Raw genomic sequence first — 42,627 nt, 5'->3', positions numbered from 1 at the left:
CTTTTGGCGCGCAAAACACCATCATTCGATTCTATGCTCAATACGATTCGGAGGCCAAACGAGAACGGTTTCTTGCTTTTATGGCCCTGGTTCCCTTTTACTTAATGATTCCGATTGGGGTTTTGTTTTACTGTTTTTACGACAGCATTGCTTCGTTTTGGGTGACTGAAAATCCTTCGTTACAACCTTTTTTTGGTTTAATTCCGGTGATTGGTTTTCTAATGGCCTATTTTGAAGTTTTTTATGCTTGGGTGAAAGTGCATTTACGTTCGGTGTATGGCAACTTTATTTACGAAGTGTTTGGACGAGCTTTAATTATGTTGAATTTAATCCTCCTTCATTTTGAATACCTAACGAAAGCACAATTTATATACAGTGTTCTGGGGATATATGCATTACAAACGGTAGTCATGTTTGCTTATGCGATGCGGGTGCGTCGTCCTACTTTTGGGCTGCAAATCCCCCAAAATTTTAAAGAGATTTTTTATTATTCTTCCTTCATTATTGTCTCAGGAGGCATTGCGGTAATGTTGGTCGATTTTGATAAAGTAATGATCCCACAGTACCTTCCTATTACGCAGAATGCAGTGTATTCGGTAGCTATTTTTATTGCGACAGTAATTGCGGTGCCTTACCGTGCGATGAATCAAATTGTAGCCCCGATTACTGCGCGGTTGATGGTGCAAGAAAAGTGGGGCGAATTGCAAAGTTTGTATCAAAAAACATCGATCAATTTGCAAATCACTGGTGGTCTTTTGTTGGTGTTAATTCTCACCAATATCCACATGTTGTATCGCATTATTCCCGACAATTACGATGGGGGAGTTTGGGTGGTTTTTATGATAGGGATTTCTAAATATTACGATGTGCTTTTGGGCAATAATAATGCGATTATTGTCAATACCCGTTACTATCGAATGGTGTTATTTTTTGGTGTGGCAACTGTGGTATTGATGATTGTTTTGAATGCCATTTGTATTCCATTGTATGGTATCAACGGTTCGGCTTTGGCTACTTTACTCACCATCATGTTGTATAATACGGTGAAGTTTGTATTTGTCGTGAAAAAGTTGAAGCTTTTTCCTTTTACCATGCATACGGTTCGATCGTTAGTAGTATTAATTGTTGTTTTTGGAGTATTTTATGCTTGGGATTTTCCTTTCCATCCGATAGTTAATATAGGCTTTAAATCGCTTTTAGTAGCTTCACTGTATCTTTTTGCGCATTATTATCTATGCATTTCCGATGAAGTAAACGAAGTAATGGATCGTTTTCTGCCACGTTTTTTAAAACGATAAAAAAGGAGAAAACCCTGCAATCCTAGGACTACAGGGTCTCCGAATCAAACTAACTAACCCAAACTTTATTTACTCTTCATTTTCTATGTTTTCCGACGTTTGTTCTTGTCTTGTATTTTGGTCTGTTGTACGATAATAATAGACTCCAGGGTTATATTGGGTGCTCGAACCGTAATAGGTGGTTGAGCAGGTGGCTTGCTCATAGTAATTAGGCGTAAAGCCATGGCGTTTGATGCTTCCTACGGTATATACGATGTGTCCCAAGCGGTTGTAAACGATTCGCATACCGCCAATTTGCGTTAGCGCAAAACGGTTATACTGCATGAATACACTTCCAATGCGACTCACCCGATCACGACTATCGTAGTTGATGAATGTATTGCCTACACGTCGTACACGTCCAAAGGAGTCAAATTCAATCAAAACCCCATAGTTTACAGGGCGACTTCCTCGCGCCATAGTTTTGGAGCTAGCGCCACGGAAATAGTAGCTTCCACCCACATCCTCAGGACGGGTATTGAAGTCAAAATCACCATTCAAGAACACATAAAATACAATTCCGCGTTCCATAAATTGAATCGGTTCGGCTTCAGTGAAGTTTACACCATGACGGTGGTTAGCAAACTCTAAAGTGGTGGCATGCGCCCAAGTGTTACAAGCGAACACTAAACTGGATAAAAGCGTAATAGTTTTCATAAGGCATTCGGTTTACTGTTGTTGCTTACTCTTACGATTTTCAGCTTCTTCGATCATTGTGATGTAAAGGTATTTTCAATTCCTGTGCCATCTTTATCTGAGGAATTGTCAACGATTTGTTAATGATTTTTAACTCGTTGAATGAAAAAGTCTTACTGTATTTGACCACTTTATTTTCACCATAATTTTATGTATATTTGAACCCACAACAAACCACTTTATTGAAGATTACCCCATGAAAAAAAACCTACTGGTCCTAATTTCATTATTTGGATTCCAATTTGCCTCGAATGCCCAATCGTTTATTCAAGCGTATGCCAACATTGCCAATCAGTGTTCACAAACGAATGTCACGAACAATTTGACTGAATTTGAAGGCTTAGGTGTAAAACGTCGCGGAACAGCGGCTTTGCAAAATACCCTAGATTGGTTGAAGAGTAAATACCTTAGCTACGGCTACACGGCCAATCAATTACAAGAGTTTTCGTATACCTATTCGGGATCATCTGCCGTGTGTAAAAATTTAGTAGTCACCAAAATCGGAACCACTTATCCCAATACCTATGTCATTATTTGTGGTCATTATGATTCCATTGTGGGAACAGGGACCAATGATAATGGGAGTGGGGTAGCGGCTATTTTGGAAGTCGCGCGGTTATTGCAAAATGTTCCTACCGAATATTCCATTCGCTTTATCAATTTCTCGGGGGAAGAAGATGGTTTGCGTGGCAGTCTAAATTATGTGAACACTGTTGTCAATGGCACCACACCCAAAATGAGCATCCGTTTGGTCTTCAATATTGATCAAGTAGGAGGGGTAGCTGGAGAAATCAACGATACCATCACTTGTGAGCGCGACACGGGTAATCCCACTTCCAATAATGCGGCTTCTAATGCGATGACACAACAATTGATTACGTGTACGGAATTGTATTCACCCTTAAATACCAATTTGTCGTTTGCCTATGCGTCGGATTATATGACCTTTGAAGATAATGGTGAAATCATTACGGGGTTTTATGAAACCAATGAAACAACCCACCGACACACGGCTACCGATTTATTGGTCAATATGGACCCGGTTTACAACTATAAAGTAGCGCAAGCTGCTACGGGTGCTATGTTGCATTTTGCCGTAGCAAGTACAACCCTCAGCACAACAGCGGCGCAGGAGTATCAAATGTCGGTTTTCCCCAATCCAGCGACAAATGAAATTTATTGGAATTTGGGGACATTTCCCAAGAATGAGTATCAATTTAGCTTGATTGATAGTACAGGTAAAGTTGTACTATCCCAAGCGGTTACCGATGCGCCATTGGTCAAAGGTTTTGCTGTGGGTCATTTGGCTCGTGGCATGTATATGGCGGTTATGGAATCGGATTCTACTCGAGTTACCCGAAAAATTGTTTTAGAATAAAGGATAGCAAAAACCCCTTCACCAATTGGAAGGGGTTTTTTATTACAGTTTTGCTTTTAAGTATTGCCCTGTAATGGATTTCGGGTTCTTTACAACTTCTTCTGGGGTTCCAAAAGCCATCAATTGTCCTCCTTTTTCGCCTCCCTCCGGACCCAAATCAATAATCCAATCCGCACATTTGATTAAATCCAAATTATGCTCAATAACGATAATCGAATGGCCTTTTTCGATGAGCGCTTCAAACGAAGCTAGTAACTTCTTAATATCGTGAAAATGGAGCCCCGTAGTAGGTTCGTCAAAAACAAACAATGCTTTTTCCTTAGTAGTGCCTTTCACCAGGAATGAGGCGAGTTTTATGCGTTGCGCTTCTCCGCCCGATAAGGTAGAAGAAGATTGTCCCAACTGCACATATCCTAGACCTACATCTTGTAACGGTTGTAATTTTTGTACAATTTTATTTTGCTGGTGATTTTTGAAAAAGGCAATGGCCTCATCAATGGTTAAGTTAAGGATAGCATCAATATTATGGTCGTTAAATTGAACTTCCAAGATTTCTCTCTTAAAACGTTTACCGCCACACGTTTCACAGGGCAATTCCACATCAGCCATAAAAACCATTTCTACATTGATTGTTCCATCGCCTTTACACGTTTCACAACGCCCACCATCGACATTAAACGAAAAATGTTTGGGTTGGTAGCCGCGAATTTTGGATAGTTTTTCCTTTGCGAACAAATCCCGAATATCATCGTATGCTTTGATGTAGGTAACAGGATTTGAACGCGAGCTTCGGCCAATCGGATTTTGGTCTACATATTCGATATGATGAATGCGATGGTAGTGGCCTTGCATATCACTGAACTGACCCGCTTTTTCACCAATTCCTTCGAGTTTTTTTTGTAGGGCTGGGAAAAGAATTCGTTTGACCAATGTACTTTTACCACTACCCGAAACCCCAGTGATAACAGTAAGACATTCCAAAGGGAATCGAACATCTACGTTTTGAAGGTTGTGTTCACGTGCCCCTAGTATATCGATGTACGCCGACCATTTTCTTCGAACTGTAGGCACTTGAATTTCCATTTTTCCGTTTAAATATTGGGCTGTTAATGAGTTGGCTTGTAAAATTTCGGAGAAAGTACCTTGTGCTACCAATTCTCCTCCCAAACTCCCAGCTTCGGGACCAATATCGATAATCATATCGGCTTCCCGCATGATATCTTCGTCATGTTCTACTACAATTACCGTATTGCCCAAATCGCGAAGGTTTTTTAAGACTTCAATGAGCAATTCAGTGTCTTTGGGATGCAAACCAATACTGGGTTCGTCTAAAATGTACATCGAACCCACCAAACTGCTTCCTAGCGAGGTTGCCAAATTAATTCGTTGCGATTCTCCGCCCGAGAGCGAAGCCGAGTTTCGGTTCAATGTAAGGTAATCTAAGCCTACATTTTTTAAAAAACGCAAACGGTTTTGAATTTCTAACAAGAGTCTTTTGGCCACTTGTGCATCGTGTTGCGACAAGCGTAGTGTTTCAAAAAAAGGCAATAACGACCGAATAGGCATGTCTACGAGGTCGCCAAGGGTTTTACCCCCAACGTACACGTAATGCGCTTCCGTGCGCAGGCGCTTTCCCTTACACACTGGACATTTCGTTTTCCCGCGGTAACGGGATAGCATTACCCGATTTTGAATTTTATAGTTTTTCTCCTCCAATTCTTTAAAGAAATCATGCAACCCGACAAAGTAGCTATTACCCTTCCACACCAATTCTTTTTGGGCGGAATCCAATTGGAAATAGGGTTTGTGAATCGGGAAATCAAATTTGTAAGCATTATTTACCAATTGATCCCGATACCAACTCATACTTTCGCCACGCCAAGGGAAAATAGCATTTTCAAACACCGATAACGCGGTATTAGGAATCACCAAATCTTCATCGATGCCAATAATGTTACCATAGCCTTCACAACGCGGACAGGCGCCATAAGGGTTGTTAAAACTAAATAAATGAATATTAGGTTCGAGAAACGTTAGTCCATCAAGTTCAAAGTTGGTATTGAATTCAGTACAAATTTTGTGATCTGCCGACTGAATATAACAAGTACCTTTTCCTTCATAAAAAGCCGTTTGAATCGCGTCAGCAAGACGGTTGTAAAAGGTTTCTTCTTCTTTGACTACAATGCGATCAATTACTAAACGAATGTTTTCTTTAGGGAGGGATTTGAGATCGATTTCATCCAAACGCAGCATTTCATTATGGACCAAAATACGGATAAAACCTTGTTGTAGAAGGACGTTCAGTTTGTCTTCTAAGGCTCTACCTTCTTCGACATGAATAGGAGCTAACAACAGCCAACGGGTTTCGGGGACCAAAGTCTTAACATGGTCGATTACCGAAGTTACCGTATCTTTTTTTACTTCATTTCCCGAAATGGGGGAAATTGTTTTCCCGATTCGAGCGAATAGTAACTTCAAATAATCATAAATTTCTGAAGAAGTTCCCACCGTAGAGCGCGCATTGCTCGTATTGACTTTTTGCTCAATGGCAATAGCGGGTGCAATCCCCTTAATGTATTCAACTTTCGGTTTATCAAGGCGACCCAAAAACTGACGCGCATAAGCCGATAAACTTTCCACATAACGTCGTTGTCCTTCTGCATAGAGGGTATCAAAGGCTATTGAAGACTTCCCTGAACCCGATAGTCCTGTGATAACGACCAGTTGGTTGCGAGGTATGGCGAGATTGAGATGTTTAAGATTGTGAATACTGGCCCCTTTGATAAGAATGTGTTTTTTGGGCTCTAATTCGACTAACTTTTCCGATAGCATTGCTTTTTTTTTCAAAGATACACATTCCCCATTTTTTTGCCTCTATCGTCAATGCTTTTGAGTTCAGTTTTAAGAGGAATTTATCTTTAATGGACAATTTTTCATTTCTTCATTTTCTTTTTTTTTTATTACAGCCCTCCTAAAATCAAAATTTTAACTATACAATACTTTTACAAATTACGTTTTTTTCGAATTGTTGGATACGGGTCGAGTAGGCTTGGTAGCTTTGTTGTGGCGTCAAAGTCCATTTACCGAGTTTAAAATGACCAATACAACGGGGCTAACATTTACGTATACATTAACAGGGCAAACACTTGGAGCAACTATCAATTATGCGGTAAAGTTCGCGTTTGCTGGCGGTCTCTAGGTGACACGTTATTTTTCGTATGTGGTGGGGAGTAATTGCGCCTTGGAATTGTCAAGTCCCGAAGCATTATCGTTTCAAGTGTTAAACCCAGCGTCACAAGAATTGCGCATTCAAGCGTCCTTACCTATTGACAAAGTGGATATTCATGATATGATGGGGCAACAGGTATTGACCGCTTATGCATCCACCGATCGCATTCCCATTCAGGCACTAGCCTCTGGATTATATCTGGTAACGGTTTACGCAGAAGGGCAGAAGGGTACCCAAAAAGTAGTTATCACGCAACAATAGATTCAAATACCCCTTTTTAAAAAAAAATCCCAAAGTAACATGGTTTCCGCCGCTTTATTTTGGGATTTTTTAGTTCTATATGTTAATTTATCGAATAAAACTTGCATATTAAAAAAATATTATAGTAAATTTGGCTATTACTTAACACCAAATTCTTTTGCCTATAGCGTAAAAAACTACTTTTTAGATTGACAACAGAAACAAAAAAATCACTAAAAAGGGTTCGCTATGGCTACAACTCATCTCACCGATTCTGTCTTAGTACAGCAATATATTGCAGGCAATGAAAATGCTTTGGCAATATTAATTAACCGGCATCAATCCAAAATTTATGGATTTATCTATTCCAAGTTACCCGATCGGGATGTAGCAGACGATATCTTTCAAGACACCTTTATTAAGGTGATTAAAACTTTGAAATCGAATGCTTACAATGAAGAAGGGAAGTTTTTGCCTTGGGTGATGCGTATTGCACACAACCTGATAGTGGATCATTTTCGTAGAAACAAGAAAATGCCTTTGGTACGTGATACCGAGGAATTTTCAATTTTCTCAGTGATAAAAGACGATTCCAAAACAATCGAGGGTTTGATGATCAATCAGGTTATTGAGGAGGATTTAAGAAGAATCATCCAAGAATTGCCTGCGGACCAAAAAGAAGTCTTGGTGATGCGGATTTATCAGGACTTAAGTTTCAATGAAATTGCTGAAATTACAGGGGTTAGCATCAATACTGCGCTGGGAAGAATGCGCTATGCGTTGATGAACTTGCGAAAAGTGATTGAAAAAAATAAAATAATTTTAACCAATTAACAATATTTGACGTACGGTAACGTTATAGATGGGAATAACACGCAAATTTACCTCTATGGCGAAACTTTACTCTCAAAAAGCCTTTTCAACTCCGAAACGGTTGCCCAAAAAAGAAACGGTGCAGTTTTTACTGAATTATTCAAAAGCCTTGAAAATTGTAAAAACGAGCCAAATGAACTTCGAAATTATTACCAATTAAATCCATGGTCCCGATAACGTGCATTATCGGGATTTTTTTTGCGCGTCTTTAAGTACTGATTTTCGCCCGATAGTTTTGGTAATTAGGTCTTTTTCAAGGTCCCAACCTCGTGCAGGCGAATATTCTCTTCCATACCAAATAATTTGTAAATGCAAATCATTCCAAGACGCTTCCGGAAATAGTTTTTTGGCATCCCTTTCGGTTTGTACCACACTTTTTCCATTAGATAACCCCCAACGGTACATCAAACGGTGAATGTGTGTGTCTACCGGAAATGCAGGCACTCCAAAGGCCTGACTCATCACCACACTAGCTGTTTTGTGTCCCACACCCGGGAGGGCTTCTAGGGCTTCAAAACTTTGGGGAACTTCACCGTTGTATTTGTCAATTAAAATTTGCGATAAGCCATGAATCGCCTTCGATTTCATTGGCGAAAGGCCACAGGGTTTGATGATCTCTCGTATTTCTTCCACGCGCAGTTGTACCATAGCAAAGGGATTATCCGCTTTCGCAAAGAGATGAGGCGTGGTTAAATTTACCCGTACATCGGTACATTGGGCCGAAAGCAAAACGGCAATTAAAAGGGTATACGGATCTTTATGGTCCAAAGGGATAGGAATAGTAGGGTAGAGGTCTTTTAACGTATTTATAACAAACGTTGCGCGTTCCTTCTGAGTCATTTTTGTATTTTTAAAAGTATAAATTTACGTCAAACTCATACAAATAAAAAATACGATGACCACATTAAAAAAAGGGGATGCTGCTCCAGCATTTGCAGGCAAAGATCAAGATGGAAATGTACATACCTTGGCGGATTACAAGGGTAAAAAATTAGTTGTGTTCTTTTATCCCAAAGCGAATACGCCCGGCTGTACCGCAGAGGCTTGTGACTTACGGGACAATTATGCCCGTTTTGAAGCTCAAAATTATGCCTTACTCGGCGTCAGTGCTGATTCGGCAAAAGCACAAGCGAGTTTTCGAAACAAATTTGAATTTCCTTTCCCGCTGTTGGCCGATGAAGATAAAGCGGTTATTCAAGCGTTTGGCGTTTGGGGACCCAAAAAGTTTATGGGAAAAGAATACGATGGTATTCACCGTACTACTTTTGTAATCAACGAAGAGGGCATTATTGATGACGTCATAACCGAAGTGAAAACAAAAGCCCACGCGGCTCAAATCTTATCCTAACAAAAAAAGCCCCGAATTAACTCGGGGCTTTTGATTTATACTTCTTCCAATACGCGATTGGGGTCGTATCCAAACAAATGGTGCTGTTTAATCAAGTCCGCTGTACCCTCTGGCAACATGGCTTCCCAGCCCGGTGTACCATTGGTAATCATTTTCAAGACTTCACGAGAGAATATCTTGAGATTACCCCGGTCAAAGTCGGTTACATCTACCACCTTGCCATTATAGGCAAAGAACTTGTACAGCTCTTTCATGCGCGGATGTACTTTTAAGTTTTGTGAAGTAATTATCTCCCCATTTTCCTCCATCGGGTAGAGGTATACTTTGAGATCGCGGTAGAATAATTTACCAAAGGCTTCCAAAATTCCACCACTCAAATGGCGGTAGTATTTTTCATCAAAAATATCAATAAGATTGTTCACGCCCATCGCCAATCCCATACGGGCCTTCGTATAGCTAGAGAAGTACTCCACAACGCGATAATATTCTTGGAAGTTGGATATCATTACCGTTTGGCCGAGTTTACAGAGCAATTCAGCACGGTCCATAAAGTCGCGTTCATCAATTTCGCCTTCCGAACGTAAGTTAGAAAGCGTAATTTCAAAAACAACAAAGGTGTTTTCTTTTTCAACTTTATTCTCCTGGTAGAACATTTCCAACGATTTCTCGTACATGTCCATGTTCACTTTGGTCACGGGACGGAAGCTTCCGCGAATCGCCAAGATATTTTTCTTGTATAAAACTGCGGCGGGAAGTATATTTTTTCCATCAGGACCAAACATTACGGCATCAGTCATTCCGTTGCGCACCAATTGCAAGCTGATCAATCGGTTGTCTACGTTGGCAAATCGAGGTCCCGAAAAGTTGATGGTGTCGATTTCCAATTGGTCTTTGTCCAAATGGTCGTATAGGTAGCGTAACAGTTTCTTGGGGTCGTTGTATTTGTAGAAGGCACCATAAATCAAATTCACGCCCAATATACCCAACGTTTCTTGCTGCAAACGGGCATCATTTTCTTTAAAACGAATGTGAAGGGTGATTTCATTATAATCCTCATCGGGTTCGACTTGGTATTTGATACCTACCCAGCCATGCCCTTTGAATTGTTTTGCAAAATCAATGGTAGCAACGGTATTAGCATAACTGAAAAACATTTTATTCGGGTGTTTATCCCGCTTTAACCGCTCTTCAATCAAGCGAACTTCGTGGTTCAACATTTTTTTCAAACGGCTTTCGGTTACATAACGACCATCGTCTTCATTGCCGTAAATAGCATCACTGAAGTCCTTATCGTAAGCCGACATCGCCTTGGCGATAGTTCCCGACGAGCCACCTGCACGGAAAAAATGACGCACGGTTTCTTGACCGGCTCCAATTTCAGCGAAGGTTCCGTAAATGTTCTCGTTCAGGTTAATCCGTAGGGCCTTATCCTTTGTAGTTGGAATCTGTGTAATAACACGATCACCTTTTAACTTGATGTTTAATTCGTTACTAGCCATAATTCTTGTATGCCACGCAAAGTTAATAAAACGATTGCGGTATGTAAAGGGAATTAATCCTAATTTTGTATTAAATTACGCCTTATTTCCGCGGGGTATTTCTCGCTTACCACAAAAATCGTGCTACATGAAAATTTATTTTCTAGGAACAGGGACTTCACAAGGGATTCCCGTCATCGGAAGTGACCATCCCGTTTGCTTAAGTCAAGACCCGCGTGACAAGCGGCTTCGGGTTTCTATATGGGTAGAAGTAGAAGGACAGTCCCTTGTAGTCGATTGTGGTCCCGATTTTCGACAACAAATGCTCACTTCAGGGTGTACCCGCATTGATGGCTTGCTTTTTACCCATGAACATGCCGACCATACAGCCGGTTTGGACGACATTCGTCCGTTTAATTTTCAACATGGTTCCATGCCAGTATATGCTGAATCACGCGTAATTGAAAATTTGGTAAAGCGCTATGGCTATGTTTTTGCTACAGAAAATCGGTATCCAGGAGCGCCTTCGGTTCAAATCAATCCCATTGATGCCGAAGTGCCCTTTGCTATAGGTGGCGTATTCATTCAACCCATTCGTGTTTGGCACGGCGATTTAGCGGTTTTGGGATTTCGAATCGGTGATTTCGCGTATTTGACCGATGTTAAAACCATTGAAACGGCCGAGTTAGAAAAGTTGAAAGGGCTGAAAGTGTTGGTGGTGAATGCCTTACGGGAAGCGCCTCACGACACCCATTTCAATTTGCAGGAAGCATTAGATTTTGTAAATTTGGTACAACCAGAACAAGCCTATTTAACGCATATCAGTCACCATATGGGCTTTCATGCGGAACGGGAAAAAACACTCCCTTCTTCGGTTTTTTTGGCGTACGACAATCTAGTTTTAACACTTGAATAATCATGGCACGACAACTTTATCTTTATTTATTTATTATTGCTGCACTTTTGGCTTCTTTTACCTATGTGTATTTTAGCAAGCAGGTTCAAATGCAACAAAAGAAAGCAACTGCTGACTTAAAGGCAAAAAGCGATAGTATAGTACAACTTTCGCAGCAGTTGGCCAATGCCGATTCCTTTTCGTTACTTAAAAATGAATATGCGCAAAATTATTTTGCCAATTTTGATGTAAAAAAATTAGAACCTTCCATTAAGGAGCAATTATTGAGTTTTAATGATAAGCCCGAAGGAAATCCGTATACGGGTCAAGAGAAATTGGGCGCGCAAAAGTTTATTATTAATTCCATGAAAGTACTCAACCACCGCTGGATCATTGCCAACTACAGCGATGGAACGTATTGGGGCGATGTGATGATCAAATATTTTGTCGATGACAAAGGAAAGGCAACGTTTCAAACCATGGACTCCTACATCTATCCCAAAGAGGAATACTAACGTTCAAATTTCAACATGAAAACATCTTTTTTTTCACTCCTACTTTTGGTACTCGTCGGCGCTTGCAAACCCCAATCTGAGGAGACTAATGCGGCACAGGGACAAGTCAAAGACTCCACGATCACAGGTTCGGATAAAGACGAAAACGGTTGCTTAGCTTCAGCAGGATATACATGGTCCAAACTAAATAAAGAGTGCGTTCGTATGTTTACGGGATTGCAGTTAAATCCTGTGGATCAGGCCAATACCGAAGATGAGACCCTCGCTTCTTATGTATTGTTTAGCGAAGACCGAAAGCAAGCGGAAGTCTTTTTACCCAACCAAGAATCCATGGTGCTTACCCGTGCTGGTGAGGGCAGTCCTTGGGTGAAAAACGACTATCAATTAGTGGCATGGAAAGGATTCATCTTTAAAAAAGGCGATACGACCTTGTATGCTGGAGATGGTGAAATCGGGCAAAAGGTGACGGGTAGTGCCGATCCTGAAGCCGAGTAATTACCGCGTAGTTTCTAGCCAGTTTCTAAAATCAAAAAAGTTTTGTGGCGTAACCCCATGGCCTACAGGATATTCCTTGTAGGTAACTGCAATTCCCAAGGCTTCCAATTGCGGTACTGCTTTTCGGGCCCATTCGACAGGAATCACCTGATCCACACTGCCATGGGAGGCAAAGATTTGCAAGCTGTCTAGAGCGTTGCCTTCAAATCCTTCTACCGCAATGTCTCGATTAAAATACCCACTCATCCCCACCACACGTTGCACTTTTTCGGGATACGATACGGCAACGGCATAACTCAAAATACACCCTTGACTAAATCCAATCAAAGTAACTTGTTTGGGGTCAACAGGATATTTTTTAATTATTTCATCAATAAAATGCGCTATTCGATCGCGCGATTGACGGGCCTGTACCACATCCGAAAATTTATTTTCATCGGCGTCAAAATTTATGGCATACCACGCATAGCTTCCGTACATAAGGTCGTAAGGCGCTCGCACCGAAATCACATAATACTCCTGAGGCAATTCACTCGCAAACGAGAATAAGTCCTGTTCGTTACTTCCGTAGCCGTGTAGTAATATCAAAACGGGATGACCCGATTGTATCGTTTGAGGTGCTCTAACAAGGTAGTGTAAATCCATAGCTATTATTTGTACGCAAAGATACTAATTCCCAATTCGATTTTTCTCGTCTTCCACCCCCGTATTGCGGTTTTGTGCCCGTTTTATTTGGTCATTTCCAAAATTGTAGGTGAGGTTAAAACGAAGCTGGCGGCTGTCACTTCCTCCACGACCGTTAATGATAACATTGGCAAACTCTGTTCGACCGGACCACGGTGAGGTAAACAATACGTCGGAAACGGCAACACGCACGTTTAATTTGTCTTTCAAAAACTTCTTCTGCAAAGCAATATCCAGCGACCCCAAACTTGCCGTGCGATAGGTTCCCCCCCAAACGGAAGGCGAATTGAACCATCCTGAAATTTCCAAGTTGATTTTTTTGGGAAGCGTAATATTATTTTGCCCATAAATGTTCAAAGTTTCCTGCGTCAAGCCCACAAAAGAAGGATCCGTGGGAATATAGCGGCTGCGAAAGGCATTGACACTCATGTATACATTCCACCAGGTATTGACTTTAAATGGGTAGGAAATTCCCAAATTAATCGTTTCTTGATTGGCCACATTTTTGGTGGTCATGCGACTCTTATTCAATCCCACCGCTTCGGTCACTTGCGCAAAGAAATCAGAGACAAAACTGTAACTCAACGAGGTGTTCAATTTGTATTTGTAGGTATGCGCAACTTTAACGTTATGCACATATTGGGGTTGTAAAAAAGGATTCCCCTTGCTTACCGACAATTCATCAATTTGGTATTCAAACGGATTCAACGCATTGTAACTCGGGCGTTCGATACGACGACTGTACGTAAGTGCCCATGAATTGCTCTCATTTTGCGCATAGGTGATGCCTCCACTGGGGAAATAATCGGTGTATTTTCGTTTTACCCGTGCCTCATTGTTTTGCTGTAGACTACTCAATTCGCCATCCGAATGCGTGTTTTCAACGCGGAGTCCCAATTGAAAATTGAATTTCTTTACTACACGGTTGTAATTCACATACACTGCATTCACATTTTCTTTATACGTAAAGCGATTGCTCAATGTTGTATTGAAAACGGGTTGTCCAGCGAGATAATTGAAAACATCAAAGGTATTTTCAGTGGACACTAAAGAGGTTTTCATTCCTACCCCCAATTTTCCTTTGCCTAATCGTTGCTCATAATCCGATTTAAAGGCCGCAATATCAATAATAACGGGCGTGAATTGGCTGTTGATGATGGCGCTTAAAATCGTTGTTTCGGTGGGGTCTAAATAAAAGTTGGGTAAAAAAGTGTCGCGGTCTGAATTGTACCGCCCTACATCCAAATCGGTAGTTAACGAAACGCCGGTGGTATCTTGAAAACGGTAATTTACGTTGGCATACAGGTTGTAATTTTTGTTGTGGGCATTATTTTGCGCCACTAAAACGCTGTCGATAACATTGGAGGTTTGAGGACGAATAGGGGTTCGAGAACGGCCATCTCCATAGGCATTATTAAAGTTCCCCGTCAGTGCAAGTCCAAACGAATGACGTCGATTATGGGTGTAATCGACTCCCATTTTTACGTTATTGGCATTGGTCATATAATCCGTTTTTGTATCGGAATTAAAAACCCTACCGTTCTGTTGACGTTCAAATTCCATAAAGTTGTAACTTTTCCCAAAACGGTTACTGTAGTTGAGGTAGGTGTTGAATTTTTTGCTGCGGTTGTTCAAGGAAATTGAATTCACCGACGTACCAAATCGTCCGATGTTGTACCCCGAAGTGAGGGTTCCGTTGGTACCAAAGTTTTTATTTTTCTTCAATTTGATATTGACAATACCTGCATTTCCCGCTGCATCGTATTTCGAAGAGGGTTGGGTAATGATTTCGATCGATTCAATATCCGTCGATTGGATGGTTTTTAGGAAATTAGTCATATCGGCACCACTCAAAAACGATTGCTTCCCATCAATGTAAAAAAGCACACCACTTTTGCCTTCCACGACTACATTATCGTTGTTGTCAACCACAACGCCTGGGGCTTTTCGCAATAATTCAAAGCCCGTATTTCCAGTAGCATTAATCGTATTTTCGACGTTAAAAACCGTTTTGTCGGCCAAGACTTGCACGAGTGGTTTTTCTTTTTTGATGACGACTTCATTCAATTGGACAGCACTTTCTTTTAGCACTATGGGTTCCAAAATTAATTCGCTTTCGGTCACCAACAACCCGTTGCGTATTTGGTCTTCGAATCCAACAGAAGTCACTTTTAGGCTATAGGTGCCTGGACGCAATTGCGCTATGGAAAACGCGCCCTCGGTATCGATCAGGACGGCTTTGACCAGTTTGTTTTCGGAATCAAAGAGTGCCACAGAGGCCGCGTAAAGGGCCGTTTCTTTTTCCGAACGCACGCTTCCTTTGACGCGTCCGGTTTGCGCTTGTGCACGAAATCCGAAGCTAAAAAAACTAAGGAATACAAAAAGAATAGGGGTAATTGTAAAGGGTTTTGCTTTCATGAGGTTTCTGACTGCCTCATTTGTCCCAAAAAGGGGAGATTGTTACAGTCGTTTCAACCATTTTTGGAAAAAAGTTCCTAACAATGGTATGGGACGGGTATACCCCATAACCGCAGTGAACATCCCGTAAAAAGTAAGAATACTAATGAATATCCAAAACGGAAAAGCAATGTTGAAACTCGTTTCAGAGGGTAATTGTGATCGGTTAAAATAACTACTCATAGTAAGTCCTATCAACAAAAATGTCGCTGTGAGGCCCAATCCTTGGCGCAAATGAAACGAAGTATACGGATTTTTTTTATCGGCATTGATGGATAAAGCGATTAGCGGGCCAATGATGAGCACATAACTCAAAATAGCCATAGATTTACCTTCTTTGATGGTCGTTGCGTCCATAATTAATTGACTATAATATGTTTGTCACGGGCAATGCCTAGCACTTTTCCACGGGTGGGTAGTCCAAGTAAAGCAGCATTTTTGGAAGTAGAATGAATTTGATCAGTGGTAAATGTTCCCGTTCCTTCTGTGGTAAAAAGGGTTAGATTCACGGCAGCTCCTGGTGCAATGACCGCCGGAGGTAGTCCTAAGATCTCACGCCCAGCCGTTAGTTTTTCTACAATCAATTCCATCGGAAGCACGGCAGCGAGTGTACCCCACGCCGATTCCAGTCCAATCGACCCTTCCTGCGCCAAATCAAATTCTACTTTTTTATATTCAATATCCACCGGATGATGGTCCGTCGTGATGCAATCGATGGTATTGTCGTGCAATCCTTCCCACAGCGCTTCACGATCATGTGCCGTGCGCAAGGGAGGGGAGAGTTTGTAACGGGTATCAAAATTTTCCAAAACCGCATCCGTTAGTACCAGATGGGCAACGGCTACACTACAGGTGACATTCAACCCGCGCGCTTTGGCCTCACGAACAAGTGCCACCGATTTGGCCGATGAAAGGGTAGGGATATGCAATGCGCCTCCCGTATATTCGAGCAAAAATAAGTTGCGGGCTACCTGTAACTCTTCTGCCAAACTCGGAATTCCTTTGAGTCCCAAACGCGTTGCTGTAATCCCTTCGTTAACCATACCATTGCCGCGGAGGGTATCGTCTTCACAATAAGCAAGCACACGCCCGTTGAAATCCTGTACATATTGAAGGGCAATCTTGAACAGATTTGCATTTTTCATCCCTTTTTTATAGTCTCCAAAAGCGACTGCTCCAGCTTGTTGCATGTCGTACAGTTCGGCCAAGGCTTGCCCAGCACTTCCCATCGTGAGCGCGCCAATCGGATGAATTGCGGTCGCTTGTCCCGAGGCTTTTTGATGTAGCAAATGAAGAACAGCGGCATTGTCTGCTACGGGTAGCGTAAGCGGTTGTACCATGATTTCGGTGAATCCTGAGCTTGCCGCAGTTTTCAATCCGTTGGTAATGGTTTCAGCGGCTTCATATCCGGGTTCCCCCAGCACCACCGAAGTATCAAACCAACCCGGAGAGACATTCGCATGGGGTAGTTCGATGACTTGCGCTTCTTGGGGGAGTGGTAAATTTTCGCCTATCGCCCCAATAACTCCCCCATGGAGATGAATATCGACGCATTGCAGGTGGTAAGCGCTTTTGGGGTCCACAATAGTTACCGATTTAAGTACCGTAGTCATAGTTGTTGTGTTGTTTATCGGATTATTTTTTGAATAGCAATTTCTACCAGCAAGAAAAGCAATGCGAGTAGAATACACCATTTCCAAATGACAGTATCGCTTCGATCCGCTTGTAAGGTATCAAACAATTGGTCGGTTGCTGTTATCTCTTTCCATTCCGCCATCCAATTGGAGGGTATGGCCTGGAGGTCGCTCTCTGTTCGGGGGTAATTGAAACTCAAGGTATCGACTGCTTCTTTTTGACGTAAAAGGGTGTAATTGCCTGCCCGTTGCGGTTGGGTCGAAAAAGTAAGTTTTACTTGATTATACAGTCGTTGCTGTTCGGGAATCACGTCGGTTTGCTCTTTTCGTAAGGTAACAATTTCATCGGCTCCTAGCGCTACATCAGCGATGTAAGGACGACTGCTGCCAAGCGTAGTTGCTTTTACTCCCGTTTTTTGAGCATTTAAAGCCATGTTATAAAACGTAGGCACAATCAAGTAAGGCGAGTTCTTGAAATTACTCCATTCCTGTCGTAATGGGGTCGAAAAGCAATAGATCGTTCCTGTGCCTCGGGTGACAGCACTCAAAAAAGGGCGCTGATCGTTGCCTTCCAATACGGTCGGAAACGAGGTTTGTACAGTATAGCCCGCTTTTAAGGTTGGATATTGAAAATTTTCCGTTTTCTTTTCAAAAACTCCAGTATACAAGGGGTGGTTGAAATTTATTTTGGTTACCAAGCGTTCCGTCTCGTTCCAATCTTGGTAGACATAACCGCCCCCCAGCGCATTCAATAACGCGTTGTACGAACGTACATTGGTGTCGGGGGCTGGAATAAGAATCAAATTTCCTCCTTGCGCCACAAAGGCTTTTAAGGTGGTTTGCAACGAGGCGGGTAAAGTCGCTAGTTCGTTGAGCACAAGGGCATCTTGTTTTTCCAGTAGCGCATAGGGCAAGGTAGCTAAGGTAGTGGCCGTGTATTCAAATTCGTCGGGGGTATAGATTTTATTTAAAAAAGTAGCCGGTGCCGACTCGCTGATACTCATGACCCGACTTTTTTCGGGCTTGGAAAGCGAAAAATAGTACGTGTTGTCGTACTCCAAACTGTTGTCGTTGAGCGAAACATACCCGTTAAACTGGGTTTTTGGAAGCGTAAATTTTAGGGTTTGTCGCGGTTGATTGAAAGTGACTAAGGTTTTGGCGACCAATTTTTGACCGTCGTACAACGCCACGGGCACGGCATCAGACGTTGCACCATACGACCGAACGGCCACTGCGATTTCATAGAATTGATCGAGGGCTTGATTGAGGTACACACTGTCAATGGCGATGTTTTGCGTTTTCTCGGCTTGAACCGGAATATAGTACCCTTGTTCATCACTATTCAAAGTACTCAAAGCGTCAGCGCGAGTTCCTACGCCGTCGGAGATCACCACAATGTCTTTGCGAAAAGCAGAACGGTGGGCGCGAACTTGGGCAATCAATCGTTCGGGTTCAAAAGGAGTGGCGCTGTACGAAAGGTTTTGCAACTCCCGTTGAATCGACTTGATGTCGGTATTCCAAAAACTTTCGGTATTGGTAAGAAGCGAAAAAGAGGCACTTTCAGGGGCTTCCGCCAAGATGTCTTGAACCGCCCGTTTGAGCAATTCCCCTTTTTTACCCTTGGCTTGCATGGAAAATGAATTGTCAAGAATAATATAGAGTTCATTTTTCGCATTTTTCGCTTCTTTGGCCTCCCAAAACGGTTGCGCAAAGGCTAGAATCAAAAAGGTGAGCAGCAATAAACGGGTCGCAAGCAGTACGTATTTTTTGAGGGTCGAACTTTTACGGGTTTGCACCACTAATTCTTTGAGGAATCGAACGTTGGTGAAGTATTGCGTTTTAAACCGTCGCAATTGAAACAAATGCACCAAAATCGGGAGCACCAAAAGGGAGAGAAAATAGAGAACTTCCGGATGTTTAAATTGCATTGTCGGACTTACGTTTGTGGTTTCAAAAATAACAAAAATAACCGATGTAAGAAGCCTTTAACGGGAATTTAGCGCTTATCCTTTTTTGCGTTTTTCATTCCTTTTGCGCTCTACAGCACGGTTACGTGGTGCCGTTTTTCGGGGTTTTCGTTTCCCGGGTCCGCCCAAATTGACTTTCTTATTTTTATCTTTTTTCTCCTGAAAAGCCGCACCGCCCTCTAATTTGGGTCGCTTGAGCAGCAACTTAACTTTCTTTTTGTCTTTTTCAAATTCCAAGAGTCGGTTGACCACTTCAATATCCTCGGGAAAGGAGAGCAGCGTGAGTTCTTTCTCCATCAGCATTTCGGCTTCGAGTTGGATTTCCTCTTCCCGCGGACTCACAAAACTAATCGCGATACCTGATTTGTCGGCCCGTCCTGTTCGCCCGATACGGTGAATGTACTGTTCGGGACTTTCAGTCATTTCAAAATTGATGACGTGGGTAATATCCGAAATATCCAAACCACGCGCCATAACATCGGTGGTCACTATGCCACGGAGTGCGCCATTTTGAAAAGACGCCATCGTATTGAGTCGGTAGTTTTGCGATTTGTTGGAGTGAATAATCCCCAATTGATCAGGAAATTCGGGTTCTAACGCTTGTGCAATTAGATCGACTGACTTTTTGTTGTTGGCAAAAATTAATAGGCGCTCCATCGAGGGGTCGTTGTGCAACAGCTGTTTGAGTAAATTTAGTTTGGTCAAAAAGTTAGGCACCCGATAGGCATACTGATCTATTTTCTCCAAAGGCGTTCCCGAGGGCGCTAAGCTAACCTCTTCGGGGAACTCAAAATACTCGTCCAGCATGGCATCTACTTCATCGGTCATCGTTGCTGAGAAGAGAATATTTTGGCGTTTTTGGCGCATCATGGAGAGGATGGCTGTTACTTGAGCGCGGAAACCTAGGTTGAGAATTTCATCAAATTCATCGATGATGAGTTTTTGCAAGGTATCAAACCGCACTACGTTGTCTAGGGCCAAATCCATAATTCTTCCTGGGGTTCCCACCAAAATATCAACGCCTTCATAAACCGCTTTCTTTTGGGTATTGAAGTTGACGCCTCCATACACGCCTAGGGTGCGAATGGACATGTATTGGGTGAGTTGGGTGACCACTTCGGTAATTTGTACCACAAGTTCACGGGTAGGTACTAGGATAACCACACGAGGCGTTTCAGAGGCCATAAACTTCCACGGTTTTAAAACGGGTAGGAGATAAGCCAATGTTTTCCCCGTTCCTGTTTGCGCAATCCCGACAACATCCCTCCCCGAACTAATGACTGGAAAGGCCCGTTGCTGAATGGGCGTAGGTTGGGTGAGTCCCATTTCGTCTATCGCTTTTTGGAGCGCTTTGGGCAATTGCAACGATTCGAAAGTGGTCATGGTCGGTGAATTTCCGGCAAAGGTATGAAAAAGAAGGGAGTCATCAGTTATCAGTTATCAGTCGACAGTCGACAGTCGTCAGTCGTCAGTAGTCAGTCGACAGTCGACAGTAGTCAGTCGTAAGTCACTAATCACTATTCCCCCTTTGGGGGCTAGGGGGCTAGTTAACAGTCACTAGCCTACCTGCCGGCATAGGCAGGTCTAACGTCCAACGCCTAACGACTACATAATCAGAAATTTGTATGTTCGAACAAACGCCGTTATTTTATGTATTCGTGATATGATTTCGTTTTTTGGAGGGGTTGGGCAAGGGGTACGGCTGGTACTAGTAGGCGTTTTTAAAAAGCAAATTATTCATCATCATCTTCTTTCTTATACCCTTCATAATAATATGATTGTTCAATTCCTTTGAAGATGACTTCTCTATTTTCAATTTCATCGGTTAAGTTTTGTCCTAATAGAGTTCGTAGTTCTAAATCATTTATTGGACTTCTCTCCATAGCTTGTAAATAAAGTGTTTTATCTACAAACTGCCAGTCAACTAATTTTTTTAGTCTTGACTTTAAAATCAAATCAAGCCAGATTCTCATGGTTCTGCCATTTCCTTCCATAAAAGGATGCGCGATATTCATTTCAACATATTTTGAGATTATTTCTTCAAAACTGTTTTCTGGCATTTGTTCAATCTTAATTAAAATTTCATTTAAATATAGAGCATTTGCAAATCTAAATCCGCCTTTAGATATATTCACAGTTCGAACTTTTCCAGCAAAATCATACAAACCATTAAATAGATAATGATGTATTTGTAATAAGCCTTTTGTCGTTCCGATTTCAATTTTTTGAATGTCATTAGAATCGAACAAGCGAAAGGCATTTTCTATACTTTTTCCATCAATATTTTTCATTAGAAACTATCTATTATTCAAATTCAAAAATACTCTAAATATTTGTCATTTGATTAAAATTGCGGTTCCTTTTTTAAATCAAAATGGTAGCGTTTATAAGGTGCCATACTCTTGCTAGTAACGGCAGCCCGCGAAAAAACTTCACAGCCTTTCCAACAACTATAGGAAAACCTAGAAAGAATAGTAGTAGTTGTTTTGTATCTTTAATCATGCAATACTCCCGACGCTTTGGGGCAAGGAATTTCTCGCAATCAGCTATAATTATCAAGTCTTGAAGACACGATTTCAGCCGACATTACCACTATTATTCCAAAAATTAAAAATCAACAATCGTTAATCGTCAATCGTTAATCAAAATTCCCCTTTCGGGGCTGACTGCTAAAATGACTTACGACTATTCCACTTACGACTCACCTCCGTCAAGACAAAAAGTAAAGAATTAAGTAAGAGCAAGATCTCAATACCATTCCATAAATCAAAAATCAACAATCGTTAATCGTCAATCAACAATCGTTAATCAAAATCCCTCTATGGGGCTAGGGGCAAGCCGACTCCAATTCCCAATCCATTAGACGTAGAACAAAAACGCGTGTTAACTTTTCTGCTCTTTGTTGAAATACACTAGGTAGTAATACATTTGGCGTTCTTCATCCCAACCCTTTTCGACAAACTTTTCGGCGCTGTCGGGATTGACAAAGTCCAACTTGATTTGTATGTTGGTGTCGAGGTTAATGACATTTTTAATCGAACGACGCGCATCCGATACGGCTGCGTTGGCAATCGGAAAAGAAGTGACGTCTTCAATGCTATATTTCTCACCACGATCGGCTTTAAAACTCTTAAATTCAGGAATTAAATCGGGGTTTTCAATCACTTCATTCAAAAACTTGGTCTCTTCAAACGTGTCGTTTTTGGCAAAGTGATTGACAGCACGGTTCATGAAAAGCACTTCTTCTTTTTTATCCTCGGCAGGGAAAACGACTTCTTTGGCGAACTCTTGACAAAACTTTAAGTACTTCTTGGTCATGTAATTTTCATCCTGAAAAGCATCGACCGATAAAAAGTGTTCCAGCCAATACCGCGCATCATACCGGTTGCTGTCGACGGTGAGAATTTTATACCCTTCTTCTTTTTTATAATTAAAAATCAAACAGCCTTTATCTAATTTGTTGAGATTAATCCCTTCCTGAAGGATCATTTCCAAATTACTGCCGCGTTCTTCAAATTGTAGAAAATCGGTCCGTAATTCGCTTTTAAACACCCCCAACGCATCAACAGTTTGGTTGTCGATGGAAATGTTGGTCAAATAGGTCACAAACACTTCTCCGTTTTTGATGTGAGGATGATTGGATTGCTCAAAAAGGTGTCGTGTGATTTTTTTAGATACCTCATGCACACTGCTGGGGTTGGTAAACACTTCGGTGGCCAAATTGAACATTTCGTTGTATTCCAAATCCACATCATGGGCAAACTGGAAATAGTTCTCTTCTTTTTCCCGAAAAGGGCGAAAAAAGAACTCTTTGAGTAAGGGCACAATTTCGTCGGTCAAACTGTAGGTCGTCTCCGATAAGAATACATTTTCGTTGCGACTTTTGTTGCCCACCCGGTGAATGGATAACGAGTCGATATGGGTGTTAAATAAGTTGAGCATAGTTATTCGCTTCTGAGATGCTGAGCCACTAGGCTACTGAGTCTGGTGATCACAGCATTAAATTACACATTTATTTTTTTGATGAACGATACCAACATAACTTCAATTTCTGTACTGAAATTCCACAGTCGTTGGAACTGTTCTTGATTGATATAGTCTATATTTTTAGCAATTTCGAGTTGGGTTTGGAATTCGAAAAGCGAACCGAGGGCAATTCGTAAAAAACGAATAAAATCTTTATTACTATTTCGAGCTTTGCCTTCAGCAATGTTACACGGAATTGAAAGTGCTGACCTTCGCATTTGATCGGTTAAGCAATACAGCTCCGCTTTTGGAAATTGAAGGGTAATTTCATACGTTGTTGTCACTAAATTCATGGCTTTTTGCCAAATAATTAAATTTCGATACGTATTCATGGCTCCTATTTTTGCCAAGATACGACAACTTGATTTGAAATTTCCGAATATAACTATTTGTAATTGGTTTAGTTATTATTGGCAGTTGAACAGCTCAGTTTCTCAGCAACTTAGCAGCTCAGTAGCCTAATTCCAATTTTCCTCAAATCCATAGTCCTCAAAATGGTCTTCGTCTCCAAACTGTTCCAAATCATCTTCATCGAGTTCGTCTTCAAAGTCGTTGAATGCATCGAAGTCGCCCTCGGCTTCAAACTGTTTTTCCAAGGCTTCCGCGGGCATTTCGCCATGTGAAAAGAGCAATTCAGGGTACGTAGCGCCCGGCACAGGTTCTTCAATCGCCGCCAATTCCACCAAAAACGTCCACATGCTGATAAAATCGTATACATAAATGATTTTAGTTTGTTCCTCATGAAGGAGGTCTTGTAACTGGAAGTCGGCCATCGTTCGCATTTCGCCAGGGGTGTCGCCGGTATCAAACATCGGAATTTCGTCCTCTTGGTTCCACGTATCGTCGCACGTGTAAAAAGAAGCGACTTCTGTACCGTCAAAACCAAAAGCGTTCACCAAAGCATTGTGTAAATCTTCAAGTGTTGCGGTGTCTTCGATAGCGATATCGCGAAAAATATCGTCTTCAGCGTCCAAAATGGCTCGGAATTTATAGATCATCATACGGGTATTTTTTTGAGCATTCAAAGATAAATTTAATTTTAGAAAATGGTTTCCGAAAAGGGCAATTGTTGATAAGATTTTGGGCGCAAAGGGAAGGGTCTTTTGGACGTCCGAGGGAAAGTCCTTATTTTTGAAAGGCTAAAATGTTATGCTATGAAAATGGTTATTTCACCGGCCAAATCGCTTGATTTTGAGCGACCGGTTCCCTTTACGCAATATACTACTTATGATTTTGCGAAAGAGTCCGCAACGATTGACAAGGTCTTGAAGAAACTCAAACGGCAAGAATTACAATCGCTAATGGACATTTCTCCAGCGTTGGCGACCTTAAATTGGGAACGCAACCAAGAGCGTGATGTCAATGCGATGACTGTGGCCAATGCCCGTCAAGCGATTTTTGCTTTCGATGGCGAGGTCTACACGGGATTGGATGCCTATACCTTGACCGAGGAAAAATTGCAACGGGCGCAGGAGCAATTACGGATTTTATCGGGCTTGTACGGCCTTTTAAAACCTTTAGATATGATGCAGCCCTACCGCTTGGAGATGGGAACTAAATTGCCTGTAGGCAGTGCAAAAGACTTGTATGCGTTTTGGAAATCCAAATTAACCAAGACCTTAAATGCCTCGATGGAAGAGGGAGAATTGTTACTTAATTTGGCGAGTACTGAATATTTTTCGGCCCTTGATGCCAAGCAACTTAAAGCCCACATAATTACGCCCGAGTTTAAAGACTATAAGGATGGCAAGTTGAAAATGATTAGCTTTTTTGCTAAAAAAGCCCGCGGTTTAATGGTGCGTTATGTCTTGGATACCCAAGCCCAAACCGTAGAAGCATTACAGGGTTTTCACTATGAAGGGTATGCGTACGACCCCTCACTGAGTACCGATAAGAAATTGGTCTTTACCCGTTAACATATAAAAACCTCCGGAACTATTCGGAGGTTTTCTGATTTAGAGTGCAAAAAAACGCTATGACTTACGTGTTTTTTTCCTAAAACAAGTCACCGAGATTTTACCCTACCTTTTTTTTTTTTTTTTTACAAATAAAAGTATTCTTCGTAATCACGACGGTTTTCTTGAGCCGCTTTTTTGTGATCACGCGCCAATTGTTTCATAGCGTCAACTCCTTTACGAGCACATTGTTTGATGTCTCTGAGATGATAGGCGAGTTGCTCCAAACGTGTCCGTTCTTGTGCGTCGAGTTTATTTGCTAAGTCCAAAAGCACCGCTTCCCATTCTTTTTCTTGTTTTTGGTGCGCTTCAAATTCACTATTGAGTTCGTCCAATAATTCTTCAATCTCCTTAGAAATGTCGGTGTGTAGGGCCTCCGTCTTGCGTTGGAGTTCTTGAATTTCTTTTTTACGCTTTTGGTTGTCTAATAGTCCCATAACAAAATGATTTTTATATAATCCTTTGATTGTTAAATAAATGTATAAAACCTGATTGTAATGTAAAAATAATGTTAATAACTTCTTACACGAAAGGGATCAAAACACCGCGTTATAGGGAAGGAAATTGCGATTGTTTGTAGGTATAAGTAAAATCTATATTGGATTTATAATAAATTGTAATTCAAATATTAGAGTGTTTTTTTATAAAGTTATTGTTTAAAATAAAAAGTAGTCAACCATTGTTGTAAAATGGTTTTCCCTAGTGGCGTTAAAATACTCTCTGGATGGTATTGAACCCCATAAATCGGCAGACTACTATGGCGAATAGACATGGGGTGCCCCTCAGGGGTTTGCGCGGTTACCACCAAAGTTTCGGGAAGTGTGGCCGGATCGATAATCCACGAATGATAGCGTCCCACAGAGAGTGATTGGGGGAGGTTTTGGTAAAGGATGTCCTGCAGATCTAAGACTTCAATTGTTGTAGCAACTCCATGATGTACGGTGTTTAAATTCTGTAGTTTAGCACCAAATACTTCGCCTATCGCTTGCATACCAAGGCAGATACCTAAAATGGGTTTTTCGGCGCCATAACGAGCGATTACCGCTTTCAATATTCCTGCTTCATCGGGCAATCCGGGACCGGGAGAAAGGACGATGTGGTCAAAAGCAGCTACGTCTTCCAGTGTGATTTCATCGTTGCGATACACCACTACGGGCGCACCAAGGGCTTCAATATAATGCAGTAAATTGTAGGTAAAACTGTCGTAGTTGTCGAGTAGTAAAATCGGCTTCATGGTTTCAAAGATAGGGAGAAAAATAAAAAAAGCCCCAGTACAAACTGAGGCTATTGATGGTACTATGATTCGGAATTAGAACTGAATCGTTACCGATAAATCAAACTCGTCGTTGATGGTTTTGTCGCCCAAGTTGTCAAAGAAACTTCCTGAGCCGTATTTGATACCGTATTTTGTACGGTCGATTTTAAAGCTAGTCGTTGCGGTCGAACCGTTCACTTTTAATTCAAAGGTTACAGGAGCTGTGACGTCTTTGATGGTCAAGTCGGCTGTTACCACATAAGTGCCGTTTCCTTTGTCTACCAACTTTTTGAAAACCAATTTTGATGTAGGATATTTCTCTGTTCCAAAGAAGTCATCTGCCTTTAAGTGACCATTTAATTTACCTTGGTATTCCCCTTGTAAATCAGTAGTATTAATAGAAGTCATATCAACAACAAACGAACCGCCTGTTAATTTTTTTCCTTTAAAAATTAAGGTACCTCCTTTAAAGTCTACCACACCATTGTGTTGGCCGGTTACTTTTTTGCCTACCCATTCGATTTTACTTTTGGTGACATCAATTTTTTTGTTTTGTGCTGATGCGATGGTAGCGCTGGCTACAAATAAAGCTACTACAATTGTTTTCAATTTTTTCATGATTGTAAATATTAAATTAGTGTTGAATTAAAGGGTTTCAAATAATTGGGACTCGCTTTTACGAACTTTGGTGGCGTGTTGTGTAGCATCGTCACTGTGACGGTAGCCAATGGCACAAACCACAGCTGCGTTGAGGTTGCGTTCGTTCAAGCCTAAGATTTGGTTGTACTGTTGTGCATCAAAACCTTCCATTGGTGTAGTATCGATTTTCAGTTCGGCCGCCGCATTCATCAAATTGCTCAAGGCAATATAAGTTTGCTTGGCGGTCCACACATTGCGTGCTTCCTCGGGGATGCTATTGATGGTGTTTCTCATAAAATCCATGTATCCTTGCACATCGCTTAAAGCAATCCCACGGGTTTGCACCATATTCTCAAAATACGCATCGATTTGGTCGTTTCCAAGGTTTAATTCATTGGCAAAAACAACCAAGTGAGAGGCATCCACCACTTGCGATTGTCCCCATGACGCAGGTTGCAATTGGGCACGAAGCGTTGGATTCTCAACAAAAATCACTTTATAGGGTTGCAATCCATAGGAGGAAGCCGATAAATTGATGGCTTCTTTAAGGGTGGCGATGTCGGCGTCACTGACTTTGCGCGTGGCATCGTATTTTTTGGTGGCATATCGCCAACGGGCATTTTGAATAAATTCACTCATAGCAAATTACATATTAAGGGTTCTAAATTTTTCTAACAAATCGTTTAGTTGGATGATTTCCTCGTTGCTCAGGTTTTGGGCAAAAAGTTGCTCATGCCTCAATACTAGCGGTTCCAATTCTTCGAGTAAGGCCAATCCTTTGTCGGTGATTAAAACTTCCATTTTTCGGCGGTTGTTGGGACAAACATTTCGCGTGACCAAATCTTTCAATAGGAGTTTGTCAATCAATCGGGTGGTGTTGCTGTTTTTGGTGACCATGCGCTCTTGAATCACACACATGTTGGCCGGGTTTCCCTTTTGCCCCCGAAGAATGCGCAATACATTGTACTGTTCTCCCGAAAGATCAAAGGGTTTTAACACCTCGTAAAACTTTTCAGCGACCACGTTTTGAGTCACCATCAAATTGAGGATTACCCGTTTGGTATCGCTTAAGGTTACACTGGATTGAATGAGTTCTTCAATTTTCATAATTGTAATTACAAAATTTGTAGGTACAAATGTATAGCAATGCCGTTTATTTGTATATACAAACGTGTGTTATTTTTTTGTTAATCTTTTGCTGTACTTTTTTTGAAAGCGGACCGATTTGTGGTATTTTTAGATCAAAATAAATACGATGCAACACTTATCGCAAGAGGCTTGGGCCGCGCAATTGGCCGCTGATGAAAATGCTGTAATTTTAGATGTCCGCACCGAAGAGGAATGGGCAGAAGGGATTATTCAGGGGGCATTACTCAATGATATTTACAAAGGACAAGGGTTTATTTACCGCTTGCAGGAATTGGATCCACAAAAAAACTATTATGTGTATTGCAAAGCAGGCGGGCGAAGTGCTCAAGCTTGTCAGATTATGGATCAAATGGGTTTTGCGCAAACCTTCAACCTGGAAGGCGGCATGATGCAATGGAACGGAGAGGTGGTAGCGCCTTAATTCCTAGCACGCTGTTTTTCTCTCGTTCTCTGGCACATAACAGTATAGAATGTTTTGATTTCTGCGTGATGCCATTGGGTGGTTTGGATAGTTACTTCAGGCAAGTCTTTTCTTCGAATACGAAGGGTATACCCTAATTGTAGATAGTCATCTTTCAGAAAACGAAGCTAATACGGAATACTACGATGCTTTAGTAGTTGTTTTTGTTTGAAAAAAAAGCCTGCTCGATGTTGAGTAGGCTTTTTTTTTGTGGAGTCGCCGAGAATCGAACTCGGGTCCAAACAAGCAATCCAATAGCTTTCTACACGCTTAGTTCTCGATTGAATTTTCGTCAAAAAGCAAGGCCAAGAACGACCACTTTTTGCTTAGCTTTATTAATGTCAGAAAGTATTTAAAGCCTTACCTTTCCTAGGTTTACTTTTACGGTTCACCTGTACCAACCGCCATAAACCAAGGCTTTTGAGGTGAATCTAGCTTCTCGTCCTTGACGAGACTAGGCCTATCGTACTAAACTTCGGATTAAGCAGCTAAAGCGTAATTATTTTCGCCGTTTATAAAGTCGTACCTTTGGATTAACGAGCCAAAAGTACAAGGCTCGACGTGCTTACGATTCAATTCCACTTGCTGTCAAAACCAGTCGACCCCATAGTGAACCCAACTATAAATGGGACCGCAAAGGTACGTAAAGTTCCTAGAAAATGAAAAATTGTTTAGTCCCCATTTGTGGCTGTATCGCCAAGCGCAAAAGGATAATTACCAAACAAAGCCGATAAGTTTTTCAGCTGATAGGTTTTCTTTGTATACTTATTCGATAAGGCAATAATGACCGTATTTTCCTCTCGTAACGAAATATAACTCGAGGTGTTTCCATGCCACCAGCCATTGTGGTAAAACAATTTTTGTCCCGTGGCCCATTCCCGTAAACGAATGCCTAAGCCGTAATTTTTTTCCCCTTTTGCTTCATAACTGTAACCTTTGAAGACTTGTTCTAGGAGGTCAGGACTCAAAAATCCGGGGGCGTTGCGGGCTAAGTCAAATTTTAATAAATCCCTCGGCGTCGAATAAATATTTTTGTCCCCGTACACCGCATCTAAGAAATCAAAACCATATTTCACATAATTGTATTTGTACGAGGGAGTCGCTTTCTCTTTGGGCGTTTCCTCATCAAAAACAAAGGTGTGGGTCATTCCTAACGGATAGAAAATGATTTCTTTCATGGCGTCACGGTATTTTTTACCCGTAACTTTTTCAATGACCAAGGCCAATAAGGCATAATTGGTGTTGTTGTAACTAAAATGCGTGTCGGTTTTGGTTTCCAATGGGATGTTTTTGGTCATCAAAATGTGCAGCAAGTCTTTATTCGTCAAAGTCTTCTTCCGCCCCCATATTTTGGCATCATCACAAAAATAATTGTATTTTTTCATGCCACTGCGGTGGTTTAGAAGCGTGCGAATGGTCACGTCTTTATACGGAAATCCCTGAAATAAAGTGGTCAATTTCTGGTCTAAGGTCAGTTTCTTTGCATCGATGAGTTTTAAAATGGCCGTCGCTGTCAATACTTTACTGACCGAAGCAATATGCAAAGGTGTATTTTCCGCATTGAGTACGTTTTGCTCCTTATCGGCATAGCCTTCGTAGCGTTCGTATATGATTTCTCCATTTTTGGCGACCAAAAAACAAATGTTTTCAAATTGGTTGTTGAAAAACTTTTTAATGTATTTTTCGATTTCGTTACGTTTGACATTTTTAAAACTTTCAGCCAATTTTGGTAACGAATCGGAAGCAGGAACCATCGCATATTCGGGGCCCGTCTGTTCCTTTTGCTGTCCCCCCGATTGTTGACAGCCAATGAAGAGTAAAGCGGTGGTTAGTACCGTATATAAGTAGTGCTTTCGCATGATGAATTTGTTCGAAAAAAAACAAATATAAGTACCGAGACCGCGCTTTTGTTTTTGATGAAAGCGAAAAACTAACAAAATTATTAACATCCCATGTAAGCGATTGATACTGAAGGAGCCATTGTAAAATGAATTTTTGGTAAAAGTTTTGAAATCGATTTCGTTACCCTTACTTTTGGGCGCATTCAATTTAAAATAGGCTATAGCTATGGTATTTGGTATCGTTAAAGAACGCAAGTCACCGCCCGATCGTCGCGTGGTTTTTACCCCTGAAGAATTGGTACGGTTACAACAAACCCATCCTGACGTTCGTATCAAGGTTGAATCCTCTGATATTCGCGTCTTTCCCGATGAAGCATACCGTGCGTTAGGATTGGAAGTAACCGCCGATATGCAGGATTGTGAGGTACTTTTCGGAGTTAAAGAAATTCCCGTAGACGCTTTACTCCCCGGAAAAAAGTATTTCTTTTTTTCGCATACCATCAAAAAACAACCTTACAATCGTGCCTTGTTGCAAGCTATTTTAGCTAAAAATATCGAACTCTATGATCATGAAACCATCGTCGATGCCCAAAACAAACGACTTATCGGATTTGGGCGATATGCAGGAATCGTAGGGGCCTATAATGGATTTAGAGGATTTGGTATCAAATACGAGTTGTTCACCCTTCCCAAAGCCGAAACGCTTCAAAGTAAAGACGATCTTATTGCGCGGTTAAAGCGGATTATGTTGCCCAATATCAAAATTGTATTGACGGGTAAAGGAAAAGTTGGTATGGGCGCCAAAGAGATATTAGACGGCATGAAAATGAAATCGGTTTCGGTCGATGATTTCTTGACCAAAACCTATACAGAACCCGTATATACGCATATTGATGTGATGGATTACAACGTTCGTTTGGACGGACAAAACCTCGGTAAAAATGACTTTTATAACCATCCCGAAGCCTATACTTCCTATTTTGAACGGTTTACCAAAGTCGCCGATGTGTTTATGACCGGCCATTTTCACGCCAACGGTTCCCCCGATATTCTTACCCAAGCTATGTTGCAAGCACCCGATTGCAAACTCAAAGTGGTTGCTGATATTTCTTGTGATGTCAACGGACCCATTGCGTGTACGACCCGTGCGACTACCATCGCCGATCCGTTTATGGGATACTTGCCGCAAGAGCATCGCGAAGTGCCCTACACCCATCCCGGAGCGATTATGGTTATGTCGGTTGATAACTTACCTTGTGAATTGCCCAAAGATGCCAGTGAAGGATTTGGTGAAATGTTTATGGAGCACGTGGTACCTGCGTTTTTCAATGGCGATAAAGACGGTATTCTGCAACGCGCCAAGATGACCGAAAACGGACAGTTGACGCCGCGATTTGCTTACCTGCAAGACTACGTAGACGGAATATAAAAAATACAATCCTGAGGAAACACTCGGGATTTTTTATTTCCCTCGGTTATGGTATCTTTAGCCTTTTAAATGCAATTGTATGAAACGTTTTTTTGGATGGCTTGGCTTTTTCGTCCTGGCCGTAACTTCTGCTCAAACCGTAACCGCTCCAGGAGGAGACCTTGCCCTTACTTTTCAAGTAACCGGCAAAGGACAACCGGCTTATAGTGTTAAATTTAAAACCCAAGATGTCGTACTTCCGTCTACGTTGGGGATGCGTATCAAGGATTTGCCTGCATTGACCGAAGGCTTTGAAGTTCTGAAAACCGAATCCAACGTTTTTAACGAACCTTGGTCGCCGGTGTTGGGCGAAACCGCGGTAATCCCTAATCATTACACCCAACTCATTGTAGCTCTTCGGCAAGCCACCACGGGTCGTTTGCTTACCCTTATTTTTAAGGTTTACGATGAAGGGGTCGCGTTCCGTTATGTATTTCCCAAGCAACCACAACTCAATTATTTTGTCATTGAAGATGAATTGACACAATTTAATTTGAATGGCAATCATAAAACGTTTTGGATACCAGGCGACTATGATAGTCAAGAATATGCCTACAACGAAACAGCCTTTGCCGACATAGATGGCGCAAAAATCGATATGAACAATGGGATCGGACTAAAAACCATTCGCAGCAATCAACGCGTGCAATCGCCCTTGATGATGAAAACGCAGCAAGGTCTTTACCTCAATATTTTTGAAGCTGCCGTGGTCAATTATCCCGTAATGCATTTGGAGGTACAGCCCAAAACCTACCGCTTAACCTCACATCTTGTGCCCAATACCTTGGGCGATAAAGCCTATTTGCAAACCCCAGCCGTATCGCCTTGGCGTACCATCTTTGTGCATGATGATGCCCGAAAAATTGTATCCTCACGCATGATTCTCAGTCTGAATGACCCTTGTAAAATCAGCGATGTGTCCTATATCAAACCCATGAAATACGTGGGTATTTGGTGGGAAATGCATATCGGAAAATCTACATGGGATTACGCCGGGTCGCAAAATGCGCAAAACGCCGCCGATGGATCACTCAAGCCCTCAGGACGCCATGGAGCCACCACCGAAAATGTAAAACGTTACATCGACTTTGCCGCACAACACGGTTTTGATGGGGTTTTGGTCGAAGGATGGAATGCCGGCTGGGAGGACTGGTTTGGCAATTGGAAGGAAGATGTATTTGATTTTGTCACGCCGTATCCTGATTTTGATCTTAAAGTGGTGAATGCCTATGCCAAAGCCAAAGGAGTCAAAATGATTATGCATCATGAAACCTCAAGTTCAGTGGCCAATTACGAGCGCCATCTCGACCGTGCGTTCGAGTTGATGAAAGACTACGGGTACCCCGCTGTAAAATCAGGCTATGTAGGACGTATTATTCCGCGGGGCGAGTTTCACGACGGTCAAACCATGGTCAACCATTATAATTTTGTGGCCCGTCGGGCTGCCGATTATAAACTCATGGTCAATTCACACGAGAGTTCGCGACCTACGGGCTATCATCGAACGTATCCCAACTACATCGCAGCTGAGGCGGCACGCGGCAATGAATTCAATGCTTGGAGTGTGGGTAATCCGCCCATGCACGAAACGATTTTACCCTTTACCCGTTTATTGGGTGGTCCTATGGATTATACGCCTGGGATTTTTGAAATCAAAATGAGTTACTACGACAAATCCAAATCCGAGCACGTGCACACCACGCTTGCCAAACAATTGGCCTTGTATGTTACCTTGTATTCGCCGTTGCAAATGGCTGCCGATTTGCCCGAAAACTACGAACGCTACCTCGATGCGTTTCAATTTATCAAAGACGTCGCCGTCGATTGGCAAGACTCGAAGTATTTGGAGGCTGAGCCGGGCGATTACCTCACCGTGGCTCGTAAAGAGAAAAATGGCGAACGTTGGTTTTTGGGCGCCATCACCGATGAAAACGCACGAACAAGTACGATCAAATTAGATTTCTTAACCCCCGGCCAAAAATACAAAGCCATTCTCTACCAGGATGCCAAAGACGCCGATTGGAAAACCAACCCCAAGGCTTATGAAATCAAAACCATGACGGTAACCGCCAAATCCAAATTGCCCTTGCGTTTGGCTCCCGGCGGGGGAACCGCAGTGAGTTTTGAACCTATTCCGTAAGGTTCAGGAGCTTTTCCGGCTATCCACTGCAAGCCGCGCTCGTTCCGGCTTTTTTGACCGCCAAAGTCCGTGAGCTCCCAAAGTCGCTACGGCCGATGGGTCAACAATAGCCGTCCCCACGCGCGGGCTTTCCGTTGCTATCCGGGCTAGGGGAATTGCTTTTCATAATAATTCAATATCTTTAAAACCTAAACCAAAAATCAACCCTTATGCGTAGTCCTTCTACTCAAACCAATTGGGCGCAGTTTGTGCCTCTTGCCAGTGTCTTCTTTTTCTGGGGATTCGTAGCGGCGAGTAACGATATTTTAATTCCCGTTTTTAAAAATGCTTTTACCCTCGAAAACTGGCAGAGTCAGCTGGTATCTGTTGCGTTTTACATTGCCTACACCGTAGGATCGATCGTTTACCTCTTGATTTCGTATGTTACGGGAGGCGATGTCATCAACCGCATTGGATATAAAAATGCCTTAGCCTTGGGGTTAACCATTTCGGCGTTGGGCACCTTGTTGTTTTACCCTGCCGCCAATACAAAATCGTTTCCCTTAATGCTAACCGGCTTGTTTGTGGTGGCGTTCGGATTTTCATTACAACAAACCGTGGCCAATCCGTTGGCGATTGCATTGGGACCTTTGCATACAGGTTCGCAACGGCTTACGATGGCCGGTGGGATAAATAATTTAGGGACGACTATCGGACCCTTATTGGTGAGTTTTGCCATCTTTGGAGCACCTACCGCTAAAGAAGCGACTATGGATATCGAAAGTGTGAAAATTCCCTATTTGGTGCTAGGTGCTGCCTTTTTACTAGTAGCTTTATTGCTAAAGTTATCGAGCATTCCCGACCGCCCTGCGGCTGTGGTTGAGGAAGAAATTACGGTGAGTACTTCGCCACGTAATTCGGCGTTGCATTACCCGCAATTGGTGCTTGGCATGATTGCTATTTTTGTCTATGTAGGGGTTGAAGTATCAACGGCGAGTAATTTGCCCGCTTATATGGAAAAGGATTTGGGATTTAAAACACAAGATATTGCCCCTTATATTTCATTGTATTGGGCAAGTTTAATGATTGGCCGTTGGACAGGCGCCGTAGAGGCTTTTACCGAGAATATGAATCTGCGGCAAGTGTTGCGTTTTATCGCGCCTTATTTGGCTTTTGGAGTGTTTTTAGGCGTCAACCGTTTGATGAATCACGATTTGACGCCCTTCTATATTTACGGTGCTGTGATTTTAGTATTAATTGTTGCCGATATCGCTAGTAAAGGAAATCCCGCGCGGATGTTGTTTATTTTCTCCCTACTTGGGATTACGGCTTTGGCCATTGGAATGGTTACCCGCGGTATGGTTTCGGTGTATGCTTTTACTTCGGTAGGATTGTTTTGCAGTACGTTGTGGCCCTGTATTTTTACCTTGGCGATTAGCGGTTTGGGCAAACATACCTCGCAAGGCAGTAGTTTTTTGATTATGATGATTATGGGCGGTGGCTTGGTGAGTTTGTTGCAAGGGTATTTGGCCGATGTAGTTTCCATCCACGCGAGTTATATCGTCGGAGTAGGGTGTTTTGCTTACTTAGCGTTCTATGCATGGCAAGTCACCCGTATTCTGAAAAAGCAAGGCATTACTTTTGATACAACGGTGCGCAGTGGTCATTAATTAACGGAATTATTAATCCAAAAAACTCCGAAGGAACTGGGTTCTTTCGGAGTTTTGTCGTTGCTACACTAGCCCTGATAGAAGCTGGCTACCCCGCCGGACGAAGGGAGGCGTGTAGCGCGGATAGCAGGACTACGGTGGTGGCGCGCAGAGGGTTACTTGCTCCAATCAATGTTACGCGAATAGAACATGACTGCCGCGAGGATGGCAAACAGGCCGATACTGCCTACCAGCAAGGCGTAATCTTCGAGTTGGATAATCACAAAAAGGAAGGCGTAGATAAGCGATAAGGCGCCTCCGATGAGCATGGGGAATTTTCGGTTTTGGAGGATGGAATAGGCGTAGAGCGTTATCATGCTCACGATGGCGGTGCCTGCAATGGCGTAGGCAAGAGTGAAACTGCTGTGTTCGGTAATGGAGATGAGCAAGGCATAAAAGAGGACTAGTGCAATACCAATCATGCTGTATTGAAAGATGTGGATGTTGATTTTGCTCATCGTTTGAATGAGGAAGAAGACCAAAAAGGTGAGACCGATGACGAGGAACCCGTATTTGGAGGCCCGTTCGTTTTGTTGGTATTCGTCGACGGGGGTAATCAGGTCGACTTTGTAGGCGTATTTGCTCAAGTCGGGTAAGGAGCCAAACTGCTGTTGGTTGAACGGACGGTTGAAGTAGAGTATGTTCCATTGCGCTTTGAACCCTTGAGGCGACACGGTTTGGGTTCCTGGTAAAAAATAGCCCGAAAAACTAGGAGAATGCCAATCACTATTTACGGTGGCTTGGGTCGTTTTACCAACAGGAACAAAACTGAGGGCGTGACTTCCGTTGTACTTCAATTGCATTTTGAAGGTTTGTCCCGCGAGCATTGCAATGGGTAGCCGAGCGCTTTCGAGGGTTGCCATAGAATCGTTGGGTTTGTCACTTGCAGTGGGTTCAAACGCGTATTTTTGACCGTTGATTCCTATTTTCACTTCACTATTGATACTGCTTACATTGGTGGTTCGGAATACGATTTGGCTTTCCTCCCAGCGAATGTTTTCTTCGGGAATTTGTAGCGACTTAAAATCGGGGTTTGAAAACCGACCTTCAAAGGTGATAGTTGCCGAAAAGACATTGGCTCTGTAGATACTTCGTTTGAGGGTACGCGCCATTTTTACCTCGGTGTCGGTAGCGAGTTTGTCGGGAAAAAAGTAAGCCGTTTGCAGTTGTTTTGTCGTGTTGTCGTAATACGGTACTTTGAGTAGGGGACCGTAGCAAAAGACTTCGCCGCCCCATTTGGCAGTCGTTTCGGTAATGACTTCTTGTTTTCGTTGGCTTCGTTCGGTGATGAGGTCTTGCACAAAGAAAAGCGGGATGAGAAGAACGAGGGTAAGAAATCCGACCATCATCATTTTGGCGGTGTTGGTTTGAAAGAAAGTTTTCATTTCGTGATCTTGGTGTTCCATAATAGACATGTTTTATAATGAATTAATAATGATTTTTAGATAGACAAATGCGATGGGAATATTGGCCAATACGAGGAGTATTTTGATGCCATAATAGTCCCTGTGGTTGTGTAAGCGAACGCATTGGTAAAGCAGGTTGCCGAGCACGACTAGGTTGATTGCTAGGGCCAAGAGCACATAGTAAAAGCCGGCCAAGAGCACATATTCATGCTTGGTGGTTAAAAAGGCGAACAGTAAAAAGGTTCCGAGTAAAAAGGAGGCGATGGCAATTTGCGTGGAGCGCTGTCCGGTAGCGCTTTGGTATTGTTTTCGGGTCATCGGGTATGTGTTTGAATGAGAAAATAAAGCAAGAGGTAACAGCCCATTACGGGAATATTGAGGCATAAAATGCCCCCGTCTTTCAGACTTTGCCTTCGGTTTTCGGGTGCGTATATCGCATCATGAATCACGGCTATGAACGCCATGCCGTTGATAAGCACAGTAAAAAGCGTGAATAAAAATCCGAGGAAGACCACAAGGTCATGTCGGGTAATCACATAGCCATAGCAAAGAATGGTTTCGCCCCAAAAGGTAAGTAAGGCGATTTTTTGATACAGGGTATAGGCTTTCATGGTTGTATGTTAAACGTTTTTCGAAAGTCGGCAATAGGATAGGGAAGGAGCGGGAGAAAGTTGAGGTCATAAAACCGATGCGCTTGTTTTCCTTTGCGGTAGGTTTGGTAAAAATGACCCCATTGAAATGGGTAAAACACCACTCCTGTACCCATCACTAAAAACAGAAAAGGACTTCGTTTCCCATTGCCTAATAAATAAAACTGCATGGTGATTTCATCCAATACAGTACCTCCTGTTTGGGTGAGTACATGAAAAATGTCGTGTTCCTCTAGGGTAGGTTGTATTTCAAAATGGTGCTGACAAAGGAAGCAACCCAGATGAAACCCCAAACTCTCTTCGGGCAATCGTAAAAGTTCTTGAAGCGTGAGATTCCAGGCTTCTTTTTGTTTAAAAATCCATTGATAGGGCACTTTTACAGTGCGGTACATCCATTCAATAAACAACTCTCTCATAATAAAAGTACTTTGAATTTCAAAGCATAAGTGTAAAAAAATAGGTTACGACTTTTGTATTAATTTTTCCAGGGCTTCAATATGGTTTTTGAAGGCTGTTTTACCGGCGGTTGTGGCCAAATAGCGTGTATTGGGTTTTTTACCGATGAATTGTTTTTCTACTTCGATATAGGCTTCAGCTTCTAGGGCTTTGATATGCGAAGCCAGATTGCCGTCGGTAACGCCGAGCAGTTCTTTCAACGTAGTGAAGTCCACACGGTCATTCACCATCAGTACCGACATGATGCCCAGTCGAATGCGATGGTCAAAGGCTTTGTTGATATTTTCAAGTAGGGATTTCACTGGTGCGGTAAAATTACAATTAATTTCGGTCGTATTTCACATACATCATGGCGCCATAGAGGACGTGGCAAACGCCAAATCCTAGGGTCCAAAAGATCAAATCGGAATCATTGAAATACGCCGCCATCAATCCTAAGATGATTTGCGTTACACCCAAATAACGCACATCACGGAAGGTGTATTTCGACGCATTGACACAGCCCATGCCGTAAAATAAGAGCATCATCGGGGCAATCAATTCGTAGTAGCTTTTAAAGAGAAGAATAATCACCAAGAGTCCACCGGTTACTAATGGAATACTGAAATTAATCAGCAGTCGTCGCGACGATGCATTCCAAAGTGTTTCCCCCATTTTTTTAGCTTTACGGGCACTCAGCACTATTCCCGTTCCCATTGAAGCCAAAATTATTACCGCTGCCAATCCGATCAATTGTAACGACAATGCATCCATGGGGAAGCCGTTTTCTGAACGCGATTGGGTGTAATCGACTACGTGATGGATATGCAATAGGTAATGGGCAATGCCAGCACCGGCCAAAGCATACAATCCCGCCAATACGCCCGATAGGCCACTAAGCGATAAGGTTTGTGACGATTTGGACATCATTTCTTTGATATCCTTTAGGTCTTTTAAATATTCATTCGTCTCCATAAAAAGTACTTTGATATACAAAGTAAAGTAATATTTATTTTTTAGACAAACTATTTTTCGATTATTTTTGAGAAAAATACAGTTCCCATGAAATGCAGACTTTCACTAATCCTTTTATTGGTTTTTCAATCGTTTTTTGCGCAATCGGATGCCCAAATGCTCGACCGAATTCACCGTTCAGTGCTCACGCAAGGGCAGTGCTATTTTTGGTTGGAGCATTTGTCCAATACCATTGGCGCGCGTTTATCGGGTTCGGAAGGAGCGGCTAATGGGGTGGTGTATACCAAAGCCCAACTCGATCAATTGGGACTCGATCGCGTCTACTTGCAAGAGGTGATGGTGCCCAAATGGGAGCGAGGGGAGAAGGAAATTGCGTATGTACAACTGGGGAAAAAGCGTTTAGACCTTTCCATTTGTGCTTTAGGGATGTCGGTAGCTACCCCCAAGAACGGGTTAGAAGCCGAGGTCATTGAGGTGAAATCCCTTGACGAATTGAAAGCCTTGGGTGCGGAGAAAGTTCGTGGAAAACTCGTTTTTTTCAACCGACCCATGGATCCTGAGCACGTTGAAACCTTTCGCGCTTACGGCGGTTGTGTCGATCAACGTTCTTCAGGGGCTCGTGAAGCTGGTAAATTAGGAGCCGTAGGTGTGTTGGTTCGTTCAATGAACTTACGTCTTGACGATCTTCCCCACACGGGAATGACCAATTATGGAGATACGCCTGAGTCGCAGCGCATTCCAGCCGCGGCAGTGAGTACCTTGGATGCGAATGCGTTAAGTGAAGCCCTGCAAACTCATCCCAACGCCAAAATCTATTTTCGTCAAACCTGTCGCTATTTAGGGGAGGTTCTTTCACATAATGTAGTTGGAGAGATTAAAGGGACTACCTATCCAGATAAAATTATTTTGGTCGGTGGGCATTTGGACTCGTGGGACTTGGGCGATGGTTCGCATGATGACGGCGCTGGCTGTGTGCAAAGTATGGAAGTATTGGCACTGTTCAAACGTCTTGGATACCGTCCGAAACACACTATCCGTGCAGTTTTATTTATGAATGAAGAAAATGGCGTGAAAGGTGGATTACAATACGAAGCCGAATCTAAACGGTTGGGTGAGCAACATATTTTTGCTTTGGAGAGTGATGCGGGAGGATTTGCGCCACGCGGGTTTTCGTTTGAAATTGATGCCACCAATATGGAGCAAGTACAACAATGGAAACCGTTGTTTGAACCGTATCTTCTGCATTTATTTCGTCAAGGGCATTCGGGAGTTGATATCGGTCCGCTTCAGTCCCCAAAAATAGTTAAAGCGGGATTGCAACCGGATTCTCAACGCTATTTTGACCACCATCATGCGGCCAAAGATACCTTCGATGCCGTGAACAAACGTGAGTTGGAGTTAGGAGCTGCTGCTATGGCTTCTTTGGTGTATTTGTTTGATCAATACGGTATTCGCTAATGCAACCCGCTCATGATTATGTAATGCGTCAACCCGAAGCATTTCGGGCGGTTTTGATGCATTGTATGGCGACAATTGAGGCGGTTATTCCCACCGTTGAGTTGCGCTATCGCTATGCTATTCCTTTTTATTATTACCACGATAAACCCTTTTGTTACCTCAATGCAAGCCACAAAAAAGGCTATGTCGACCTTGGATTTTATAGAGGTTTTCAATTGAAAACACATCAAGAGTTCTTGGTGGGTGCCAATCGTACTATGGTCAAATCGCTCCAATTTACAACTGTCGATACTCTTGATCAAAGGGTATTTGAAGCAGTACTTTTAGAAGCCAAGACATTGTATGAATAGGGCGTGAAATTTTGGGAAGTCCATTTACATCACGTATAAATGGTCATAAGTTTTATGGTTTGCAATAATTCCCATATTTCTATTTCTCTATTATTTTAGATTTTAGCGTTCACTTAGTAATCTGTTAGTAGTTCCTGTCGAAAAAGTAATAGAATAAAAAAAAAGGAGATTCTTTGCGAATCTCCTTTTTAGTTTGAGGGTGTAAATTGAATTATTTTACTTCACGATTTACATATACCCATCCTGTTTTGGTCGCAACACCATCACGCTCAATTACGTAATAGTAGGTTCCATCAGGAAGTTCATTTTCGTTATCCGACTGACCACTCCATTGGTTGGTATAGTTGGAACGTGAGTATACTTTAGTACCGTAACGGTTGTAAATGCTCAATTGTTTTACATTCAATCCCGTAAGATCAAAGCTGTCATTCAAACCATCGCCGTTTGGTGAGATACCTCTTGGGATAGCACATGTAATTTCGTTTGCGGTAAAGGATTGTGTTGTCGTACAAGATGATGTTCCATTTCCTACGGTTACGGTTACCGTATAGGTTCCAGAAGCTGTTACATTTAAGGTAGCTCCTGTTCCTACAGTTGCTCCCGATGCATTCGTCCATGTATATGTTGCACTTCCAAAATTACCAGAAACAACTTCCAAGACATAAATACTGCCTTCACATCCCCCTTCAATTGCAAAGGTTGGAGCTGGAGTAATGGTGATGTCAAAACTTTCTTGATCGGTACAACTTCCATTTTGTGCAAAAACATAAAGGTTTGTACTTGCACTGACAACAGCACCAGTATTTAACATCGTACCTGTACCATTCTGACCTGTGTAGTAGTTTCCTACGGCCAACGCAGGAAGCGTATACGAATCACAAGCAAACACATCGTTGATTGGCAATACATCGGGTGTTGCCACTACAGTAACCGTAATTGAAGACGTAGTAGCACACTGTCCTGTATCGGGTGTAAAGTTGGATGTAAATGTACCTGCCGTTGAAGTAGATATTGTAGCAGGATTCCAAGTACCGTTCACCCCATTGGTGGATTGTGTCGGTAAGGTAATCGTAGCGCTACCGGTACATACAGGAGCAATAGCTGCAAATGTTGGTACCGTTGGAGCTGTAATTGTAACAGTCAACGTCGTACTTACAGCACATTGGCCAGCATTCGGTGTAAAGGTTACCGTTTGTGTTCCGACAACCGATGTATTAATAGCTGCCGACCATGTTCCTGTAATTCCGTTATCGGAAGTTGTTGGTAACGCTGGTGCAGAACTATTTTGACACAATGGTGCAATGGCAGTAAATGTGGGAATAATAGAAGGTGCCGTAATCGAAACTTGAAGTGTCGTAGGCACTGCACATTGCGCTGCATTAGGAATGAATGTGAATGTAAACGTACCCACTACACTAGTATCAATTGTTGCTGGATTCCAAGTTCCCGTAATTCCATTTGTATCAGCAGCTGGAAGAGTACCAGGTGTTAACCCTTGACAAATTG

The 42,627-nt window shown here is 42.3% G+C and carries 44 protein-coding genes and 1 other RNA gene; 17 read left to right on the top strand and 28 right to left on the bottom strand.

Annotated features, from left to right (window positions below; translation table 11 throughout):
• The coding region (locus Q0037_RS03495) for a lipopolysaccharide biosynthesis protein (RefSeq protein WP_297515523.1) at positions 1 to 1,298 on the top strand (1,298 nt) is incomplete at its 5' end.
• Between the two features lie 69 nt (positions 1,299 to 1,367).
• On the opposite strand, the gene Q0037_RS03490 is transcribed toward Q0037_RS03495, so the two are convergent.
• Entirely contained in the window at positions 1,368 to 1,994 is a 627-nt protein-coding gene (locus tag Q0037_RS03490; protein ID WP_297515520.1) for a hypothetical protein, read from the bottom strand.
• Positions 1,995 to 2,229: 235 nt separating this feature from the next.
• Between Q0037_RS03490 and Q0037_RS03485 the strand changes: the two genes are divergently transcribed.
• A complete protein-coding gene (locus Q0037_RS03485) occupies positions 2,230 to 3,411 on the top strand; it encodes a M20/M25/M40 family metallo-hydrolase (RefSeq protein WP_297515517.1) in 1,182 nt (393 codons plus the stop codon).
• Between the two features lie 42 nt (positions 3,412 to 3,453).
• Here the strand turns inward: Q0037_RS03485 and uvrA are convergent, their stop codons facing one another.
• The gene (gene uvrA / locus Q0037_RS03480; protein ID WP_297515528.1) at positions 3,454 to 6,243 is read right to left on the bottom strand and encodes an excinuclease ABC subunit UvrA; all 2,790 of its coding nucleotides are present in this window, start codon (positions 6,241 to 6,243) and stop codon (positions 3,454 to 3,456) included.
• Between the two features lie 193 nt (positions 6,244 to 6,436).
• Here uvrA and Q0037_RS03475 point away from each other — a divergent pair, with 193 nt between their 5' ends.
• From Q0037_RS03475 to Q0037_RS03460, 4 genes are all read left to right on the top strand, one after another.
• Positions 6,437 to 6,610 carry a hypothetical protein gene (locus Q0037_RS03475; RefSeq protein WP_297515514.1) on the top strand — a complete coding sequence of 58 codons (174 nt, stop codon included), beginning with the start codon at positions 6,437 to 6,439 and terminating at the stop codon, positions 6,608 to 6,610.
• Entirely contained in the window at positions 6,611 to 6,901 is a 291-nt protein-coding gene (locus Q0037_RS03470; RefSeq protein WP_297515511.1) for a T9SS type A sorting domain-containing protein, read from the top strand.
• A 228-nt stretch (positions 6,902 to 7,129) separates the two neighbouring features.
• Positions 7,130 to 7,714 (top strand): sigma-70 family RNA polymerase sigma factor, encoded by a 585-nt coding sequence (locus Q0037_RS03465; protein WP_297515509.1) that lies wholly within the window; start codon positions 7,130 to 7,132, stop codon positions 7,712 to 7,714.
• Between the two features lie 55 nt (positions 7,715 to 7,769).
• A complete protein-coding gene (locus Q0037_RS03460; RefSeq protein WP_297515506.1) occupies positions 7,770 to 7,913 on the top strand; it encodes a hypothetical protein in 144 nt (47 codons plus the stop codon).
• Between the two features lie 23 nt (positions 7,914 to 7,936).
• On the opposite strand, the gene nth is transcribed toward Q0037_RS03460, so the two are convergent.
• Positions 7,937 to 8,593 carry an endonuclease III gene (gene nth / locus Q0037_RS03455; RefSeq protein WP_297515503.1) on the bottom strand — a complete coding sequence of 219 codons (657 nt, stop codon included), beginning with the start codon at positions 8,591 to 8,593 and terminating at the stop codon, positions 7,937 to 7,939.
• 55 nt (positions 8,594 to 8,648) lie between these two features.
• Between nth and bcp the strand changes: the two genes are divergently transcribed.
• Complete coding sequence (gene bcp, locus Q0037_RS03450) at positions 8,649 to 9,101, top strand: thioredoxin-dependent thiol peroxidase (protein ID WP_297515501.1); 453 nt, start codon at positions 8,649 to 8,651, stop codon at positions 9,099 to 9,101.
• Positions 9,102 to 9,136: 35 nt separating this feature from the next.
• Here the strand turns inward: bcp and Q0037_RS03445 are convergent, their stop codons facing one another.
• Entirely contained in the window at positions 9,137 to 10,600 is a 1,464-nt protein-coding gene (locus Q0037_RS03445; RefSeq protein WP_297515496.1) for a TonB-dependent receptor, read from the bottom strand.
• A gap of 127 nt (positions 10,601 to 10,727) precedes the next feature.
• Between Q0037_RS03445 and Q0037_RS03440 the strand changes: the two genes are divergently transcribed.
• The 3 genes from Q0037_RS03440 to Q0037_RS03430 are packed head-to-tail and all read left to right on the top strand — an operon-like array spanning position 10,728 to position 12,484.
• Complete coding sequence (locus Q0037_RS03440) at positions 10,728 to 11,495, top strand: MBL fold metallo-hydrolase (RefSeq protein WP_297515493.1); 768 nt, start codon at positions 10,728 to 10,730, stop codon at positions 11,493 to 11,495.
• 2 nt (positions 11,496 to 11,497) lie between these two features.
• Positions 11,498 to 11,989: a hypothetical protein gene (locus Q0037_RS03435; RefSeq protein WP_297515490.1), complete on the top strand. Its 492-nt coding sequence runs from the start codon at positions 11,498 to 11,500 to the stop codon at positions 11,987 to 11,989.
• A 15-nt stretch (positions 11,990 to 12,004) separates the two neighbouring features.
• A complete protein-coding gene (locus tag Q0037_RS03430; RefSeq protein WP_297515488.1) occupies positions 12,005 to 12,484 on the top strand; it encodes a hypothetical protein in 480 nt (159 codons plus the stop codon).
• Here the strand turns inward: Q0037_RS03430 and Q0037_RS03425 are convergent, their stop codons facing one another.
• The 10 genes from Q0037_RS03425 to Q0037_RS03380 all read right to left on the bottom strand — a co-directional run bounded on the left by Q0037_RS03425 (position 12,485) and on the right by Q0037_RS03380 (position 24,250).
• On the bottom strand, positions 12,485 to 13,129 hold the full coding sequence (locus tag Q0037_RS03425; RefSeq protein ID WP_297515485.1) for an alpha/beta fold hydrolase: 645 nt from the start codon (positions 13,127 to 13,129) through the stop codon (positions 12,485 to 12,487).
• Between the two features lie 24 nt (positions 13,130 to 13,153).
• Positions 13,154 to 15,586: an outer membrane beta-barrel family protein gene (locus Q0037_RS03420; protein WP_297515483.1), complete on the bottom strand. Its 2,433-nt coding sequence runs from the start codon at positions 15,584 to 15,586 to the stop codon at positions 13,154 to 13,156.
• Positions 15,587 to 15,628: 42 nt separating this feature from the next.
• Positions 15,629 to 15,982 (bottom strand): hypothetical protein, encoded by a 354-nt coding sequence (locus Q0037_RS03415; RefSeq protein ID WP_297515480.1) that lies wholly within the window; start codon positions 15,980 to 15,982, stop codon positions 15,629 to 15,631.
• A gap of 2 nt (positions 15,983 to 15,984) precedes the next feature.
• Positions 15,985 to 17,238 carry a dihydroorotase family protein gene (locus tag Q0037_RS03410; protein WP_297515477.1) on the bottom strand — a complete coding sequence of 418 codons (1,254 nt, stop codon included), beginning with the start codon at positions 17,236 to 17,238 and terminating at the stop codon, positions 15,985 to 15,987.
• 14 nt (positions 17,239 to 17,252) lie between these two features.
• The gene (locus tag Q0037_RS03405) at positions 17,253 to 19,187 is read right to left on the bottom strand and encodes a BatA domain-containing protein (RefSeq protein WP_297515474.1); all 1,935 of its coding nucleotides are present in this window, start codon (positions 19,185 to 19,187) and stop codon (positions 17,253 to 17,255) included.
• A gap of 75 nt (positions 19,188 to 19,262) precedes the next feature.
• Entirely contained in the window at positions 19,263 to 20,609 is a 1,347-nt protein-coding gene (locus Q0037_RS03400) for a DEAD/DEAH box helicase (protein ID WP_297515472.1), read from the bottom strand.
• A 350-nt stretch (positions 20,610 to 20,959) separates the two neighbouring features.
• Complete coding sequence (fic, locus tag Q0037_RS03395) at positions 20,960 to 21,517, bottom strand: protein adenylyltransferase Fic (protein WP_297515469.1); 558 nt, start codon at positions 21,515 to 21,517, stop codon at positions 20,960 to 20,962.
• Positions 21,518 to 22,109: 592 nt separating this feature from the next.
• On the bottom strand, positions 22,110 to 23,168 hold the full coding sequence (locus Q0037_RS03390) for a nucleoid-associated protein (RefSeq protein ID WP_297515466.1): 1,059 nt from the start codon (positions 23,166 to 23,168) through the stop codon (positions 22,110 to 22,112).
• A 62-nt stretch (positions 23,169 to 23,230) separates the two neighbouring features.
• Positions 23,231 to 23,584, bottom strand: coding sequence for a four helix bundle protein (locus Q0037_RS03385; protein ID WP_297515463.1), 354 nt, complete (start codon positions 23,582 to 23,584; stop codon positions 23,231 to 23,233).
• Positions 23,585 to 23,710: 126 nt separating this feature from the next.
• The gene (locus tag Q0037_RS03380; RefSeq protein ID WP_297515526.1) at positions 23,711 to 24,250 is read right to left on the bottom strand and encodes a hypothetical protein; all 540 of its coding nucleotides are present in this window, start codon (positions 24,248 to 24,250) and stop codon (positions 23,711 to 23,713) included.
• 156 nt (positions 24,251 to 24,406) lie between these two features.
• Here Q0037_RS03380 and yaaA point away from each other — a divergent pair, with 156 nt between their 5' ends.
• A complete protein-coding gene (gene yaaA, locus Q0037_RS03375) occupies positions 24,407 to 25,168 on the top strand; it encodes a peroxide stress protein YaaA (protein WP_297515460.1) in 762 nt (253 codons plus the stop codon).
• 125 nt (positions 25,169 to 25,293) lie between these two features.
• Here yaaA and Q0037_RS03370 read toward each other — a convergent pair whose 3' ends face one another.
• The 5 genes from Q0037_RS03370 to Q0037_RS03350 form a co-directional block, all read right to left on the bottom strand.
• A complete protein-coding gene (locus tag Q0037_RS03370; protein WP_297515458.1) occupies positions 25,294 to 25,644 on the bottom strand; it encodes a hypothetical protein in 351 nt (116 codons plus the stop codon).
• 212 nt (positions 25,645 to 25,856) lie between these two features.
• A complete protein-coding gene (locus tag Q0037_RS03365) occupies positions 25,857 to 26,441 on the bottom strand; it encodes an aminodeoxychorismate/anthranilate synthase component II (RefSeq protein WP_297515455.1) in 585 nt (194 codons plus the stop codon).
• A gap of 75 nt (positions 26,442 to 26,516) precedes the next feature.
• Positions 26,517 to 27,080 carry a YceI family protein gene (locus Q0037_RS03360; RefSeq protein ID WP_297515452.1) on the bottom strand — a complete coding sequence of 188 codons (564 nt, stop codon included), beginning with the start codon at positions 27,078 to 27,080 and terminating at the stop codon, positions 26,517 to 26,519.
• A gap of 27 nt (positions 27,081 to 27,107) precedes the next feature.
• Positions 27,108 to 27,740 carry an NAD(P)H-dependent oxidoreductase gene (locus tag Q0037_RS03355; protein WP_297515449.1) on the bottom strand — a complete coding sequence of 211 codons (633 nt, stop codon included), beginning with the start codon at positions 27,738 to 27,740 and terminating at the stop codon, positions 27,108 to 27,110.
• Positions 27,741 to 27,746: 6 nt separating this feature from the next.
• Positions 27,747 to 28,208, bottom strand: a complete 462-nt coding sequence (locus tag Q0037_RS03350; protein WP_297515447.1) for a MarR family transcriptional regulator — start codon at positions 28,206 to 28,208, stop codon at positions 27,747 to 27,749.
• 148 nt (positions 28,209 to 28,356) lie between these two features.
• Here Q0037_RS03350 and Q0037_RS03345 point away from each other — a divergent pair, with 148 nt between their 5' ends.
• Positions 28,357 to 28,671: a rhodanese-like domain-containing protein gene (locus Q0037_RS03345; protein WP_297515444.1), complete on the top strand. Its 315-nt coding sequence runs from the start codon at positions 28,357 to 28,359 to the stop codon at positions 28,669 to 28,671.
• Positions 28,672 to 28,918: 247 nt separating this feature from the next.
• On the opposite strand, the gene ssrA is transcribed toward Q0037_RS03345, so the two are convergent.
• Both ssrA and Q0037_RS03335 read right to left on the bottom strand, forming a co-directional pair.
• Positions 28,919 to 29,316, bottom strand: a transfer-messenger RNA (tmRNA) gene (ssrA, locus tag Q0037_RS03340).
• Between the two features lie 65 nt (positions 29,317 to 29,381).
• Entirely contained in the window at positions 29,382 to 30,569 is a 1,188-nt protein-coding gene (locus Q0037_RS03335) for a serine hydrolase (protein ID WP_297515441.1), read from the bottom strand.
• Positions 30,570 to 30,777: 208 nt separating this feature from the next.
• Here Q0037_RS03335 and Q0037_RS03330 point away from each other — a divergent pair, with 208 nt between their 5' ends.
• The 3 genes from Q0037_RS03330 to Q0037_RS03320 all read left to right on the top strand — a co-directional run bounded on the left by Q0037_RS03330 (position 30,778) and on the right by Q0037_RS03320 (position 35,808).
• Positions 30,778 to 31,980, top strand: a complete 1,203-nt coding sequence (locus Q0037_RS03330) for an NAD(P)-dependent oxidoreductase (RefSeq protein WP_297515438.1) — start codon at positions 30,778 to 30,780, stop codon at positions 31,978 to 31,980.
• A 79-nt stretch (positions 31,981 to 32,059) separates the two neighbouring features.
• Positions 32,060 to 34,159, top strand: a complete 2,100-nt coding sequence (locus Q0037_RS03325) for a glycoside hydrolase family 97 protein (RefSeq protein WP_297515435.1) — start codon at positions 32,060 to 32,062, stop codon at positions 34,157 to 34,159.
• Between the two features lie 209 nt (positions 34,160 to 34,368).
• The gene (locus Q0037_RS03320) at positions 34,369 to 35,808 is read left to right on the top strand and encodes an MFS transporter (protein WP_297515433.1); all 1,440 of its coding nucleotides are present in this window, start codon (positions 34,369 to 34,371) and stop codon (positions 35,806 to 35,808) included.
• Between the two features lie 155 nt (positions 35,809 to 35,963).
• Here the strand turns inward: Q0037_RS03320 and creD are convergent, their stop codons facing one another.
• Genes creD through Q0037_RS03290 form a run of 6 tightly spaced genes read right to left on the bottom strand, consistent with a single transcriptional unit; the run spans position 35,964 to position 39,313 of the window.
• Positions 35,964 to 37,253, bottom strand: coding sequence for a cell envelope integrity protein CreD (creD, locus tag Q0037_RS03315; protein ID WP_297515430.1), 1,290 nt, complete (start codon positions 37,251 to 37,253; stop codon positions 35,964 to 35,966).
• 12 nt (positions 37,254 to 37,265) lie between these two features.
• Positions 37,266 to 37,571: a hypothetical protein gene (locus Q0037_RS03310; protein ID WP_297515427.1), complete on the bottom strand. Its 306-nt coding sequence runs from the start codon at positions 37,569 to 37,571 to the stop codon at positions 37,266 to 37,268.
• Entirely contained in the window at positions 37,568 to 37,864 is a 297-nt protein-coding gene (locus Q0037_RS03305; RefSeq protein ID WP_297515424.1) for a hypothetical protein, read from the bottom strand. Before Q0037_RS03305 ends, Q0037_RS03310 begins: the two co-directional genes overlap by 4 nt.
• Positions 37,861 to 38,319 (bottom strand): hypothetical protein, encoded by a 459-nt coding sequence (locus Q0037_RS03300; RefSeq protein WP_297515422.1) that lies wholly within the window; start codon positions 38,317 to 38,319, stop codon positions 37,861 to 37,863. Before Q0037_RS03300 ends, Q0037_RS03305 begins: the two co-directional genes overlap by 4 nt.
• Positions 38,320 to 38,364: 45 nt before the next feature.
• A complete protein-coding gene (locus Q0037_RS03295) occupies positions 38,365 to 38,661 on the bottom strand; it encodes a transcriptional regulator (protein ID WP_297515419.1) in 297 nt (98 codons plus the stop codon).
• 19 nt (positions 38,662 to 38,680) lie between these two features.
• Complete coding sequence (locus Q0037_RS03290; RefSeq protein WP_297515417.1) at positions 38,681 to 39,313, bottom strand: hypothetical protein; 633 nt, start codon at positions 39,311 to 39,313, stop codon at positions 38,681 to 38,683.
• A gap of 87 nt (positions 39,314 to 39,400) precedes the next feature.
• Between Q0037_RS03290 and Q0037_RS03285 the strand changes: the two genes are divergently transcribed.
• The gene (locus Q0037_RS03285; RefSeq protein WP_297515414.1) at positions 39,401 to 40,771 is read left to right on the top strand and encodes a M28 family peptidase; all 1,371 of its coding nucleotides are present in this window, start codon (positions 39,401 to 39,403) and stop codon (positions 40,769 to 40,771) included.
• Positions 40,771 to 41,121, top strand: a complete 351-nt coding sequence (locus Q0037_RS03280; RefSeq protein WP_297515411.1) for a DUF1801 domain-containing protein — start codon at positions 40,771 to 40,773, stop codon at positions 41,119 to 41,121. Before Q0037_RS03285 ends, Q0037_RS03280 begins: the two co-directional genes overlap by 1 nt.
• A gap of 211 nt (positions 41,122 to 41,332) precedes the next feature.
• On the opposite strand, the gene Q0037_RS03275 is transcribed toward Q0037_RS03280, so the two are convergent.
• On the bottom strand, positions 41,333 to 42,627 hold a 1,295-nt coding region (locus tag Q0037_RS03275; RefSeq protein ID WP_297515408.1), incomplete at its 5' end, for a gliding motility-associated C-terminal domain-containing protein.

Source organism: Flavobacterium sp. (genome assembly GCF_027482425.1).
Lineage (GTDB): Bacteria > Bacteroidota > Bacteroidia > Flavobacteriales > Flavobacteriaceae > Flavobacterium.
The sequence above is the reverse complement of the archived record's forward strand: the minus strand, read 5'-3'. Positions and strand labels throughout refer to the sequence as shown.

Excerpts from the sequence above, each read along its gene's own strand:
- Q0037_RS03490 (WP_297515520.1), bottom strand. The coding sequence starts at position 1,994 with ATGAAAACTATTACGCTTTTATCCAGTTTAGTGTTCGCTTGTAACACT.
- Q0037_RS03485 (WP_297515517.1), top strand. The coding sequence starts at position 2,230 with ATGAAAAAAAACCTACTGGTCCTAATTTCATTATTTGGATTCCAATTT.
- uvrA (WP_297515528.1), bottom strand. The coding sequence starts at position 6,243 with ATGCTATCGGAAAAGTTAGTCGAATTAGAGCCCAAAAAACACATTCTT.
- Q0037_RS03465 (WP_297515509.1), top strand. The coding sequence starts at position 7,130 with ATGGCTACAACTCATCTCACCGATTCTGTCTTAGTACAGCAATATATT.
- Q0037_RS03460 (WP_297515506.1), top strand. The coding sequence starts at position 7,770 with ATGGCGAAACTTTACTCTCAAAAAGCCTTTTCAACTCCGAAACGGTTG.
- nth (WP_297515503.1), bottom strand. The coding sequence starts at position 8,593 with ATGACTCAGAAGGAACGCGCAACGTTTGTTATAAATACGTTAAAAGAC.
- bcp (WP_297515501.1), top strand. The coding sequence starts at position 8,649 with ATGACCACATTAAAAAAAGGGGATGCTGCTCCAGCATTTGCAGGCAAA.
- Q0037_RS03445 (WP_297515496.1), bottom strand. The coding sequence starts at position 10,600 with ATGGCTAGTAACGAATTAAACATCAAGTTAAAAGGTGATCGTGTTATT.
- Q0037_RS03440 (WP_297515493.1), top strand. The coding sequence starts at position 10,728 with ATGAAAATTTATTTTCTAGGAACAGGGACTTCACAAGGGATTCCCGTC.
- Q0037_RS03435 (WP_297515490.1), top strand. The coding sequence starts at position 11,498 with ATGGCACGACAACTTTATCTTTATTTATTTATTATTGCTGCACTTTTG.
- Q0037_RS03430 (WP_297515488.1), top strand. The coding sequence starts at position 12,005 with ATGAAAACATCTTTTTTTTCACTCCTACTTTTGGTACTCGTCGGCGCT.
- Q0037_RS03425 (WP_297515485.1), bottom strand. The coding sequence starts at position 13,129 with ATGGATTTACACTACCTTGTTAGAGCACCTCAAACGATACAATCGGGT.
- Q0037_RS03420 (WP_297515483.1), bottom strand. The coding sequence starts at position 15,586 with ATGAAAGCAAAACCCTTTACAATTACCCCTATTCTTTTTGTATTCCTT.
- Q0037_RS03415 (WP_297515480.1), bottom strand. The coding sequence starts at position 15,982 with ATGGACGCAACGACCATCAAAGAAGGTAAATCTATGGCTATTTTGAGT.
- Q0037_RS03410 (WP_297515477.1), bottom strand. The coding sequence starts at position 17,238 with ATGACTACGGTACTTAAATCGGTAACTATTGTGGACCCCAAAAGCGCT.
- Q0037_RS03405 (WP_297515474.1), bottom strand. The coding sequence starts at position 19,187 with ATGCAATTTAAACATCCGGAAGTTCTCTATTTTCTCTCCCTTTTGGTG.
- Q0037_RS03400 (WP_297515472.1), bottom strand. The coding sequence starts at position 20,609 with ATGACCACTTTCGAATCGTTGCAATTGCCCAAAGCGCTCCAAAAAGCG.
- fic (WP_297515469.1), bottom strand. The coding sequence starts at position 21,517 with ATGAAAAATATTGATGGAAAAAGTATAGAAAATGCCTTTCGCTTGTTC.
- Q0037_RS03390 (WP_297515466.1), bottom strand. The coding sequence starts at position 23,168 with ATGCTCAACTTATTTAACACCCATATCGACTCGTTATCCATTCACCGG.
- Q0037_RS03385 (WP_297515463.1), bottom strand. The coding sequence starts at position 23,584 with ATGAATACGTATCGAAATTTAATTATTTGGCAAAAAGCCATGAATTTA.
- Q0037_RS03380 (WP_297515526.1), bottom strand. The coding sequence starts at position 24,250 with ATGATCTATAAATTCCGAGCCATTTTGGACGCTGAAGACGATATTTTT.
- yaaA (WP_297515460.1), top strand. The coding sequence starts at position 24,407 with ATGAAAATGGTTATTTCACCGGCCAAATCGCTTGATTTTGAGCGACCG.
- Q0037_RS03370 (WP_297515458.1), bottom strand. The coding sequence starts at position 25,644 with ATGGGACTATTAGACAACCAAAAGCGTAAAAAAGAAATTCAAGAACTC.
- Q0037_RS03365 (WP_297515455.1), bottom strand. The coding sequence starts at position 26,441 with ATGAAGCCGATTTTACTACTCGACAACTACGACAGTTTTACCTACAAT.
- Q0037_RS03360 (WP_297515452.1), bottom strand. The coding sequence starts at position 27,080 with ATGAAAAAATTGAAAACAATTGTAGTAGCTTTATTTGTAGCCAGCGCT.
- Q0037_RS03355 (WP_297515449.1), bottom strand. The coding sequence starts at position 27,740 with ATGAGTGAATTTATTCAAAATGCCCGTTGGCGATATGCCACCAAAAAA.
- Q0037_RS03350 (WP_297515447.1), bottom strand. The coding sequence starts at position 28,208 with ATGAAAATTGAAGAACTCATTCAATCCAGTGTAACCTTAAGCGATACC.
- Q0037_RS03345 (WP_297515444.1), top strand. The coding sequence starts at position 28,357 with ATGCAACACTTATCGCAAGAGGCTTGGGCCGCGCAATTGGCCGCTGAT.
- Q0037_RS03335 (WP_297515441.1), bottom strand. The coding sequence starts at position 30,569 with ATGCGAAAGCACTACTTATATACGGTACTAACCACCGCTTTACTCTTC.
- Q0037_RS03330 (WP_297515438.1), top strand. The coding sequence starts at position 30,778 with ATGGTATTTGGTATCGTTAAAGAACGCAAGTCACCGCCCGATCGTCGC.
- Q0037_RS03325 (WP_297515435.1), top strand. The coding sequence starts at position 32,060 with ATGAAACGTTTTTTTGGATGGCTTGGCTTTTTCGTCCTGGCCGTAACT.
- Q0037_RS03320 (WP_297515433.1), top strand. The coding sequence starts at position 34,369 with ATGCGTAGTCCTTCTACTCAAACCAATTGGGCGCAGTTTGTGCCTCTT.
- creD (WP_297515430.1), bottom strand. The coding sequence starts at position 37,253 with ATGGAACACCAAGATCACGAAATGAAAACTTTCTTTCAAACCAACACC.
- Q0037_RS03310 (WP_297515427.1), bottom strand. The coding sequence starts at position 37,571 with ATGACCCGAAAACAATACCAAAGCGCTACCGGACAGCGCTCCACGCAA.
- Q0037_RS03305 (WP_297515424.1), bottom strand. The coding sequence starts at position 37,864 with ATGAAAGCCTATACCCTGTATCAAAAAATCGCCTTACTTACCTTTTGG.
- Q0037_RS03300 (WP_297515422.1), bottom strand. The coding sequence starts at position 38,319 with ATGAGAGAGTTGTTTATTGAATGGATGTACCGCACTGTAAAAGTGCCC.
- Q0037_RS03290 (WP_297515417.1), bottom strand. The coding sequence starts at position 39,313 with ATGGAGACGAATGAATATTTAAAAGACCTAAAGGATATCAAAGAAATG.
- Q0037_RS03285 (WP_297515414.1), top strand. The coding sequence starts at position 39,401 with ATGAAATGCAGACTTTCACTAATCCTTTTATTGGTTTTTCAATCGTTT.
- Q0037_RS03280 (WP_297515411.1), top strand. The coding sequence starts at position 40,771 with ATGCAACCCGCTCATGATTATGTAATGCGTCAACCCGAAGCATTTCGG.